Genomic DNA, 56863 nt, shown 5'->3' on the forward strand with positions numbered 1-56863 from the left:
CAGCAGGGACCATCGCGTGGCGGGCATCCGGGCATTCCACAGGCGGGCTGCGGACATCCTCGGCGCGCGACTCGGGTCCCGCCAGAGCGATATGCGTCACATCCTCTGCAATCCAGCACAGCGGTGCAAGTCCGTCGCCGGCACCTGCGCTGTACTGCCGAAGGCACCGGCAGCCTGCCGGTGCCTTCCCTCCCTTCCGCCAAGGAACCTGCAATGAGCAACTTCGTCACCGTCGCCGACGGCGCCCGCATCTTCTACAAGGATTGGGGCAACGGCCAGCCGATCGTGTTCGCCCACGGCTGGCCGCTGTCGTCCGATGCCTGGGACCCGCAGATGCTGTTCATGGGCCAGAACGGTTACCGCGTGATCGCCCACGACCGCCGCAGCCACGGCCGTTCCAGCCAGACCTGGGACGGCAACAACATGGACACCTACGCCGACGATCTGGCTGCAGTGATCGAGGCGCTGGACCTGAAGGACGCGATCCTGGTCGGCCATTCCACCGGCGGCGGCGAAGTGGCCCACTACATCGGCCGCCACGGCAGCACGCGCGTGGCCAAGGTGGTGCTGGTCGGCGCCGTGCCGCCGCTGATGCTCAAGACCGCCGGCAACCCGGCCGGCACCCCGCTGGAGGTCTTCGACGGCATCCGCAAGGGCACCGGCGGCGACCGTTCGCAGTTCTTCAAGGACCTGACCACCCCGTTCTTCGGCGCCAACCGCGATGGCAACACGGTCACCCAGGGTATGCGTGATGCGTTCTGGCTGCAGGGCATGCTCGGTGGCGTCAAGGGCCAGTACGACTGCGTGCACGAATTCTCGGAAGTGGATTACACCGAAGACCTGAAGAAGATCGACGTGCCGGCACTGGTCGTGCACGGTGATGACGACCAGATCGTCCCGTTCGATGCCTCGGCCAAGCTCTCCTCGCAGATCATCAAGAATGCCGAACTGAAGGTATACGCCGGTGCCCCGCACGGCCTGACCATCACCCACGCCGAGCAGTTCAACGCCGACCTGCTGGCGTTCGCGCGCAGTTGATGCGCCGCGGCGGCACTGTAACGGTGCCGCCGCCCCTTCGATCGCAAAAAGGGGACGGAGGGGATTAAGTCGTTTGTGCACAAACGACTTAATCCCCTCCGTCCCCTTTTTTTGTCAGATGTCGTTGTGGTGATGCGGCACAGCGGCAGGCAGCGGGTCATGCCCACCCACGAAGTGGCGCACCACCGGCGCACGCTCACCGCGATGCAATCCGCGCAGCACTTCCTGGATCGCCCTGTCGTCGGCGGTGATGCGTTCGTGCTGGCGCAGGTGCTCCAGCCACGACGGGGTCACGAAATACTCCAGGTGGATGCCCGGGGTGGCCACATCCTCGACCACGCCCCAGACCACGGCGCCATCGCGGCGGCGGATGGTGCCCAGTGCGCGCATCTGCGCCTGGAACGCGGCGCGATCAGCATCGTCAATGCGGTACTCGATGGTCACCAGCACTGGGCCTCGATCATTGGATACCGGTACCGACAGTTCGGGGGCTGGCCAGTGCCCCGCCGGACGCAGGTTCAGGTCTTCGGTGCCGGCGATGCGCACGCGCCACACCAGCAACCCGCCGATGACCGCACCCGCGGCAGCCACCAGCAGGGCCAGCTCCGGCGAGGTGCGCTGAGCCAGTGCGCCCCAGCTCAGGCCGCCGGCGGCCATGCCGGCAGAGAACACCATGATGTACAGCGCCAGCGCACGCGCACGCACCCACGCCGGCACTGCGGTCTGCGCCGCGATCTGCAGCGACGACAGCACGGTGATCCAGGCAAAGCCATTGACCAGCATCACCAGCGGCAGCACGTACCAGCTTCGGGTCAGCGCCAGCCCGACCAGGCTCATGGCCAGCGACAGGGTCGCCAGCAGCACCAGCAGGTCGCGATCCAGCTGCGCGCGCAGCTTCGGCAGCAGCAGCGCACCCCCCACCGCACCGATGCCGATGCAGCCGAGCAGCATGCCGTACTGGCCCGCCCCGCCCTGCATCTGCCCACGCACCACCACCGGCAGCAACGCATTCATCGCTGCGGCGAAGAAGAAGAAGCCGACCGACTTGATCAACACCGCCTGCAACCGCCCGGCGCGGCTGGCATAGCGCAGGCCCGCTTTCAGGCCCGCACCGAAGCCTTCCGGCGGCAGGCTGGACTGCTTCGGGTCGCGCTTCCAGCCCCACACCACGAACAGCATCGCAGCGAAGGTGATGGCGTTGAAGCCGAAGGCCCAGACCGCACCGAGCTGGGCGACGATCACGCCGCCGATGGCCGGGCCGATCGAGCGCGCGATGTTGATGCCGATCGAGTTCAGCGCCACCGCCGAGGCCAGCATCGGCTGCGGCACCAGTTCGGACACGATAGCGGCCTGCGCCGGCATCGCCATCGCCGCACCGCAGCCCATGCAAAAGGTCAGCAGCACCAGCAGCTGCGGGGTCAGCATGTCCATCGCGGTCAGCGCAGCCATCACGGCGGCGACCAGCAGCATCCAGCCCTGGGTGGCCAGCAGGTACCTGCGGCGATCAACGATGTCGGCCAGGGTTCCGGCGGCCAGTGCCAGCAGCACGATCGGCACGGTGGTGGCCGACTGCACCAGGGCCACCATCAACGGCGAGCCGGTACGTTCGGCCATCACCCAGGCGGCGGCCACGTCGTTGACCCAGGTGCCGATGTTGCTGGCCAGGATCGCCAGCCAGATCGAGCGGAACATCTGGATCTTCAGTGGGGACCAGGCGCCTGCGGCCTGTGCGGGGGGTTGCGACGCGGTTGCGTTCACCATTGCCATGCTCCAACGATCGAGGCGAACAGCGTGTCCCGGCCGCCGGCCTGCTTCAGTGCAGGCCCGGCATCGACCCAGGCCAGCTGCAGCTGCCATTGCCAGTGTTCGCTGGCCTGCCAGCGGGTTTCGGATTTGTACTGCGTGCCGATGCGGCGCGCGCCGCCGGCGCTGCCCGGCAACGCCACCAGCGGTGCCGGCGTGGTGTAGACCGCATCGGCGCGACGATGCTTCCAGGCCATCTGTACGCCCAGTTCCGTCGTCACCGCGTCGTGCAGGCGCAGTGTCAGGGTCGGCTGGACGTCCATCAGGTTGGCCGGGGCCAGCAAGCTGGCCTCGCTGAAATAGGCCGACTTCGGGAACAAGGCATTGAAGGTGCCCAGGCGGCCGTCGTGCAGATTGCCATCGCCACTGGCGATGTCGGCCTTCAGCCCCAGACGCGGCTGCAGCGGCAGGTCCGTCCAGCGCCACCCCGTATCGGTGGCCAGCGTCCAGGCGTGGATAGCGAGCGTGCCAGCGGTCGTTCGCAGTTCACCGCCCTGCGCCACCAGCTCGCTGTTCCAGTCCAGTGCACCAGCCTGGCCGAACCAGCGCGCGCCCAGGGTCTGCCGACGTTCGGTGCCGCTGCCGGCGGCAAAGCGCGCGCCGTCGCGACGGTAGTCCAGCAGGTACAGATCCCACTGTCCCGCGCCCCGCCCGCGTGCCGTGGTGGCATAGGCACCCCACAGGTGGGCGCCGTGTTCGCCGCGATCATCGAGGGCACCCGGTCGGTTCTCCAGCGGACGCAGCGCCATCAGTTCAAGCGTGCCGGATCTACCCTTCCAACCCACGCGCGCACCGTCGAACGCCAGGCGGATGTTCGGCCCATCGCGCACCGACAACAGCCGCGAGCTGCCATAGCCGGCTTCCTGCCGGCCGAGTTGCAGATGGAAGCCACCGCGCTGCCAGCGCCAGTACGCCTGCTGCACGTCCAGCGCGCTGCGGTCGGTGCGGCCGGGTCCACCTGCCTTGCCATTCTCGGCATGCACGCCCAGCTGCACCCGTGCCTGCCAGTTGTCCTCGACATACGTGGCCGACGCCAGTGCACGCAGCAGACCGTAGCCGTCTTCACTGCCGCCGATACCGAATCGGGCCGGGTCGTAGTACATCCCCCTGAAGCGCAGCGAGGCGTCCCACTGCAGTTGCCCGCCGCCCATGTCGGTGCAGCGGCCGGTGTCACAGGCCAGCGCCATCCATGGCATGGCCAGCAGCGCCAGGCTCAGAACGCGAAGCACGAGCATCCCATCGCACCCCAGAAGGCGCTCAGGTCGTCGGTGGGCGCCGCATGCCGGGCCGCATGCCCGTGCGCGCCGTGGGTGCTGCAGGCGACACCGTGATGGTGGCGATGGGCGGCGGCCAATCCGGTGGCGGCACCGCCAACGTGGTAGCCACCGAAGCGGTTGACCGGCGACCAGTCCGGCATCGCCGGCGGCAGCTGCGGCGCCAGGCCGGCGTAATCGCCGTCGGCGTGCACGATGCGGCCGCCGACCACGGTCAGCAGGCTGGTGATGTCGGCGATCTGCGCGTCATCAACGCGGAAGAAGTCGGCCGAGAGCAGGATGAAGTCGGCCAGCTGGCCCACCTTCAGCGTGCCCTTCACCGCTTCGTCGCCGGAGAACCAGGCGCTGCCCTGGGTCCACAGGCGCAGCGCCTGTTCGCGCTCGAGCAGGTTCTCATCGCCATACAGGGCCAGCCCGCCCACGGTGCGCCCGGTCACCAGCCAGGACAACGCCACCCACGGGTTGTAGCTGGCCACGCGGGTGGCATCGGTACCGGCACCGACCGGCACGCCTTCGGCCAGCATGCGCTTGACCGGCGGCGTGTGCCGCGCCGCCTGCACGCCGTAGCGCTCGACGAAGGCTTCGCCCTGGTAGGCCATGCGGTGCTGCACGGCGATGCCGCCGCCCAGCGCGCGGATGCGTTCGATGTTGCGCGGGGTGATGGTCTCGGCGTGGTCGATGAACCAGTGCAGGCCATCGAACGGCACCTCGCGGTTGACCTGTTCGTACACATCGAGGATGCGGGTGATGCTCTCGTCATAGGTGGCGTGGATGCGGAAGGGCCAACGCTTCTCGACCAGCAGTTTCACCACATCGTGCAGTTCCGGTTCCAGCTCAGGCGGCAGTTCCGGGCGCGGCTCGTTGAACAGCTCGAAGTCGGCCGCGGAGAACACCAGCATTTCGCCAGCGCCGTTGTGGCGCAGCAGGTCATCGCCCTGGCGCGGCTGCAGTATCTCGCTCCAGCCGCGGAAGTCGTCCACTTCCTTGCCCTTGTTCTGGGTGAACAGGTTGTAGGCGATGCGCACCGTCAGCTGGTCATCGCGATGCAGCTGCTCGATGACCTGGTAGTCCTCGGGGTAGTTCTGGAAACCACCGCCAGCGTCGATCACCGAGGTGATGCCGAGCCGGTTCAGTTCGCGCATGAAGTGGCGCGTCGAGTTGGCCTGGTACTCGATCGGCAGGCGTGGCCCCTTGGCCAGCGTCGCATACAGGATCAGCGCGTTGGGCTTGGCCAGCAGCAGCCCGGTCGGGTTGCCCAGCGAGTCACGCACGATCTGCCCGCCCGGTGGATCCGGCGTGTCCTTGCTGTAGCCGCAGGCGCGCAGCGCGGCGCGGTTGAGCAGCGCGCGGTCATACAGGTGCAGCAGGAACACCGGCGTATCCGGCGCAATGTCGTTGAGCTCCTGCAGCGTCGGCAGGCGCTTCTCGTTGAACTGTGCGGCAGTGAAGCCACCGACCACGCGCACCCACTGCGGTGCCGGGGTGCGGTCGACCTGGGCCTTCAACATGTCCAGCGCGTCGCCCAGCGAGCGCAAACCGTCCCAGCGCAGCTCCAGGTTGTAGTTCAGGCCACCGCGGATCAGGTGGGTATGGCTGTCGTTTAGGCCGGGCAGCAGGCGCCGGCCCTGCGCGTCGATCAGGGTCGCTTCATTGCCCCAGCCGCGCATGATCTCCTCATCGCTGCCGACAGCGACGATGCGGCCCTCCTGAACGGCCAGCGCCTGCGCGTGCGGCTGCTGCGGGTCGAGTGTGGTGATGCGGGCATTGCGGATGACCAGCGTGCTCATGCGACGCTCCTTGGAAGTGGAATCGAGTGCGGCAGCGGCGCGACCGGCCAGGCCGAGCGCAACCGCGGCACCGCTGGCCAGCACCACGTTGCGGCGGCCGTGGTCGAGGGGATCGTGACTCATGCGAAAGCTCCCGGAAGTCGTGGACCGTCCAGCGCCCAGGCCCCCGGCCCGGCCAGGGCGATGGCCAGCAGCACCGTGGCCCACATCAGCGGGTACTCACTGCCGCCGCGCATCCAGAACCAGCCCCTGGGCAAGGCCAACAGGACGGTGAAGCCGATGAAGGCAGCGGCGGCAAGCGCGGCGATGCGGGTCTGCCAGCCCAGCAGCACGGCCAGCCCGGACAGCACCTGCAGCAGGGACAACAGCAGCGGCAACGGCACCACTGCCGGCAGCCCGAAACCGCGCAGCTCGGTGGCGAAGCCGGCCAGCCCCGGTCCGCCGAACCAGCCAAACAGCTTGCCCAGCGCGTGAGGCAGCAGGAAGCCGCCTGCCGCCACCCGCAGCATCAGCAGGGCCAGGTCGAGGCCGTGGCCGGCCAGCATGCTCAGTGCCCGCCTTCCTGCGCGCCGAACATGCGCTTGGCGTACTGGATGCCGATGCCATAGCCGCCGGCGTGGTCGCGGGCGATGCCGGTGGTCAGGTCGTAGGTTTCACCGCGTGCCCAGTCACGCTGCAGTTCAAGCAGGTACTGCACGCTGGTCATCGGCACCGCGCCGGCCTGCACCATGCGGGTGATCGCACGCTCGTGCGCTTCTTCGCTGACATCGCCACAGGCGTCGGTGATCACGTGGACCTCGAAGCCCTGCGCCAGCGCCGACAGCGCCGGACCCACGATGCAGACACTGGTCCACAGGCCGGCAAGAACCAGCCGGCGCTTGCCGATGCGGTTGATCTCATCGATTACCGGCTGGTCTTCCCAGGTATTCATCGAAGTGCGGTCGAACACCGGCTGGCCCGGGAAGATCTGCGGCAGTTCCGGGAACATCGGGCCGGAGAATGACGTCTCGGCCACCGTGGTCAACACGACCGGCACGTTGAACCCCTTGGCCCCCTTGCTGATCAGCGACACGTTGTTGCGCAGCGCGGAGATGTCGATCGTGTGGGTAGCAAATGCCATCTGCGACTGGAAGTCGATCAGCACCAGGGCATGGTCGGTGGGCGACAGCAGGGCCGGGGCGGGCGTGGCGGTGGCAAGGCTCATGGGTGGACTCCGTGGGAAACATGATCAGGGGGAAGCAGCAGGGCCGCATCGCCGGCCCGATACTGGCCGGGGCTGCAGCCGGTCTCGGCGCGGAAGCTGCGGACGAAATGGCTCTGGTCGAAGAAGCCCAGCTGCTGGGCCAGGCACGCCATCGGCAGCTGCGCGCTGGGCAGCAGTTGGCAGGCACGCTGGATGCGGCGGCGGCGCACGTAGCGCAGCGGGCTGGCACCGGTGCCGCTACGGAACAGGCGCACCAGGTGGAAGCGGCTGACACAGGCAGCCTGCGCCAGCTCTGTCACCCGCAGCGGCCGCGACAGGTGCTCATCGACATAGCGCAGGGCGCGCTGCAGTGCGGCGGCCTGCTGCGGGGCAAGCGGGGTGGCGGACGGATCGGACGGACTGACGGTGGCCATGCGGGGCGCCGCGAGGGGGTGGCCCATGGTGCGTGGCCGGCGCACGATGCCCTACCCCCGTCGGTCGAGGCCGGCACCTACCCGAATGGGGGAGGCCGACGGCCGAGCAGGCGGCGCCCGAACAAGCGCGCATCCACCGAGTAGGCGCCCGGCCCCAGCATCAGCAGCGCCGCAGGCAACGCCACCAGCGGCCACGGTGCCTGCTGCGCGAACATGGTCGCGGCTGCCATCAGGGTCGCCAGCGGCGTCAACACGCCCAGCACGAGCATGGCCGCCGCCAGCCCGCACAGCACCGCCCCCCAACCAGCATGCGTGCCAGGCGCGCACAGCGCGGCGGCCAGGCACAGCCGCAGCCACAGCAGGCCGATGCCCGGACCGCGATCAGGGAACATCACGAACAGGCGCTGCATGGCCGGGCTCCAGGGGTCATGCCGGCGTGATAGCCGACCACGGCGGCCACTGCCTACCCCGTTCGGGTCACCCCGGACTGCCCCGCACCTGCCAGAATGCGCGCCATGCGTGGCCGCCCCTTCCCGTTGCAACGTCACCTGCGGACGCTGCTGACCTGCCTGCTGCTGTTGACCGCCCTGCCCGCCCTTGCCGTGCAGCGCCCGCCGGTGAGCGGCGGGTTGCCCGATTACGAGCACACGGCCTGGCGCGTCGGCCAGGGCGCCCCCGGTGACATCTGGGACATCACCCAGGACCGCGATGGCCTGTTGTGGCTGGCCACCGGCTCAGGGCTGTACCGCTTCGACGGTCGTCGCTTTGAACGCCAGGCCGCTCCCGCGGGCAGCCATTTCCCGTCCACCAACATGGTCACCCTTGCGCGGGGCCGCGACGATGCACTGTGGATCGGCTACTTCCAGGCCGGCATCAGTCAGTTTGCGCGCGGCCAGCTGCACAACTACGGCCGCGACCAGGGCGTGCCGGTGGGTGTGGTGCCACACTTCAGCCAGGACCGTGACGGCCGGCTGTGGGCCGCGATCAATGGTGGACTACGCCAATTCACTGGCCAACGCTGGCAGCCGCTGCCCGCTGGCATGGGGGTGCCGGAACATCGCGTGCAATGGCTGCTGCACGACAGCCGCGGCACCTTCTGGGTACTGGCCGACCTGAAGATCTGGGTGCGCGCGGCCGGCCAGGCGGCCTTCAAGGACACCGGCATCGCCGTTTCGCAGATGGCGACGCTGGCCGAAAGTCCGCAGGGGGAAGTGTGGCTGGCCGACCGCGTGCGCGGTACGTCGCCGCTGGCCAACGCACGAGGCCTGCTGCCGGACAGCGAGCGCGAGGCACGACGGTTGCCGGAGCTGGTGGCGGCGCGCCTGCAGTTCACTGCCGATGGCGCGCTGTGGGCAACGATGAGCCCGCATGGCGGTGTCGCCCGGGTCACCTTCGATGGCGACCGCGCCATACGCATGGAGCGCTTCGATTCGCCGCACGGGCTGACCGCCACCTCGGCCGTGCCGATCATCGTTGATCGCGAAGGCAATCTCTGGGTCGGCACCAATCTCGGCCTCAACCGCTTCCGCGCGCGCAGCGTGCACACGCTGGCGGTTGGTCCCAGTGATCCCTACCGCTCGCTGGTGCGGGCCAGCGATGGCCATGTGTATGGCTATGGCGAAGACCTCAAGCCCTACGACCTCGAGCGCACCCTGCTCGATGGCAGCGCCACGCAGCTGCAGGCCGCCGCGCGCCAGGCAGCTGCCCCGATCTGGCAGTTCGACTGGGTCAACCTTGCGCGCACCGTGGCCGGCCGCACCACGCGGATTCCGCTGCCTGCGCCGTTCACCGGGCAACCACTGCATGCCCTGCTGTTCCCCGACGACGAACAGGCCTGGGTCTGCACCGGCGAACGGGGGGTGCTGCACTACCAGCAGGGCCAGTGGCAACGCGAACGCCGCCTGCCCGAACAGGCCTGCTCGTCACTGGCGCTGGATGCCAACGGCCAGCTGCTGCTCGGCTATGCAGACGGCCGGCTGCGCCGCATGGGGGCGACGCAGATCGAAACCTTCGACGCCAGCCACGGCCTGTCGGTCGGGCCGATCACGGCGGTACTCGATCATCAGGACCTCCTGCTGGTAGCCGGCGAGGCCGGATTGGCCGTGCGCCCGGGCAATGGCCGGTTCGTTCAGGTGAGCACCGACATGGCCGGCGTCATGGAAGGCATCACCGGCATGGTGGCCGATGCGAATGGCTACCTCTGGCTCAATGGCAGTCGTGGCCTGGTCCGGCTCGGGAGCGATCAGCTGCGGCGCGCACTGCGCAGCCGGCAGCCGGTGACGCCCCGCCTGTTCGATGCGGTGGATGGCATGCCGGGCATCGCCCTGCAGAGCGGACCGATCGCCACCACCGCGCTGGCCAGCGATGGCCTGTTGTGGCTGGCCACCAACCAGGGCCTGGCCTGGCTGGACACCACCCGCTCGCACGTCAACACCATGGCGCCCAGCGTGCGCATCGGCGACGTGCTGTACGGCAGTGAACACCAGCCACTGCGCGACGGCCTGCGCCTTCCGGCCGGCACCAGCCAATTGCAGATCGATTACGTGGCGCTGTCGTTGGCGCGCCCGGAGCGCAACCGCTACCGCTATCGCCTGTCCGGGGTCGACGACGGCTGGCAGGATGCCGGCAGCAGCACGCGCGCGTATTACACCAACCTCGCACCGGGCAATTACCGGTTCGAGGTGGAAGCCGCCAACGAAGACGGCATCTGGAGCACTGCACCCGCCAGCCGCACCTTCCGCATCGCCCCTACCTTCATGCAGACCCTGTGGTTCAAGCTGCTGTGCGCCGCCGCGGTGCTTGCGCTGCTGGTCCTGGCGGTGCGCATCCGCAGCGGGCAGCTGGCTGCACTGTTCCGTGCGCGCCTGCAGGAACGCCATGGCGAACGCGAACGCATTGCCCGCGACCTGCACGACACGCTGCTGCAGGGCAGCCAGGGCCTGATCCTGCGGCTGCACGCGATCAGCCAGTCGCCGCAGACCCCGGACAGGGTGCGCGGCCAGCTGGAATCGGCGATGCAGCTGGCCGAACGCAACCTGGCCGAGGGCCGGGAGCGGGTCAACGCACTGCGCGACGGTCCTTTCGCGGGCCGCGACCTCGCTTCGGCGCTGGCCGATGTTCACGCCGAATACGCCGGGCACGGCACCAATCCGCTGCGCCTGACTGTGGAAGGCGCAACACCACCGCTGCAGGCCGATGCCGCCGAGGAAGTGTTCCTGATCGGCCGCGAGGCCATCCGCAATGCACTGCGCCACGCCAATGCCAGCGCCATCGAGGTAGAGCTGTCCTACGGCGCGCGGTGCTTCCTGCTGCACGTGCGCGACGATGGCGTCGGCATCGCCGACGAAAATGCCGGGCATGGCCATTGGGGCCTGCAGGGCATGCGTGAGCGCGCGCAGCGCCTCGGCGCGGAGCTGCGGCTGTGGACCCGCCCCGGGCTGGGCACTGAAGTCGCGCTGGCGGTTCCCGCCCGTCGCCTGTATCACCGCCGCCCATCGCGTTGGCGCTGGCCCTGGAGTAGAAGCCACCATGACTGAGTCCCCTGCCCCGATCGGCGTGCTGGTGGTCGACGACCACCCGCTGCTGCGTGACGGCCTGGCCGCGCTGCTGGGCGCCCATTCCGACCTGCGCCTGCTCGGCGAGGCCGCCGATGGCGAGGAAGCCATCGAGCGCTATCAGCAGCTGCAGCCGGACGTGGTGCTGATGGACCTGCAGATGCCACGCCTGGATGGTGTGGAAGCCATCGTGCGGATCCGCGCGATGGACCCGCGTGCGCGCATCATCGTGCTGACCACCTATCGCGGTGACGTGCGTGCGGTACGGGCGCTGCAGGCCGGCGCCAGTGCGTACCTGTTGAAGGACATGCTGCGCCACGAGCTGGTCGATACGATCCGCATGGTCGCTGGCGGCCGGCGCGCACCGATACCACCGGCAGTCGCTGCGAGCATTGCCGCACATGTGGTGGAGGACCGGTTGTCGCCGCGCGAGACCGAGGTGCTGCGGCATGTGGCCGGTGGCCTGTCGAACAAGCGCATCGGCGAGCGCATGCAGATTTCCGAGCAGACGGTGAAGGCGCACATGAAGAGCCTGATGGACAAGCTGGGCGTGGGCGATCGCACGCACGCGGTGACCCAGGCGCTGCGGCGCGGCATCATCAGCCTGGACGACAGCGGTCACGATTAGGGGGTTGTTCGGCAGGGCTTGCAGCCCTGCACCCGCTACGCGCTGGAGCAACAGCAACAGCAACAGCATGGATTCCATGGGATGGCGGGGCGGTGTCGGACTGCGGGGACGCTGCAAGTACGTCCCTGCAAGCTTGGCAGCCGCATCCATGCGGCTGACACCCCGCACTCCGACACCGCCCCACCTCTGACGGATTCCGATGGCGTTTGGTAGGTGTCGACCTTGGTCGACACTTCTGTCAGATATCGAAATCAATCAGGGGTCAGATCCGTTTTCCTTCGGAAAACGGATCTGACCCCAAGAGCCGTTCCAACAGACCGCAGGAACCTGTCGAAGGCTACTGAAAATCCGCTGTTTGCGCTGTTGCCGGCCAGCGGCCGGCACTACCGCAGGTGCAGGGCTGCAAGCCCTGCCGAACACCACCCCTACTTCAAACGCAGCAGCAGACTGCCGCCCGCGCACATCACCGCCAGCCAGGCCACGCCGTGCCACCCCCACTGCGCCAGCGCCAGGCTGCCCAGCGCACCGCCAGCGGCCATGCCGATGAACATGCCGGTGAACAGCAGCGCGTTGAGCCGGCTGCGTGCCGGCGGCACCAGGCCATAGACCAGCGTCTGGTGCGCCACCAGCGCCGACTGGAAACCGAAGTCGAACAGCAGCGCACTCACCACCAGCAGCGGCAGCAGCGCGGCGGCCGGCAGCCAGGCTTCGGCCAGCAGCAGGCCGAAGCCCAGCAGCGCCACCGCGATCGCCAACCGCGCCACGGCATGGCAACCCAGGCGATCAGCGAAACGTCCTGCGAACGGTGCGGCCAGCGCACCGGCCGCACCCGCAATACCGAACGCACCCGCCGCCGCACTGCCCAGGCCCAGGCGGGCATGCAGCATCAGCGCCAACGTCGACCAGAATGCGCTGAAGCCGACCGCCAGCAACGACTGGCTCGCCACCGCGCGGCGCAGCTGCGGCTGCTCGCGCCACAACGCCAGCAACGAGCCCAGCAACGCCGGATAGCGCAGCGTGCTGGTCGGTGCGAAACGCGGCAGCGCACGCGCCATCACTGCGCCCATCGCCGCCACCGATACCGCGGCCAGCACGAACTGCGTGCGCCAACCCCATGCCTCGGCCACCACGCCACTGACCACGCGCGACAGCAGGATGCCGAGCAGCAGGCCGGTCATTACCCGGCCGACGATCTGGCCGCGCTGTGCATCCGGCGCCAGGACCGCAGCGGCCGGCACGATGTCCTGCGCCAGCGTGGCCATCAACCCGACCAGCAGGCTGGCCATCAGCAGGCCCGGCAGGTGCCCGGCCATCGCTGCGGCGCCCAGTGCCAACGCCAGCAGCGCGGACTTCAACAGGATCAGGTGGCGGCGGTCGAAGCGGTCGCCCAACGGTGCCAGCAGCAGGATGCCCAGCGCGTAGCCGAGCTGGGTCAGGGTCGGCACCAGCCCGGCGGCGCGCTCACCTGCGCCAAGGTCCTGCGCGATCAGGCCCAGCATCGGCTGGCTGTAGTACAGCGAGGCGACCGAAAAGCCGGCGCCGGCCGCCATCGCCAGCACCAGCGGGGTGGAAGGCGCGTTCGCGGGTGCGACGACGGACAGCGAAGGGGTAGACATGGGGGAGTCCGGTGGAGGAAGTGGGCGTATCCTGCCCGTATTCGCCATGCGTCTGTAGTAGGCTCCTGCACATATACTTCATACGTGACACGCATGAATGACCTCGCCACCGGCGCCGATCGCCTGGATCTGCTGCGCACCTTCCTGCGCATCGTCGATGCCGGCAGCCTGTCTGCCGCCGCCGTGCAGCTGGGCACCACCCAGCCGACGGTCAGCCGGCGCCTTCAGGCACTGGAGCGGCAGCTCGGCCTGCGCCTGCTGCAGCGCTCCACCCAGGGCCTGCAGCTGACCGAAGATGGCCTGCGCTGCCAGCGCCATGCGCAACGCGTGGTCGACGAATGGGAGTCGCTGCAGGCCGAACTGCACGGCGAACCGGAAACGCTGCGCGGACGCCTGCGGGTGATGGTGCCGCATGCCTTCGGCCAGGCGCAGCTGCTGCCGACCATGCTCGCGTTCCTCGCCCAGCACCCACAGCTGAGCCTGGAGTGGATCCTGGAAGATCGTCGCCCGGATTTCATCGCCGAAGGCATCGACTGCGCGGTGCGGGTGGGACCGGTCGACGAACCGCGCATGGTCGCACTGCCGCTCGCCGAAGTGCCGCGCATCGTCGTGGCAGCGCCCTCGCTGGTGCAGGCCACCGCGATCAGCACACCAGAACAGGCGCAGGCACTGCCGTGGATTTCACTGGTCACCTACTACCGCGAACGCCTGCTGCTGCATGACGCACAGGGGCGTGCGCATACCCTTTCGATCAGCCCGCGCCTGCTCAGCGACAACCTGTTCGTGGTGCAACAGGCCGCATGTGCTGGGCTGGGTGCAGCGGTGGTCTCGGCCTGGCTGGTGGCCGGAGACCTCGCACAAGGGCGGCTGGTGCAGCTGCTGCCGGACTGGCAGGCGCCGGCGCTGCCGGTACACGTGGTATTTCCCGCCGCGCGCCAGCAGCCGCCACGGCTGCGCGCCTTCATCGATGCGATGAAGGCCGCACTGCCGCAGCTGCACGGAATGCGGCCGGCACCGCGTTAGGTCACCGACCGCATAGAAGCCACAGGGTCGGATCCCTTCCCACGGGGAAGGGCTCTGACCCTGTCGATCACCGCGCCTTCGCCGCCTCGGCATTCCACGCCGCCACCTTGGCCTTGGTATCAGCCAACATCTTGTCCAGCGCGGCGCGGTCATACACGTTGCCACGCAGGATCACGCTGTCGATCTTTTCGGTGGCGGCAATGTCCTGCAGCGGGTTGGCGGTCAGCAGCACCAGATCGGCGGCCTTGCCTTGAGCAACACCCCCGTAACGATTCATCTGGCCGAACCAGGCCGGGCCGGAACGGGTCGCGGCAGACAGCGCCTGCGGCGCGCTCAAGCCCTCCTTCACGAACAGCTGCAGTTCCTGGTGCAGGGCGATGCCCGGGAAGTTGAACGAGTTGAGGAAGCCCGCATCGGTGCCGGCGATGATCGTCACGCCGGCTTCCTGCAGCATCGGCAGCACGGCGGCCACCTGGTGGTACTGCGCATGGCGCGCTTCGATCTGCGCTGGCGTTGCCTTGGCGGCACGTTCAACGCGCCACTGGTAGGTCGCGCGCAGGCCCGGGCCGATGTAAGCCAGGTACGGATCGTTCGCGTGGTCATCCTGGTCAAGGAAATCGAGGATGCGGCCACCGTTGAGGGTCGGGGTCACGAACACGCCGCGCCTGGCGAAATCGCGGTAGGCATGCATCGCCGTATCGCGGTCGAAGCTGGCGTCGAGGCGGCGGTTGGCTTCGGCGCGGTCGATGCGGCCGGCACCGAAGTCGCCGGCAATCTGCGCCTCGTCCTTGCTCCCGGCCTTGAATGCGTAGTCCAGATGCTCGATCGAGGCCAGCCCGGCATCGATTGCCTGCTCCACGGTCAGCGCCATCGGGATGTGCCCCGACGCCTTGAATCCGGCATTGCGCGCGGCACTGGCCGAGTACAGGAACAGTTCCGGCTTCAGCGTGCTGTCGGTGATCTTCACGAAATCGACCTTGTCGTGCTGCAGGCGGGTGATCGCCTTGTCGACGTCGGCCTTGCTGCCCACTTCGATCGTGCCCTTCCAGACCGGCTTGAGGCCTTCGATCTTCGCGCCCGAGCTGAGCAGCCGCGGACCGAACAGCGTGCCCTTGGCAATTTCCCCGCGCCACTGCAGCACCTGCTCGGGCAGGTCGCCGGAACAGTCACGCACCGTGGTGATGCCGTGCGCGATGTACAGCGGCAGCAGTGCCTTGTTCTCTTCGATCAGCGCCGGGCCACCACCAAAGTGCACATGCATGTCCCACAGGCCCGGGATCAGGTACTTGCCCTTGGCATCGATCTGGCGGGCCGTGCTCCACTGGCTGCGCAGCTGCGCATCCGGACCGACCGCGACGATGTCCTCGCCACGGATCACCACGCTCTGCCCGGTCAGCGTGCTGGCGTGCTCGACATCGACCACGGTGGCATTGCGGATCAGCAGGTCGGCGCGCTCGGCGGCAGACGCCGACAGCGGTGCCACCGCAAGGAGGATGGCAAGGGACAACGGACGGGAACGGAACATGGACAGCATCCTGATGGGCACGCCCAGCGTGCGGGTGGAAGGGGTTTGCATTCAGCGCACCGCGCCGTGCTGGCGCAGCAGGGTCTCAATTCCGGTATAGCCGCGCTGGCGCGCATGCGCCAGCGGCGTCACGCCCTCGCCGTCGGCCAGCTCCGGGTCGGCACCGGCCTCCAGCAGCAACTGCACGATCTGCAGGTGGCGCGCACCGCCATCGCCGAGCAGGATTGCTTCCAGCAGCGCGGTCCAGTGCAGGCGGTTCACATGATCGACCGCCACGCCCGCGCGCAGCAGCGTACGTACGGTGGCGACGTGGCCACGCTCGGCGGCCGGAATCAGCGCGGTGCCGCCATAGCGGTTGGTGCTGCGCAGATCGGCGCCATGCGCCAGGGTCATCGCCAGGATCTCATCCAGGCCCCGCGCGCCGGCGTACAGGTAGGCGCTGTCCTGCATGGCGTCCTTGGCATTGACGTCGGCACCGGCTTCGATCAGCTCGCGCGCGGCATCCACGTTGTTGCCCTGCGTGGCCAGTAGCAACGCCGTGCGACCCTGGCCATCGCGCGCCTCCAGCGTGGCGCCATCCTCGATCGCCTGCCGCACCGCATCGGCGTCGCCGCGGCTGGCAGCATCCCGCAGGCGCGCGTCTGCGTCGGCCCGGGACGTGGCGGTGCAGGCGGGGGTGACCATGGCCAGCAGGCACAACAGCAGCACGCGCGCGAACGGCGCAGGCCAGCCAGCGGAATGATGGACGCGCATGACAGTGTCTCCTCATGTCCGTCGCCACGGAACGCCGTGCGACGGTAGCAACAGCCGGGCATTGCCGGCCCCTGCCCTGCATGGTAGAAGTCGGCCTGGGTATCCAGAAGTGAAATGTTCAAATGCAAGACAGTGCCAAATCGAATAGAACCCTGTTCGAACTGGACCTGCTGCGGGCGCTGGTGATGGTGGCCGACTGCGGCAGCTTCACCACGGCCGCCACCCGCCTGCATTCGACCCAGTCCACGGTCAGCCAGAAGGTGCGCCGCCTGGAAGAGCTGGCGGGGCATCGCCTGCTCGAGCGCGGCCACCGCGACGTGCACCCCACCGACGCCGGCCACACCCTGCTCGGCTATGCGCGGCGCATGCTCGACCTGAACGAGGAAATGGCGCAGGCGCTGGCCGGCGCCACCGTGGAAACCGCGGTGCGCATCGGTGTCCCCGAGGACTTCGTCAACGCGCAGACCACACGCATGCTGGCCGCTTTCAGCCGCCGTCACCCGCAGGTGAAGCTGGAAATCAGCAGCGGCCTCAGCCGCGACCTGGCGCACGGCTTCGACCACGGTGAACTGGATCTTGTGCTGGTCAAGCAGCGGCGCAACAGCCGTCAGGCGGTGCACTGCCGCCGCGAGCCGATGCACTGGATCGACAGCCTGCGCAGCAGCTGCCTGCAGCAGGACCCGCTGCCGCTGGTCACCTTCCCGCCGCGCGGGCTGTACCGCGACGAGATGATCCACGCCGTGGAAGCGCTGGGCCTGCGCTGGCGCATCGCCTTCACCAGCTCGTCGCTGAGTGGCATCCAGGGCGCCGTGGCCGATGGCATCGGCATCAGCCTGCTGCCCCGCCGCGCGGTCGCCCGCGATCATCGCATCATCGATGGTGAGCGCGACCTGCCGGTGATCGACAACTACGAAATCGGCCTGCTGCATCGTGCGGACGCCGACGATGCGGTGCGTGCGCTGGCCAGTGAGCTGTGGCGGCAGGTGCAACGCGAACCGGATTGACCACTGCAACTGCGGTAGCGTGGGCCGCTGGCCGGCAGCCGCGACGGCAACATCGTCCCGCGTGGGGTCAGATCCGTTTTCCGAAACGGATCTGACCCCGAAGCGAAATCCGCGCATTGACCATCGAAAGCTGATCACGCCTGTCGCGCGGAAGTCACGGCTCTGCCGCTAGAGTGCCCCCTGTTTCCGTGCTCCACGGCATCGTGTCATGTCCGACGAAATCCCCGCCCGCTTCGACCCCCTGCCCGCCGCCCTGCAGACGCACCTGCAGCACCAGCGCTCGCTGATCGCCGCGCGCGTCGCCGCCGGCTTCCCGACGCTGCCGGTGCAATGGCCGCTGGCGGCCAGCACGCTGCAGCGCGTGATCGATGCCGAGCTGATCGAGCGTGACGACTGCGATGGCTGGGAAGCGCTGGGCGTGGCGTTCGGCGATACCCTGGCCCAACGCGTGCCGGGGCTGGCCTGGATGCAGGTCACCGACGCCTGGGGCATCGATGCAGTGCTGCGCTATGCCGACAGCAGCCTGCAGATCGGCGCCAGCACACTGCTGCTCAAGCGCGTCGAACAGGGCGAAGTCATCGACATCGCCCACCTGCTTGCGTGGCTGGAAGCGTTCGTCGCTACCCGCGCCGACGATTACGCCTGACGACACATCGAGGTGGATCCATGCCATGCGTGGATGAATGAGACCACGCGATGGCTCCCTCCACGCACGGCGTGGATCTACAACCAGCGGCCGTCAACCACCACCCGGCGCTCCACCGGCACCCCGGCCACGGCCGCCGGGCCATGGTCCGCACGCACGGCCACGAACGTCGCCGGCCGGCCTTCGGCGATGCCGTGCTGCGGCAGCCCGATCACCTGCGCGGCATGGGTGGTGACCATGTCCAGCGCCAGCATCAGGTCGCCATCGGTGTAGAAGCCCGAGCGGTAGCCCAGCAGCATCGCGCGCTGCAGCAGGTCCCCATTGCCATACGGCCACCAGCAGTCGCGGATGTTGTCATTGCCGGCGAACATGCGCACGCCGGCGTCGTGCAATGCACGCAGCGGCGGGAACGGATGGTCGCCCGGCGCGTTGCTCATGATCGCAACGCCCGCCGTGGCCAGTGCTTCACCCACCTGCAGCGCGCGCGCCAGCGGCACGTCGCCCAGCGAGTAGGCATGGCTGACCGCAACGCGTCCCTGCAGGCCGGCGGCACGGGTGCGTGCGGCAATGCGCAGCAACTGGGCCAGTCCGGTTTCGCCGGGCTCATGCAGGTGGATGTCCAGCTGCACGCCATAGCGCTCGGCCAGGCCGAACAGCAGGGCCAGCTGGCCTTCGGCATCGCCGTCGAGCGTGGTCGGATCTATGCCGCCCAGCACCTCCACCCCTGCGGCAAGGGCCTGCTCCAGTACGGCGGCGGTGCCGGGACAGGACATCACCCCGGCCTGCGGGAACGCCACCAGCTGGATCCGCATGATGTCGGCGCAGCGCAGCGCGGCCTCGCGCACTGCTTCGAGATGACGCAGGCCGGTGCTGCCGTCGACATCGACGTGACAGCGCATCGCCACCGTGCCGAAGCGGCTGCACTGGCGGATCAAGGCCTCGGCACGGTCCACCATCGGCGCGGCACCCGCTACCGCGGCCTTCTCCACCGCCAGCCGCTCACGCAGGCTGTTCACCGGCTGATGCGGGTGCCAGCGGTCGCCGACGAAGCTCTTGTCCAGATGAATATGGCCGTCGACCAGGCCCGGCAGGACGGCACAGCCCTGCAAGTCGACGGGTTCCGCACCCTCGCGCGGCGCAGCATCACCGTTGAGACCACTGATACGACCGTTGTGGATGTGGAAATGCAGCGGCGCGCCCTCGCGATCAACCGCGCCATGGACGAACTGAAGCGTCATCGGAAACTCCCGGAAAGCCAAGTCATGGCGCCATCCTGCGCGCTGGCACTGCCATCGGCCAACGAAATATCTGGATGCCACACATTCATCAGAACGATGAATGCCGCCGCGACGGCGGCTCGCAGCCACGCCGTGCACACGCCTGAACGGGTACCATAGGCGCCTGTTTCCGTTGTGATGCCGCATGGGCCCGTCCGACCGCCACGATCGTCTCCGCCGCTGGCAGGCCGCGTCTTTGCTGGCTGCTGCCCCGATGGCCAGCCTGTCCGCCACTGATGCGGCCGCCACCGCGCCGCTGCAGGCGCCGCCTGGCCAACAGCGCATCGCCCCGGCTGCGCTGGTCGAGCGGCTGCACCAGCGTGTGCTTTCCGGGCAGAGCGCCACCGCCACCCTGGAACACTGGTGCGCCGAACACGGCCTGGCCGAACAGGCGCGGGTGCGCGCGGTGCGTGTACACGGCCAGGACAAGACAGCACCGGCCGACGTGCTGCAGGCACTGGGTGCGAAACCCGGCACCGCCCTTCGCTACCGCCGCGTGCAGCTGGTCTGTGGCAGCCGCGTGCTCTCCGAGGCCGACAACTGGTACCTGCCGGACCATCTCAGCCCGGCCATGAACCAGGTGCTGGACAGCACCGACGAACCCTTTGGCCGCGTGGTTGGCCCGCTCGGCTTCCAGCGCCAGACACTGGCTGACCAGACCTTCTGGCCACCGCGTGGCGAAGGCGACCGCGGCGTGATCCTGGAAGTGCGCGCCCTGCTGCGCGATCGCCAGCAGCAGCCCTTCAGCTACGTCATCGAGTCGTACCTGCAGCAGGCACTGCCCTAGGCCACCGGCGCCCGCCATCACAGCGGACATCGACACAGCAGAAGGCCCGGCATTGCCGGGCCTTCTGTTTGCCAGCCGGATCAGCGGAACCGGTAGTCCAGCTGCAGCCAGTACTGGCGGCCATACGGGTCGTAGTTGCCAACTGGATAGAACGGCCAGCCGCCACCGTTCCTGTCCGCCGGCGGGCGGCTGTCACGCAGGTTGTTGACGATCACGCCCACCGACAGGTTCTCGCCGAACTGGCGGAACACGCTGGCGTTGTAGGTCATGTACGGCGCGATGCGGCCACTGCCATCGGTCTTCGGCAGTGAACCGAAACGGTTGCCGTACAGCGTGGTGGTCCAGTCACCCTGGTTCCAGGTGATGCTGCCATTGGCCTTGCTGCGCCACTGGTAGTCATCCAGCGAATTGCGGATGTCACGCTCCGGATCATCGGAGAACTGCCGGTACTTGTGCTCCAGCACCACGGTATAGGCCAGGCGCGTAGTGAAGCGGCCATAGCGGCCGGCATCGAAACGCCAGTTACCCTTCAGGTCCAGGCCACGCACCGATTCGGAGGCCGCGTTGATCGGATTGATCAGCACGCGGGTCACCTGGTCCGGCTGCACGGTTGCAGTGGACGGGTTGCGGATCACCCGCGACAGCGCGTCCTGGCACAGCGGTGAACCGATATCGCGCGCTTCCCCACCCAGCGTGCGGCCCAGGCGGCAATCGGCTTCGTCGCGCAGGATGCGGCTGGTATCGAGGCTGGTGACCTCGTTGTCGATGCGGATGTCGTAGTAGTCGGCACTGAAATCCAGGCCGGACAGCGGCGACCAGACCACGCCGAAACCATAGGATTTCGCGGTTTCCGGCTGCAGCTGCGCGTTGGCGCGGTTGCTGTAGTCGATCGACAGGCCGTTGTAGTCGCAGTTGTCGTACGACTGGCCTGCGGTGCGGCAGCGCCAGTAGTCGGTCATGCCCGGGTTGTAGCCGCGGGTCTCGGTCGCGAACACGTAGTTCATGTCCGGCGCACGGAAGCTGGTCGCAGCAGAGCCGCGGATCAACAGGCTCTCGATCGGGCGGAACTCGACGCCGAAGCTCCAGGTCGCCTTGCCGATGTGCTCGCCACCGGCGCGATACTGGTCATAGCGACCGGCCAGCGTCGTGGTCAGCGATTTCAGCAACGGCAACTGCAGCTCCACGCCGGCCGCATAGCGGTCACGATCACCGCCGGCACCGATACCGGCGCTGGTGTTCCAGAACTCGCCCGCGCCCAGTCGCGGGTCCGGGCGGTTGCGGTAGCCCTGGCTGCCGGCCTCGACCACCGCCGCCAATGCAGCGTCGCCACCGGGCAGCGCGAACAAACGGCCGTTGACGCTGGCGCTGAAGGTCTGCAGCCACGCCGCATTGCGGCTTTCCTGGTAGCCGGACAGGCCCTCGTATTCGCCCCGGGTCAATGGTTTGAACAGGCGTGCCGGGTCGGGCGCATAGACCTCAACGCCATTGCGTACGCCCAGCTTCGGACCGAGCAGGTATTCGTTGATGCCGGCCAGCAGCACCGGTCGGCGGGTACGGTTCTCGTAACGCGAGCGGCTGTAGACCGCTTCGTAATCCCAACCGCTGTCGCCGATCTGGCCACGTGCGCCGACATTGAACGACCACGAGTTTTCCAGGAAGCGGTTGGCATTGCGCGGCAGGCCGCCGATTTCCTCCGGCGCGAAGCGGCGGTACCAGCTTTCCAGGTTGCCGGTGGTCTGGTTGTAGAAGTAGTTGCGGGCCGAGGTCCAGGTCGGTGCACGCGTGTTGTTGTAGATCCGCGCGCTGCCCACGGCGACATCGGCGAACAGGTCGGTGGTCTCGTTGACGTGGAAGGTCAGCAGACCGTAGCCGTTGAGATTGCGCTTCTGGGTCTGCACGGTCCAGTAGCTGGCGGCGGCCTCGTTGCTGCCGCAGTACCAGCCCTGGCGCGGGTTGTTGGCACGGAACACGCTGCCGCCATAGATGTCCGACGCGGCGTCGCAGCCGTTGACGCCCGGATCGATGTTGCGGCCGGTGGCAGCATTGCGCCGATAGGCGATCGCGGTCGCCTGCGGCGCCTTGCCGGCCGGGTCATCGTCCAGCGAATCCATGAAGTCGCGCTGGCGCGCGTGGATCGCCTTGCGCACGTCGAACTCGAAACCGAACAGGCCGTCCCAGCGCTCGCCGGAACTGCCGCCCACCACCTGCACGCGCTGGTTGTCACCGCCGCCCTGCTGGGTGCCGCCGGCGCGCACGTTCACGTCCACGCCTTCAAAGCGGTCCTTGAGGATGATGTTGACCACACCGGCAATGGCGTCGGAGCCGTACACCGCCGACGCACCGGCAGCCAGCACTTCGATGCGTTCGATCAGGGCGCTGGGAATGTTGGCCAGGTTGACAACGTTCACCGAGCCTTCGTAGGCCAGCGGGTAGTCGGCCTGGCGACGGCCGTTGACCAGCACCAGCGTGCGGTTCGGACCCAGCCCGCGCAGATTGATGGTGTTGGCGGCCGGCGTGAACGTATTGCCGAAATCCTCGCCCTGCACGTTGCCGGTGTTCTCGGTCAGCGCGCTGAGGGCGTCGAAGGCATTGCGGTAGCCCTGTGCGTCGATCTGCTCGCGGCTGATCACCGTCACCGGCGAGGGTCCCTCGACACTGGCACGTGGAATGCGCGAGCCGGTGACCTTCACTTCCTGCAATGTGGTGGGCGCGCTTTCCTGCGCGAAGGCCGGCAGCGAGGCCAGCATCAGGGACGACAGCGCGAGCACCAGCGGACGCGGGCGCATCGCCTTGTGGGAGGCGGACATGGGCTTCCTGGGGGAGTGGGCGGGTGGTACGGGAGCCGCAGCCGGTACGACACATAACGATCCCGTAACGAAAGTGTCCTGAATGGGTGGTTTCAACGGAAATGACCAGCCCTGATGGGCTTATGCCTGAACCGAATCAGACGCGTTTACGGCACCACCCCACTTTTGCAATGAATTGCATGGCCTGGCGCGTCAGTGATGCGCATCGTGCCGGGATGACCAACAGCGCCCCTTCCACCCACTTCGCCCCACTGCGACCCGTCCTGCGCCGCCACTTGCTCCACCTCCAGGCCACGCCCATCACCCTGCGTTCGTTCCAGCGCACCGACCTGCCACGCTGGCGTGCCTTCGACGACCGTCGCCAGCGCGGCCAACGGACGTCCTACGGCATTGATGAAGAGGCGCGGTTCCTCGCCAGCGTCTATCGTTCACGCCTGCAGGAAGACAACGACCTGCTGGTGCTGGGTGTGTTCGACGACGTGCAGGGCGTACTGCACGACCAGCTGCATATCCGCCTGCAGTCGCTGCACTCGCGCTGCGCCGAGCTGCAATCGCTGCAGCACCGGCACCCCCATCCGCAGGCGGCACTGCGGGCACTGTGCCCGTTCCTGTTCGACGATGTCGGCCTGCACCGCCTCTTCGTGCTGCTGCCGCCAGGCTGCACCAGCCCGTTTGCCCAGGCGCTGCAGGCCCATGGGTTCATCCGCGAAGGGATCCTGCGCGACTACCATCTGGACGCGCAGGGATGGCATGACCGTCAGCTGCTGGCGCTGACCGCGTCGGCCTGGCGCAGCTGCCAGCAGCCGATCGGCTAGCGCACCCGCTCCAGTGCCGCACCGGCGCCGGTCAAGACCGTGCAGGCATGGTCCTGCAGTTCCTCGCCGCTGGCATCGTTGCCGCTGGCGGCATCCACGCGGGTAGCCAGCAGGATGAAGCCGGGGCCGCCCTGCACCTCGCCGCGCCCGGCCACCACCAGGCTCCACTGGCCCACATCGCCCACGCCGCTCAGGCCATAGGCCAGCAGATTGAGCGGATTGGCGGTCAGTTCTGCACCGGGCAGCAGATAGGCCTGGTACTGATGCCCGCGCAGCGGCACCGGAAACGGTGACCAGCGCGGACCGAGCGCACCGGCATGTGCATCCAGTGCCTGCAGCACATCCGCGCGCAGGCAGTCGACATGGATGTGCAGCTGGTGCTGCGAGCGACCGTGCGGCGAATTCAGTGCCAGGCTGGCCACGCTGCGCGGCAGCGGCCGGCCCAGGGCCTGTTCGGTATGCCCGCGCGCCTGCCAGGCGGCCGCAAAATAGTTGGGTACCCCACGCTGGTACAGGCCGTGGCTCTCGATGCCACTGACCTTGTCCAGCGGCATCAGCAGGAACTGGTAGTCACCGTGCGCATCCTTGACCAGCACGTCGCGGCGGTCGGCCGCCGTCTCCACCCGCAGGCAACTGCCACGCGGTCCTTCCACCGCCTTGCAGTCACGCTCGATCAAGCGCCACAGCGCATCGGAATGGGCCGGCGGTGGAGGTGGCGCGCTGGCGCAGGCGGACAACAGCAGCAGGGACGACAGCAGCAAAGGGCGCAGGGACACGGCGGCAACTCACGGAACAGGCACGGCAGACGGCGCCGCGCTGCATTCTAGCCAGTGCAGTGCTGCAGTCAGTAGGTGCCGAACGGCACTTCAACCACGAACGGGGCCTCGCCGTCGCCGCCCTGCAGGGTGTAGCGGTCCAGCGCGCCATCATCATCGGCGTGCGGCTGGCGCTGGAAATGCAGGGAATAACGGTTGTCGCCCAGCAGGACGGCACTGCCATCGTCCTCCAGCGCGGCGCCCTCGGGGATCAGCAGCCCGCCCAGGTCGCTGTAGGCCCCGGGCACATCGGCGAAGCCGTAGTCTGCCAGTTCGTCCACCCGCTGCATCGCGTAGACATGCGGCAGATAAGGACGCGCCGGGCTGCGGCCATTGCTCAGGTCGGTCACCCAGGCCTGCGGCAGGTGGTACTGCTCGCGCAGCGCGGCCACGCCCAGCGACGGGCTGGCCACCTGCAGGCAACACACCGCCCGCTTGCCTTCACGGTCGAGGATGGCGAAACGGTCGCCGCGGGTCGCGGCCTGCGGCAGCATGGCGAAGGCCAGATTGCGCTGGGCCGGCGCGTAGCCGGCCTCGGTCTGAAGGTTGCGCCACGCGCCGAACACCGGCGTTTCCGCGGCTGCGGCCGGCACTGGCTCGGCGGCAGTAGCGGCACACGCCACGGCCAGCACCGATACTGAAAGTACCGTCATCGCCCTGCGCTTGTCGCGGAAACTGTCTGCCGTCATACCGTGTCCAGCACCTGCACCGGAATGGCCCGGCCTGCCCGCTGGCGCGATGCCAGTCATCCCTCCCACTATGCAATGACCGTGCTGTGCCGGCAATGACCGGGGCGCTGACGCCTTTCGCGCGCCGGGTGCTATCGTTCCGCCCATCTTCCCTGCGCAGGAGCGCTGCATGTCCGCCTTCCGTCTGTCCCTGTTGCTACCCGCGTCGGCCCTGCTGCTGTCGGCCTGCGTCAGCACCCCCGGTCCGCAGGTCAAGGGTACCGGCCACTGCGACGCCAGCCAGCTGGGCTGGGCAATCGGCCAGCCTGCCAATGAGCCCAACATCCGCCGCCTGTCCAGCGAAAGCGGTGCCGGCCTGGTCAACCCGATCGGCCCCAACACCATCACCACCAAGGACATCCGCCACGACCGCCTGCGTGTGTACGTGGACAAGGACAACATCATCACCGCCACCCGCTGCGAGTAGGCGCTGTAGAGCCGAGCCCATGCCCGGCTGCGCTTCCGTGACAGCCGAGCGCAGGCTCGGCTCTACAGCTCAGGGCTCGGTATACCCCGCGCAGTCCGGCAGCGCCTGGTCGGGGTGGAACACCCCATCACTGAAGCGGAACAACCGCGTGTAGCTGCACGCCGGGTCCTGCTCGGTGCGCAGGTCCTTCTTCTTCAACGGCCCCTTGGCCAGCGAATCCTCGAAGCGTGAGACACCGGCCGGGAACCGCGTCGCCACCGTCTGGTAGCGCAGCACCGGCATGCCCCCGGCGGCGGTATCCAGCGCCAGCCTTGCCGAGAACCGATACTCGTCGTGGCAGGCGCCTGCGCGCTGCTTCATGTCCTGCTCGCTGAAACAGGCGCGGATCATCGCGTTGCCCAGCCATGGCAGGGTCAGCACGTCGTCGTCCACCTGGATGTCATCCTGCAGGTGACGCACGCGCGCCAGCTGCAGCGTGGACGCGTCGGCACCACCGCCTGAGTACATCGTGCTGAATTTGACGATACCGCCCACCAGCACGTTCTGGCGGGCGCGCTGCCGCGGGTCGCTCACTGCCTCATCGCTGCCAACGCCAGGCGCAAGCCGCACGATCCACGGCCACAGCGAAAGCTCGCTTTCCTGCGGCACGTCGATGCTGACGTGGTAGACGTGCGGCTCGCTTTCGCCGGCCTCCCGTTCAGAGACTTCCAGCGTCGTCGGCCGATCGCCGTCCTCGGCCACCGGCTGCACACGCACGCACCAGGCACGATCGAGGGTGCAGTACTGCATGCGTGCTTCGCCCTGCCCTCCCTGTTCCAGCACCTGCCCCAGCGGCTCCATCACGTTGCCGGCGGCGTCGCGCTGCTGCGGCAGGATCGCGGACTGCGCCAGCACCAGCAGCGGTGTTGCCAGCAATGCAGCGCACAGGGTCGCGCGGGCAACGATGGTGGGCATGGGCGGCTCCTGCGTACGGGATTCCGATGGTAACCGCTGTCCGGGTGGGGCTGAGCCATGCTCGACGGCTGTCTGTCGGGAAGAGCAGCCGAGCATGGGCTCGGCTCTACATCATCCGCAGTCGCAGCCACCCCACCCTTTTTCCTTCGAGGTCTGGCCGATGCCCGGATTGAACGTATTGCTCGGGTCCAGCTGCCGATAGAACCCGGCCAGGGCCGGCTTGGCCGGGTACAGGTGGCCGACATTGTGCTCGGCCGGATACTCGGCGCCGCGCTGGTCCAGCAGCGCCCACATCGCGTGCTCGATCGCCATCGGGTCTTCGCCCTTGCGTGCGATGTAGTCCTGGTGGAACACATGGCACAGGAAGTGCCCGTAATACAGCTTGTGCAGCAGGCGGCCATCGATATCGGCCGGCAACTGCTCGAACCAGTCGGCATCATCGCGGCGCAGGGCGATGTCCAGCGCCACGATGTCCTGCACCTGCTCGCGATGCACCTCGCGGTAGCGCACCGCGGCACCGGCCACCGCGAAGCGATGCAGGAACGCCTTGCGCCCCTCCTCCGCCGTGCAGTGGAAATACCCGCCTTCGTGCCCGCCGAAGAAGCCGCGCAGCCAGGCCTCGGTTTCTGCTGCGTCCTGCGCGGAGACCTTCAGCAACAGGTGATGCTCATAGCGCTGGCGGAACTCGCCCATGCGCCTGGGCAGGTGCGAGGGCAGCAGGCCGGTCAGCACCTGCATCACCCGGTCGGTCACCCCGCGCAGGCCCAGCCGTTCGAACCAGCCGTCGACGCGGCTCTTCAATGCGAACGCGGCGGGCACACGGGAAGTGCCGAGTCGGTCGATCAACAGGAAGCTGTCCTTGCCGTAGCGCTCGCCGATGTCATAGGCATCGCGGTGGATGTATTCACCGGCAATCGGCAGGCGCTCGAAGCCGGTCAGCAGCTGGCGCCGGATCGCAGTGAGGCTGTCGGTGCGGTTGCTGCCGATGTAGAAGACCTCGGCAGCCTCCTTTTCGAAGGTATCCAGGCGCACCGCGAACACCGCCAGCTTGCCGGCCGAACCGGCGGCTTCGAAGTGGCGGCTGGGATCGGCGTTGAAGCGCGCCGGCGTATCGGCATCGACCCTGCGCACTTCCTCGGCATAGCGTGGATCGGACGCAGCGCGGCCATCGCCGTCACCCACGTCGGCAGCGGCATAGTCGCCGGCCTGCAGGCGCTGCAGGATCTGCTCGGGCGTATCACCCAGCGCGATGCCCAGATGGTTGACCAGCTGCAACTGGCCCTGCGCATCGACCTGCGCATACAGCGCCAGCTCGGTATAGGCCGGGCCACGGCGCACCAGCGCGCCGCCGGAGTTGTTGCAGATGCCGCCCAGCACCGAGGCGCCGATGCAGGAGGAGCCGATCACCGAATGCGGTTCACGGCCCAGCGGTGCCAGGGTCTGCTCCAGGCGGTCGAGCGTGGCGCCGGGCAGGCACAGCACCTGGCGGCCCTCGTTCAACAGCTGGATGCCGGTCAGGCGCAGCGTGCTGACCAGCAGGATCGGGCGCCCATAGTCGTCCCCATCCGGGGTCGAGCCACCGGTCAGGCCGGTATTGGCCGCCTGCAGGATGATCGCCGCTCCGCCCTGCACCGCCGCCTGCAGCACACGCCACAATTCCAGCAGCGTGCCCGGGCGCACCACCGCCAGCACCGGGCCGTCGCCGAAGCGGTAGCCACGACGGAAGCGGCGCGTGGCCTTGTCGCCGGTCAGCACATGGCGGCTGCCGACCGCGTCGCGCAACTGCGCCAGCACGGCGTCATGGCCACTCATGGCAGGTTGACCAGCGAATCGCGCCCGATGTCGGCAATACGGTGCGCGCCGGTCAGTGTCATCGCCACGCGCATCTCCTTGGCGATCAGGTCCAGCAGGTTGGCCACGCCGGTCTCGCCCTGCGCGGCCAGCGCATAGACGAAGGCGCGCCCCAGCAGCACGGTATCGGCCCCCAGCGCCAGCATGCGCACCACGTCCAGGCCGGTACGGATGCCCGAATCGGCGAGGATCTTCAGGTCGCCCTGCACCGCATCGGCGATGGCCGGCAATGCACGTGCGGTAGACAGCACGCCATCCAGCTGGCGACCACCGTGGTTGGAGACCACGATGCCATCGGCACCGAACCTGACCGCATCGCGCGCATCATCCGGGTCGAGGATGCCCTTGATCACCATCGGGCCCTTCCAGAACTCGCGGATCCACTCCAGGTCCTTCCACGAAATGGACGGATCGAAGTTGCTGCCCAGCCAGCCGATGTAATCCTCCAGCCCGGTCGGGTTGCCGCGGTAGGTGGAGATGTTGCCCAGGTCATGCGGACGGCCGAACAGGCCGACGTCCCACGCCCAGTGCGGATGGGTGACGGCCTGGCCGATGCGGCGCAGCGAGGCATTCGGGCCGCTCATGCCGGAGTGTGCATCACGGTAGCGCGCGCCCGGCACCGGCATGTCCACGGTGAACACCAGCGTGGTCACGCCGGCGGCCTGTGCCCGCTCCAGCGCATTGCGCATGAAGCCACGGTCGCGCAGCACGTACAGCTGGAACCACATCGGCCGCTGGATGGCCGGTGCCACTTCCTCGATCGGGCACACCGATACGGTGGACAGGGTGAACGGGATGCCCCGGCTGTCGGCCGCGCGCGCCGCCTGCACTTCACCGCGGCGGGCATACATGCCGGTCAGGCCGACCGGCGCCAGCGCCACCGGCATTGCCAGCGTTTCGCCGAACAGCTCGGTTTCCAGGCTCAGGTCGGACATGTTGCGCAGGATGCGCTGGCGCAGCGCGATGTCGGACAGGTCGGAAACGTTGCGCTTCAGCGTGTGCTCGGCATACGCGCCGCCATCGATGTAGTGGAACAGGAACGGCGGCAGCCGGCGTTGCGCTGCGGCACGGTAATCGGTGGAGGCGGAGATGATCATGGGGTCAACCGTGTGGGGAAGGCAGGCGCGAGGCCCGCGCACGCCGGGCTTCGTTGTCATCGAGCGTGCGCAGCGTGGTGTGCACGAACTCGAGGTGGGCATGCGCGGCGGCGCGCGCGCGTTCGGGGTCGCCGGCCAGCACCGCATCCATCATTTCGCGGTGCTGGTCGGACAGGGGCGAGAAGGTCCTCGCCGAGGTGTAGAGCTTCTCGCGGCTCTGCGAGATGTTGGTCTGCAGCAGTTCGAACAGGCCGCGCATCACCTGCAGCAGCACCAGGTTGTGGGAGGCCTCGGCGATGGACAGGTGGAAGGCCGCGTCAGCCTCTGCTTCACCGGTGGGGTCGTCCTTGCCGTGCGCGTCCATCATGGTCTGGAAGGCCTGCGCGATGCGCGTACGGTCCTCATCGGTGGCTCGCAGCGCCGCGTGCCAGGCAGTGGCACCTTCCAGCGCGTGGCGGATCTCCAGCACGTCAAAACGGTATTCCGGGTCGCCCTGGAACAGCGGCAGGTACGGCGCCAGTGGTTCATCCAGCGCCTGCCGCGCGCGCGCCGCCGGTTCGGCCACGTAGGTGCCGCCACCGATGCGTGCGGTCAGCAGGCCCTGGCTGGCCAGCTGCGCGATGGCCTCGCGCAGCGCGGTGCGCGAGACCCCCAGCTGCACCGCCAGGGTGCGCTCAGCGGGCAACCGGTCGCCCGGCCGCAGCCGCTGTTCCTGCACCAGGCCGCGCAGCTGCGCGGCCACCCTGTCCGAAATACGTTGCGTGCTCATGGCGCCATTGTGGCCCGAAGCGCACAGCGGGTGGTCGGCCAGCCATGCATGGCTCAGGGAATCATCCAGGTCAGCCAGTAGGCCTGGGCCAGGGTGATCAGGCCGACCATCGTGGTGAAAATCAGGCTGTGCTTGACGGTGAAGCGGAACAGGTCCGACTCCTTGCCGGCCAGGCCGACCGCCGCGCAGGCAATGGCGATCGACTGCGGCGAGATCATCTTGCCGGTAACGCCACCGGTGGTGTTGGCCGCCACCAGCAGCACGTCGGATACGCCGATCTGCTGCGCGGTGGTGGCCTGCAGCGCCGAGAACAGCGCATTGGACGAGGTATCCGAACCGGTCAGGAACACGCCCAGCCAGCCCAGGAACGGCGAGAAGAACGGGAACGCATCGCCGGTGTGCGCCAATGCCAGCGCCAGTGTTGCCGACAGGCCCGAGTAGTTGGCGATGAAGGCGAAGGCGAGCACCATGCCGATCGAGTAGATCGGCATGCGCAGCTCACGCACGGTTTCGCCGAAGGTCTGCAGCGCCGAGCGGGCCGGCATGCGCAGTGCGATGATCGCGATCACCGCCGCAAGGATGATCGCGGTGCCGGTGGCCGAGAACCAGTCGAATTTGTAGATCGCCTCATAGCTGAGCGGCGCGTCGACGATCGGCGGCATCTTCTGCACCCTCTGGTCCAGGCCCGGCACCGGGAGCTTGAGCACCCAGCCTTCCAACGGGCCGCCTGCCGCGAACAGCGACTTGAACGGCTTGATGCTCCACAGCGTGACCATCGCGGTGAGGATCAGGAACGGCGACCACGCCTTGGCGATCTGGCCGACGCTGTAGCGTGGTGCCTCCAGTGCCTGCGCGGCCGCCTCGGCGCTGGTTTCGGTATCGAAGCGGAAGATCCGTACCGGCTTCCAGCGGCGCAGGAACAGGGTCAGGCACACCAGCGACGCCAGCGAGGCGGTGATGTCCGGCAGCTCCGGGCCGATGAAGTTCGAGGTGAGGTACTGCGCGATGGCGAACGAGCCACCGGCCACCAGCACCGCCGGCCAGGTTTCCCTGATGCCACGCCAGCCATCCATGATGGCCATGATCCAGAACAGCACGATCACAGTCAGGAACGGCAGCTGGCGGCCGGCCATCTGGCCGATCTCGAATGCATCCAGGCCGGTGACCTGCCCGGCCACGATGATCGGGATGCCCATCGCACCGAACGCCACCGGCGCAGTGTTGACGATCAGGCACAGGCCGGCGGCATACAGTGGCTTGAAGCCCAGCCCGACCAGCAGCGCCGCCGTGATCGCCACCGGCGCACCGAAGCCGGCCGCGCCTTCCAGGAAGGCACCAAACGCGAAACCGACCATCAGCATCTGCAGGCGCTGGTCTTCGGTCACCGACAGGATCGAGGCGCGGATGATGTCGAACTGACCGGTCTTGACCGAGACCTTGTAGAGGAACACCGCGCCGATGATGATCCAGGCGATCGGCCACAGGCCGTAGACGAAGCCGAAACCGGCCGCGCCCAGCGCCTGGCTCAACGGCATGCGGTAGAACAACAGGGCCACGCCAAGCGCGATGGCCACGGTGATCGTGCCGGCCAGCCAGCCCTTCATGCGCAGCACCGCAAGGGCAACGAAGAAGAACGCGATCGGCAGCAGCGCGATCAGGCTGGACAACCACAGGTTGCCGGCGGGGTCGTACAGGTGTTGCCAGGGCTGCATGAAGGCTCTCGACTGGGGCGGGATGTGCTCCACCGCAGGCGGTGGGTCGCCGTGGCTGTCGATTATTGGTCGTACCAATAATGATTTCGATCAGACCACTTGCAGCTGATTTAACCGCCGCTCCGACGAAGTGCCTATTAGACCATAGGGCTAGACTTCATATTGGTCCGACCATTACGGCTCTCATGGTAGTGGCGGCCGCTGGCCGGCAACTAGACCTTCCCTACGGAATCCTTTTCTCCAACCGCCGCATCACCGCCAGCACCAGCACGCACAGCACGCTCACCCCGATGGCGATCACGTACTTGCTGATCCCCACCGCAATCCCGATGGCCGCTGCCATGATCAGCGAGCTGGCCGTGGTCAGGCCGCTGACCTGGTCCTCGCGTGACCCACGCAGGATGGTGCCAGCGGCAACGAAGCCGACACAGGCCACCACCGCTTCGATCAGGCGCACCGGATCGACCTGCAGCAGGTCGCGGTAGCGCTCCTGCTGGAAATGCTCGGCCACCGAGTCGCCGAGGCCGACGATCAGCGCAGCGGCCCCCGCGATCAGCATGTGCGTACGCAGGCCAGCGGCGTGCTTGCCCATCTCGCGCTCGACGCCCAGCACGCCGCCAAACAGCATCGCTGCGGCTACGCGCAGCAGGATCGAGACATCCTGGGTGAGTTCCATGGCCAAGCTCCGGGGTTTTCCCGGAGCGTCGCGTGGCCCCCGTGGCACAGAGGTGAAGGCCACGCCACAGTCCGTTCACCCGGTAGCGCCGGGCGACACCCGTCGGCACCGCACCCTGCGTTCAACGCATCACTGCGCCAGGTAGCCACCATCGATGGCGTAGTACGCGCCGGTCGCAAACGAGGCGTCGTCGCTGGCCAACCAGGCCACCAATGCCGCCACTTCCTCGGCCGTGCCCAGCCGCTTCAGCGCGTGCCGTCCTTCCAGCGTGGCACGCACCTTCGGGTCCATCTTCTCCAGCAGCGGCGTGCTGATGAAACCCGGACCCACCGCGTTGACACGGATGCCGTCGGCCGCATGTTCCCACGCGGCGGTCTGGGTCAGCCCGACCACGCCGTGCTTGGCCGCCGCATAAGCGGTGGAACCGGCATAGCCCACCTGGCCCAGGATCGAGGCCATGTTGATGATGCTGCCGCCGGTTCCAGCGGCCCGCATTGCCTGGATCTGCGCACGCTGGCACAGGAACACACTGGTGAGGTTGACGTCGATGACCCGCTGCCAGCCCTCGATCGGATAGTCGCCGCTGCTGGCCGCCGGCCCGCCGATACCGGCGTTGTTGACCGCCACATGCAGGCCGTCAAGTTCCTTGACCGTGCGCTGCACCGCCGCCTCCACCGCTGCATCGTCGGTGACGTCCAGCGCGATGCCGATGGCCTGTGCGCCGGTGCTGCGCAACTGCGCCACGGTGGCATCCACCGCATCCTGCTTGAGGTCCCAGACCGAAAGACGGGCACCGGATGCGGCCAGCGTCTGTGCCACGGCCAGGCCGATGCCCGACACGCCGCCGGTCACGATCGCGGTCTTGCCGGTCAGCTGGTAATCAATCATCTGCATTCTCCATCGGTGGGGGGAGCGATGCGGCGCGCGGCCGCCAATCCATCACCTTACGCCGGCCGCTGTGACGAGCAGACCAACAGCCTGTCCGCGGATGATCGTTCCAGCAATGAAACCTCAACCGAAGTTCATGTAGGGAATCAAGTACGGATATAGCGGCAAAACGCTGGCGTATGTCCGGCACCCCGTTCAACTTGGCCGTAATGACCAATCGGTTTGACCGTATTCAAATCCCCTGCGAATGATTCGCAGCGACAATGGGAAACGTTTCCAGTTTCTTCGACACATTCCTTCCAACCTGGCGTTTTCCGGCCTTCCAGGCTGCCCGCTACGCGGGGCAGCACATGGGCTCATGGCGCCAGCGCCTCCCCCTCCTGTACGTGCCGAGCGATGTCCCGATACTTCACCTTTGCCGATTACCGCCGCTTCGGCCAACGCCACGGCTTCGATTACCGCGCTGATCCGGAACACCTGCGCGACGACCAGTGGGCCGGCCGCGGCGAAGTCAACGAACAGTTCATGCGCGGTGGCATGAGCCTGATCGCCTCCGACGTGCATAACCGGTTCCCCTATGTGGCGACCGCGCAACAGCGGCCCGGGCTCGCCATCCGCGTGATGCTGCAGGGTCAGGTCGACGTGCGTATCCCGCGACGCGGAAGTTTCACCCTGCGTGCCGGCACCGCGATGACCGCCCACCATCGCGACCAGATCGAGATGACCGGCGCGCACCCTGGCGAAACGCGCCTGCGCGGGGTCAGTGTGATCGTGCCGGGTGGCATCGACGCGGATGTTTTCCAGATGCCACAGTTGGAAAAAGCGCTTGGCACGCACCTGGAATGCCGCCACTGGGCCATTCCCCACGCCATGCTGCCGGTGCTGGGCCAGCTGTTCGACAGCCCGTGGCAGGACGGCATCGACGCGCTGTGGCGCGAAGGCGTGGCATTGCAGCTGCTGGCCCTCGGCCTGCAGGCCGAGGAGCTGCAGACCGACCCGGTGCGCACGCTGCGTGCCGGCCAGCGCGAGCGCCTGGAACGGGTACGCAGTTACCTGCATGACGACCCCAGCCATGCACACAGCCTGGTCGAGCTGGCCCGGCTGGCCTGCATGAGCCCCAGCTCATTGCGCCGCCATTTTGCCCAGCAGTATGGAAGTTCGGTGTTCGACTACCTGCATGAACAGCGCATGCGCCATGCCGAACAGGGCCTGCGCGAAAACGGATGGACGGTTGAGCAGGCCGCCGCCGCCAGCGGCTACCGCCACCCCAGCAACTTCGCCGCCGCGTTCCGTAAGCGCTTCGGTCTGGTCCCCAGCCGCTGGCGTACGGGCCCGTCGAAGGTGGGGTGAGAATCCCCGCTCCGGTAGGTGTCGACCTTGGTCGACATGCTCCTGCACCGTCGCCGATGCCGGCCAGCGGCCGGCACTACCAAAGCCGCCTGATTCGACATGCCATGACTCAGCCCCGGTAGGTGTCGACCTTGGTCCACACGCTCCTGCACCGTCGCGGATGCCGTCCAGCGGCCGGCACACCAAAGCCGCCTGATTCGACATGTCATGGCCAGCCCTGGCAGGTGTCGACCTTGGTCCACACGCTCCTGCATCGTCGCGGTAGCCGGCCAGCGGCCGGCACTACCACAGCCGCCTGATTCGACATGCCATGACTCAGCCCCGGTAGGTGTCGACCTTGGTCGACACGGTCCTGCACCGTCGCCGATGCCGGCCAGCGGCCGGCACTACCAAAGCCGCCTGATTCGACCTGCCATGGCTCAGCCCTGGCAGGTGTCGACCTTGGTCCACACGCTCCTGCATCGTCGCGGTAGCCGGTCAGCGGCCGGCACTACCAAAGCCGCCTGATTCGACATGCCATGACTCAGCCCCGGTAGGTGTCGACCTTGGTCGACATGCTCTCGCGCCGTCGCGGATGCCGGCCAGCGGCCGGCACTACCAAAGCCGCCCGATTCGACATGTCATGACTCAGCCCCGGTAGGTGTCGACCTTGGTCGACACGCTCTCGCGCCGTCGCGGATGCCGGCCAGCGGCCGGCACTACCGCCGCCGGGCATCGCGCACCCGGCGTACCTCATCAACCTCAATACACCGGCAGATCGATGTAACTGGCCTGCGCTGCGCTGTGCCAGACCCGCTGCGTGGCCTTCTGGTAATCGCCCGGCTTGGCCAGGTAGATGTTCGGCACGTACGTCTGCGGATTGCGGTCATACAGGGGGAACAGGCTGGACTGCACCTGCACCATCACCCGATGGCCCTTCTGGAAGGTGTGGTTGGCGTTGGGCAGGTCGAAGCGGTACGGCAGCACCTGGTTGGCGGCCAGCGGCTTCGGATCGCTGAAGCTTTCGCGGTAACGGCCACGGAAGATCGCCAGCGACACCGGCAGCTCGTAGCCACCCATCTCCGGCGTCGACGCTTCCTGGTCCGGATACACGTCGATCAGCTTCACCACCCAGTCGCTGTCGGTGCCACTGGTCGAGGCCTGCAGGTGAACCACCGGTGCGCCGCCGATGCGCAGCGGCGCCGTCAGCGGTTCGGTGATGAAGGTCAACACGTCCGGGCGGCCATCGACGAAGCGCTGGTCCTTCACCAGCCAGGTGGTCCACATGTCGCGGTCGCCGAAGCGGACCGGGCGCGGCACGAACGGTACCGGCTTGGCCGGGTCGGACACGTATTCCTCGAAGTCCCCCTCGCCCGCCGCCGGTGCCTGGAACGCCAGCTTGCCGCCGGCGCGCAGGTACAGCGGCTTGCTGCTGGCGGCACAGCCCTTGTCGCAGCTGCGCGGCCAACCCTTCAGGCGGTCCCAGTGGTTTTCGCCGGTGTTGTAGATCAGCACCGGCGGCGTATCGGCCTTCGGCGCGCCATCCACCAGGTACTGGTCGAAGAACGGCTTGAGCACATCGCGACGGAACTGCAGCGCGGTATCGCCATCGAACTTCAGCGCACCCAGCTCGCTGCCGCCGTAGTTCACCTGGCTGTGCCGCCACGGGCCCATCACCAGATAGTTGCGGTTGTTGCCGCTGTCGCGCCCTTCCATCGCCTGGTAGGCGTGGTTGGCACCCCACATGTCTTCCTGGTCCCACAGGCCCTGCAGCCACATGGTCGGCACCTTCAACGGTGTCTTGGCCATCACCGCGTCCAGCGCCTGGCCCTGCCAGAAGCCATCATAGGCCGGGTGCTCGACCAGCTTCTTCCACCAGGTCAGCTGGTCCACGCCGGTGAAACGCGCGTAGTCACCGGCCGAACCGAGGCGCAGGAAGGTGCTGTAGTCGTCATAGCCGAGGCTGGGCAGCGGCGTGCCCTTGCCGCGCTTCTCGGTCTGCATTGCGAAATAGTTGAAGTTGACCTGACGGAACGCACCGTAGTTGAGCCAGTCGTCACCCATCCAGCCATCGACCATCGGGCTCTGCGGCGCGGCCACCTTCAGTGCCGGGTGCGGGTCGGTCAGCGCCATCACCACGGTGAAACCCTCGTACGACGAGCCGAGCATGCCGACCTTGCCGTTACTCTCCGGCACGTTCTTCACCAGCCAGTCGATGGTGTCCCAGGCGTCGGTTGAGTGATCCACCCTGGTGTTGTTCAACGGCCCGCGCAGCGGCCGGGTCATCACGTAATCGCCTTCGGAGCCGTACTTGCCACGGATGTCCTGGAACACGCGGATGTAGCCGCCGTCGACGAACACCTCGTCGCCCTGTGGCAGCAGGTCGCGCATGCGCGGCGAGTCACTGCGGTTGGCACGGCCGGCGGCATCGTAGGGGGTGCGGGTCAGCAGGATCGGAGCATTGCGGGCACCCTTGGGCACCACGATCACCGTATACAGCTTGGTGCCATCACGCATCGGCACCATCACCACGCGCTTGTCGTAGTCACGACCGACATCGGGGGCAACGAAGGGCTTGCCGCTGATGTCCGGGGTCATCGGCGGGGTATCGGCGGCCAGCACGGCGCTGGACAGGCAAAGGGCAATGGCTACAGCGACGGCACGCACACGCATGGACAACCCCTCCCGGCAGGAAAGCTCCAAGCCTACTCCTGCCCCGAGCCATGAAGTGTGTGCGGGCTTTGCATTCTGCGGTGGATGCAGGCAGGACTGATGGCACATGTGCGGCCAATGTGGGAGCAGTGCGTCCTGTAGAGCCGAGCCCACGCTCGGCTCAGACCGCCGCGACCTACCCGAAGAGCAGCCGAGCGTAGGCTCGGCTCTACAACATCAGGCTACCGGCACTTCATGCAGGGCCAGCCAGCGCCAGCGCCCGGTTTCCTGCCGCAGCACCGCCAGTGACTCCCGCCATGCAGGCGTGCCGCCATCGAGCGAATGCCCTTCGCGATAGCGCAGCACCGCCAGCGGTGAAGGCGCTTCCACCGCGTGCACGGCGTCGATGGAAATCCGCAGCCCGGGGCGCGCCCCGTGACCGCCCGCGAACAACGCCTGCACGGCTTGCCGATCCAATCGGCGACCCGCGATGCCGACCATGCTGAAGTCCGCGCTGAAGTGCGCCATCAGATCCTCCAGCGCATCGGCGCCGACATCGGCACGGAACCAGGCCTGCAGCTTGTCGTGCAGGTGGTGGATTTCATGTTCTGCGGTGGTATCCATCAGATGTTCTCCGGTTGCGAAAGGGTGAGCAACTGCGGCCGGCGCAGCAGCGCCATCGGCAGCAGGGTCAGTACCGCGGCCAGACCCAGCGCCATGCCGGTGCCGTGGGCCGGCAGCCATTGCATGGCCAATGCCAGCAGCAGCGCGATGGCCGCGGTGCCCAGGCAGAAGCTGAGCTGGCGGTTGAGGTTCCAGAGTGCACTGGCATCGCCCAATGCTTCGCCCTCGACCCCATGGAAGGCCAGCGTCTGCGCGGTGCTGCTGCACAGGCTGCCGCCGGCGCCCATCAGCGCGAACAGCAGCCCGGCCAACGCGAAGGCCGGCTGCGGCAGCAGCGCCATCAACAGCAGGCCGCTGGCCTGCAGGAGCATGCCCGTACGCAGTACCGTGGCCGGGCCGAAGCGCGCCAGCAGGCGCTTGCTGGCCGTGATCGCAATGGCCGAGGCCAGCGCCCAGGGCAGCATCAACGCGCCGATGCGTGCCGCGCTGTAACCGGCCTGGTGCAGCTGCAGGGTACTGACCAGCTGGCTGCCGATGAACACACCGGGCACTGCCAGATAGACCAGCATCGCCAGGCGCAGGCCCCGATGGGACAGCAGCGACCAGCGCAGCAGGGGCTGCGCCTGCTGCCGTGCATGCCGCAGGTGGGCCGCCGCCAACAGCATTGCGATCGACAGCAGTACGGCACCGGCGGCCCGATGGCCGGGTTCACCCAGCCAGGTCAACGCCAGCAGCAGCGCGCCCAGCGCCAGCATCGCGGTGGACAGCGCATAGGCCTGCAGGCGCGGCGCACTGCGCGCGCCATCGGCCGGCATCCAGGCCAGCACCAGGCTGATCGCCACCACCGCCAACGGCAGGCTGGCCCAGAGCACACCGCGCCAGGACAACCACTGCACCAGCAACCCGCCCAGCGCTGGCGCCAGTGCGGGCACCAGCAGCGCCACCAGCAGGATGCGGCGGGTCAGCGCGCCACGCTGGTCCGGCGTGCACTGTCGGTACGCTGCCGCCTGTGCCACCGGAATCAGCAGGCCGCCGGCCAGCCCCTGAAGCAGGCGCCAGCCCAGCAGCCAGCCGATACCCGGTGCGGCGCCGGCCAGCACAGCGGCAACCGCGAACAACAGCAACGCCACCAGCAGCAGGCGACGCTCACCACAGCGCGCGGCCAACCAGGGCGCCAGCGGAATCACCACGCTCAGGCCCAGCATGTAGGCGGTGCCCACCCAGGCCAGGGTACCGACATCAGCGTGCAGTTCCGCTGCCAGTGCCGGATAGGCCACCGTGGCGATGAACATGTTGACCAGATCCAGGGCGAACACCAGCAGGAAGATCGCCTCATGGCGCAGGCGGGGGGACGGCATCGGCGGCGCTCCAGCAAGGAAGCGTCCAGCATGCCGTCCGGGCTTTGTTGGAAAAACACGACAACACCTGCAACACTGTCAAATCTGTTTTGACAATGAATCGCCATGGTCAGCCTCGATCGCTTCGATATCTTCCGTGCCGTGGTCGAGGCCGGCAGCCTGACCGCAGCGGCCGATCGGCTCGGCCTGAGCCGTGCGGTGGTCAGCTTCAACCTGAAACGGCTGGAGCAGGAGCTGGGCGTGACCCTGCTGCTGCGCAGTACCCGCCACCTGGCCCTGACCGACGCTGGCGAACAGTTCCTGCAGCACTGCATACAGGCGCTGGATGCCGCGCAGGCGGCAATCGATGCCGCGCGGCGCGACCAGCACCAGCTGCAGGGTGTGCTGCGCCTGACCACCACCCCGGAGTACGCGCAGCTTCGCCTGATTCGCGCACTGGAAGCCTTCCGTGCGCGGCATCCGGCCCTGCAGCTGCACCTGTCCACGTCTCCCGCGCCGGCAGACCTGATTCCCGAGCGCTTCGACCTGGCGATCCGTCTTGGCCGTCTGCCCGATTCGGGCCTGCATGCCAGTGAACTGGAACGGCACCCGCTGTGCGCGGTGGCGGCTCCGTCACTGCTGGCACGCCTGCCCTCTGCCGATGCGGCCGATGACCCGGCCCAGCTGGGCACCCTGCCCCGCCTGGGTTACCCGCGCCTGGCCGACGTGCCGGTGGTCGCGCCCGACGGCAGCGACGCCTTGTTTGCCACCAATCCGGGCAATGCAGTGGTGCGCGTGGATGGCGCCAGCAGCCTGCGCGCCTTCGCCGTGGCCGGCGCCGGGGTCACCGTGCTGCCACGCTGGCTGATCGAGGACGACCTGGCCCAGGACCGCCTGCGCCCGGTGCTGCGCCAGCACCGCTTCCCGCAGCAGAGCGTGTACGCGGTCTACCCGCACAGCACGCAGCCCTCGCCGAAGGTGCGGCAGCTGATCGATTTCCTGCGCGGGTGGTTCGCCATATGAAAAGGGGACGGAGGGGATTAAGTCGTTTATGCATAAACGACTTAATCCCCTCCGTCCCCTTTTTCAGGCACGGCCCTTGCGGGCCGTGCCTTCAAGCCTCAGCGCAGCACCTGCTCCACCAGCTGCACGTCCACCGTCTGCAGCGGTTCGGCGGCGTTGCGCGACAGCTGCACCTGGTAGGTGCCACCGTCGATCTTCCACTGGCGCGCCTGTGCATCGTAGTGGGCCAGCGTCTTCGGCTCGGCTTCGATGCGGATGCGGCGCTGTTCGCCCGGCTGCAGGGTCACCTTGTCATAGCCGATCAGGCGGATCGGCGTGGTGCTGCCGGCCGGCAGCTTCAGGTACAGCTGGGCCACGTCGGCACCGGCGCGCTTGCCGGTGTTGCGGATGTCGACGCTGGCGACCAGGCGCGAACCTTCCACGCTCACCTTCAGGTTGTCATAGGCGAACGAGGTGTAGGACAGGCCATGGCCAAAGGCGAAGGTCGGGGTCAGGCCCTTGGCCGCCATCCACTTGTAGCCGACGTTGGCACCTTCGATATCGAAATCGAACACATCACCGAACGGCTTGGCCGGCTTGAAGCCGAGGCCGTCGATGTGCGGGCGCGGCAGCTGCGATTCGTCCGTCACCCAGGTCACCGGCAGGCGACCCGACGGATTGACCTGGCCGGTCAGCAGTGCGGCAATGCCTTCGCCACCGCGGATGCCCGGGTACCAGGCCTGCAGCATCGCCGGCACCTGCGCCAGCCACGGTGTGCGCACCGGGCCGTTGGTTTCCAGCACCAGCACGGTCTTCGGGTTGGCCTTGGCCACTGCCGAGATCAGGGCATCCTGGTTGTCCGGCAGCTGCATGTCCGGCAGGTCCACCGATTCGGCAGCCCACTGCGTGGCAAACACGATGGCCACATCCGCCTGCGCGGCCGCCTTGGCCGCAGCAGCGGCGTTGGTGCCATCGACATACGTGATAGTCGTGTCCGGGCGCGCCGCACGCAGCGATTCCAGCGGCGAGGACGGATGGAAGATCACCGGGCCCGGCCAGGTGGTCGGCATCACGCCGGGCACCGCGTTGGTGCCCTTGGCGGTCACGCCCACCATCGATGAACCACCGCCACCGATCACGCCCTTGTCGGCATGGCCGCCGATGATGACGATGCGCTTCACGCTGTCGGCCAGCGGCAACAGGTTGCCCTCATTGCGCAGCAGCACGCTGCCCTCCTCCACCGTGCGCTGGGCAACGGCGAAGCCGGCCTCGGCATCCACCTTCTGGTGCTGCGGCGGGTTGTCGAAGTTGCCATGCAGGAACATCGTGCGCAGGATGCGCGCCACCATGTCGTTCAGGCGCGCCTGCGGCACCACGCCGCCATGCACGGCCAGGCGCAGCGGTTCATCGAAGAACACCGCCGCGTCGAACACCTCACCGGCCGACTGCTGGTCCAGGCCGGCCAGCGCAGCCTTCGAGCCACTGTGCACGCCACCCCAGTCGGACATCACGAAACCGGGGAACTTCCATTCCTGCTTCAGCACCTGGTTCATCAGGTAGCCGTTCTCGCAGCCGTAGGTGCCGTTGATCTTGTTGTACGAGCACATCGCCACGCCCGGGCGACCGGCGTCCAGCGCGATCTCGAAGGCCAACAGGTCCGACTCGTGCATGGCCTGTTCGCCGATGCGCACGTCGTGGAAGTTGCGACGGGTCTCCATGTCGTTCAGCGCGAAGTGCTTCATCGAGGAGATCACGTGCTGGCTCTGCACGCCCTGGATCAGCGCGCCAACCATCGAGCCGGCCAGCAGCGGGTCTTCGCCGGCGTACTCGAAGTTGCGGCCGTTGCGCGGGTCACGCTGCAGGTTGACGCTGCCCGACAGCAGGATATTGAAGCGCTGCTGCCACGCCTCGCGGCCCATCGTGGCGCCACCGGCGAAGGCAACTTCACGGTTCCAGCTCGATGCAGTGGACGGGCCCGATGGCATTGCCGTGGCGAAGTCGCCCGGGCGGATGCCCCCCGGATTGGTCACGCCGACACCGGCATCGGCCGACTGCTGCGACGGGATGCCCAGCCGCGGTACGCCCGGCACGAAGCCGGCCGAACCGACCGCACCTTCCGGCAGTGGGCCGCCGTCCTTGCCCAGCCCGAAGTAGCTGTGCAGCATCTGGAACTTCTCATCCTCGGTCATCGCCTTCAGCAGCAGCGCAGCGCGCGCATCGGCGTTGAGCGTGGTGTCCATCCACGGCGTGTTGCCGTGCTTGTCGGCGGCATAGGCCAGGGTCAGCAGGGTGGCACGCAGCGTGCTGCCTTCCACCTTGAACGGCGCGCTGCTGGCGGCCTGGAAGCCGTCGCTGAAATAGCTGGCATCGGCTTCCAGCGCCACACGCGCCGGATCGAAGCCTGCGGCCTTGGCCGATTCACCGGCCACCGCGCCGAGCAGCACCGCCGGTGCACCCAGCCGCGAACGGGTGACCAGCGCCGGCAGCTGCGCCGCACCTGCACCGGCATCGGTATAGACCGCCACAGTGTGGCGGCCATCGTCCAGGCGCAGGTAGTTCAGGCCCGGTTGGTCGGGGCCGGATTCAGCGGCGATCGGCAGCCGGGTCAGAACAGCCTGGCCGCGCTGGGTCTGGCCATCGTCCTTGCCGGCGGCAATGAAGCGGTACTCGTAGCCCAGGCCATCGGCCAGCACCTGCAGCGGATCGACCTGGCCGATGCCGCGCTGCACCTGGCGCACGCTCAGCGCGTCCACCTTCAGGCTCTTCAGTTGCGCGGCCAGGGCCGGCATCGCCTCGGCGTTGGGCGCCTGTTCCAGGGTCAGCACAGTGAACGCGGCCGGGTCGGCCCAGGCCGGAGCGGCCAGTGCGGCAGACAGGGCCAGAGACAGTGCAAGCGGTTTTGTAAACGTTTTCATCGGCAGGCGTAATTCCGTTGCCAAGGCAATCGGTCCAGGGAAAGTGCCGCCGAAGGGTGCAGCGTTCATGCCGCGCAGGGGTTGCCAGGCAACGCCCCGCAGGCCGATGGACGGGCCGGTCTGCGCGCGGGACCCTCCTCCCGGCGTGACAACCTGCCTGCCCGGGCCGCGCAGGGCGACCCAATCCTGTGAAGATTGTGCGAGGGCGTTCACACCTGTCAACAGGACCTAAGTCACAGGGGCAACCCGGCCAATGGTTATCAGGCCATCACTGGCGGTCATCAGCGGGCCGCGCGAGGCTGCTGATAATGGAGATCCCTGGCCACGAATCGAGCCCATGACCGTACATCGCGACTTCGATCATCTCTGGCGCGACCGCTGTGACACCTCCAGCCAGCGCGCACCGCGCGTGCTGATCCGGGTGTTCGTGGCCCCGGGCGAGCTGGAGCGCAGCGTGGCGTTCTACGAGCAGTTGCAGGGCGTGGTAGCCGATGCGGGGTTCCCGTTCCCGGAAGCCGGGCTGCGCCTGGCGATGGTCGGCGCCTTCCTGCTGATCGAAGGCAGCCAGGCGGCACTGGCCCCGTTCACCTCGACCACGGGGACACTGCTGGTCGATGACGTTCGGCCCTATCACGACAAACTGGTCGCCGCCGGCGCCGAGATCATCTTCCCGCTGCAGGTAGTCCCGACCGGGGCGGCGTTCAATGCGGTGCATCCCGATGGCACCGTGGTTGAATATGTGCATCACCGGCCGGATCCGCACGGGCGCTGAGGGGGCGCACGGCCGGGCGGCGCACGGCACCCGCGGTAGGCAACCTCAGAAGCAACAGCCGAAGCAAAAGCGGGCTTCCTGTGGGTTGGCGGGGTAGGGCCGGTTGCGTTGACGCCGTGCAATCCGTCTGTCGAAATAATCGATTTCGATTGAGATTCATCCACGCATGGCGTGGATCTACAATCCCTCAATGTCCTCCCCCACCCTGCCCTGGAATGGCACGTTGCTGCTGGATGCTCACGTGGCCGTGCTGCAGGGTCATGCCGGTGACAGCGCCGCGCACGCGCACTACGCCCATCAACTGCTGCTCAGCGACGGCGCAGCCTGGCAGGTCGAGGTCGATGGCGTGCAGCAGCAAGGCCAGCGACTGTGGCTGCCATCATTCCAGCCGCACGCGATCCTGTTAGCGCCAGAAGCAGGCTGCACGGTGTTTCTTGAGCCGACGCATGCCAATCCCGCACAGATCCAGCAATACCTGCACGCACTGCCGGGCAACGCGCTGGAACTGCACGGCTGGCTGCCACGGCTGAGCCGCCCGCAACCGCTGGACCGCCGCGTGCAGGCGGCATTGGCCCGTATCGCCCAGCACCTGCCCGGCCCGGTGCCGGCCGCCGATATCGCCGGGGCGGCGCACCTGTCGACCAGCCAGCTGCACCGGCGTTTCCAGTCTGATCTGGCGGTGACCCTGCGCGGCTGGGTGCTGTGGCAGCGGCTGCGCCGCGCACTCATGCATCATCTGCGCGGGCACACCCTGACCGACAGTGCGCATGCCGCTGGATTCGCCGATCTGGCCCATCTGTCGCGCAGCCTGCGCCGCATGTTCGGTATCGGTGCCGCGCAGCTGCAGGGCCTGCAGCTTCAAGCGGCCTGACACGGCCCATCATCCGCGCCTGCGCAGACCTTCCGGCAGCTCCGGCACCTCGCCGTGCGGCAGTTCGCGGAACGGCGCCAGCAGCTGTCCCGGATAATCGCGCGGATAGTCCGGTTGGCTGCCGATGCCGAGGTCGCGCTGCTGCAGCCGATAGCCCGGCGCATCGAAGGCGGTCCCCAGCAGGTGATCCCAGACGGTCAGGAACAGGCCGAAGTTGACGTCGCCAGCGTTGCCGTAACGCATGTGGTGGAAGCGGTGCAGCGGTGCCCACGCCATCACCCGGCCCAGCAGGCCCGGGCGCATGTCCACGTTGGAGTGCTGCAGCAGCAGCTGGATGGCAATGGCGAAGGCCAGCACCGCAGCCACCGGCATCGGCAGGCCCAACAGCAGCAGCGGCAGTACGCCGCCCACTGCTTCGGCCGCCTGGTGCAGCGGATGCTTCATCAAGCCGTTGAAGCCGTACATGCGGGTGACGCTGTGATGCACCGCGTGCAACCGCCACAGCCAGCCGATGCGATGGCTGGCGTAGTGCACCAGGGTAATGCCAAGGTCGGCGCAGACGATGGCCAGCAGTACCTGCAGAACGAACGGCCACTGCAGCGGCCACAGCTGCCACGGAAGGAGCGCTGCCAGCAGCGGCACCGCAGCGATCGACAGCAGGTTCAGGCTTTCGTTGACCAGTGCATGCAGGGTGTCACGCAGACTGTCGCCGTGGTCGTGGTTGAACGCGGGGTCATACGGCCAGGCACGTTCGGCAGCGAACGAAACCGCGATGGCGACCGCCAGCAAGGCCAGCAGCCATAGCGGATCGCCATGGAGGTGGCCGACCCAGACGACGGCGGCGGCAACGAAACCGAGCAGGAACAACGGGGCATACAGGCGGAGGATCCAGTGTTTCATGGGCAACCCGGAACGTGAGGGGCCTGCATGCTGGCGCGGCACGACGGTTGCGGGCTTGAACAAACGGCGCAACCCGCCCCGCCTCGGTGGATATCCCCCTTTGGCCGACACCGCGTTTCCCCCACCCACGGATGGCGTGGATCTACAATGGCGCCCTCATCGCGCCCGGTACCGGCATGGATTCCTTCAACCTGATGCGCGCCTTCCGCCGCATCGTCGAACGCGGCGGGCTGGCCCGCGCTGCCGAAGACCTGGGCATGTCGCCGGCCGGGCTGAGCAAGCAGTTGCGCGCGCTGGAAACGCACCTGGGCGTGGTGCTGCTGCAGCGGACCACGCGGCGCATGAGCCTGACCGAGACCGGCCACGCCTATTACCGCGAATGCTGCCGCCTGCTCGACGAATTGGACGCATTGGAACGTGGCATCGCCGAACAGCGTGGCGAGGTGGCCGGGCGCCTGCGTGTCAATGCACCGCAGTCGTTCGCACTGAGCACGCTGTCGCCGCTGCTGCCACGCTTCCTGCAACAGCATCCACAGCTGTCGCTGGACCTGGTGATGGAAGATCGCCTGCTCGATGCGGTCGGTGAGGGTTTCGATGTGTCGTTGCGGCTGCGTGCCGAGCTGGACGACTCGCGACTGGTGGCGCGCCGGCTTGCCTCGCTGCAACAGGTGCTGTGCGCTGCCCCGTCCTACCTGCGGCAGCGTCCAGCACCGCAGTCGGTGGACGATCTGCAGGTGCACAGTGTGCTGGCCTACAGCCTGTCCGACTCCCCCGGCAGCTGGCCGCTGCTCGGCCCGGATGGGCAGGTGACCATCACCCTGCCGGCACGCGTCACCGTCAACAACAGCCTGCTGCTGCGCGACCTGCTGGTGGCCGGCATGGGCATCGGCGCCCTGCCCTCGTTCCTTGCGGCACCAGCGCTGGCCCGTGGCGAACTCCAACAGGTGCTGCCCGACCACCGCTATCCGCCACGCTTCGTGCATGCGGTCTATCCCACGTCGCGCCACCTGCAACCCAAGGTGCGTGCCTTCATCGATTTCCTGCACGCCGAGCTGCCCCGCTGCGCCGGCCTGGATTCGTAACCGCCAGCGAAAACTGAGCTGCCCACGGCGCGCTGTTTCGGCCCCGCCGCGCTGCCTAATCTGCCGCCTCCCCTCTCACCGATGGCAGGCAGATGTCTCCCGTTCCTTCCCCCGCCACCGCCGCGCCGGTGGTCGACTTCTTCCACGACGTGGTCTGCGGCTGGTGCTTCGTGCTGGCCCCGCGCCTGCAGCAGGTCTCGGCCGAACTCGGCATCCAGGTGCGCCATCGCAGCTTCGTGCTGCAGGACTCGCGCGCGCAGATGGTCGAGGTGTTCGGCTCGATGGAGCGCGCCAAGGCGATCATCCTGCGCCACTGGACCGACTGCGCCGCGCATGAAGACAGCGCGCGCATCGATATCGAAGGCATGCGCGCACAGGACTTCGAATATCCCTCCGGCTGGCTCGGCGCACTGGCCTGCCAGGCCGCAGGGTTGATCGGCGGCAATGATGCCCATGGCGCAATGTTCGACGCGGTGCAATGGGCGCACCTGCACCAGCACCGCAACATCGGCGACGCCGAAGTGCTGCTGGATATCGCCGAATCACTGGGCCATCCCCGTGGTGCCTTCGCTGACCACATGCGCAGCGACGCAGTGCGCCAGCGCGTGCAGGCCGATCGTGCCGACGCCGCTGCCCTCGGCATCCGCTCCATTCCCACCGTGATCGGCGGCAACGGCCTGCGCCTGCAGACCCTGCCGCTGCCGCAACTGCGCCAGGCCCTGGCGCCCCTGGTCGCGGCCTGAGCCGCACCCTCCCCCACCCTGCAAGGAGATTCCCCATGACCCCACGTATCCTGGCCAGCGCGCTGGCCCTGCTGCTGGCCGGCACCGCGGCGTCCACCACCGTGTCCGCGCACGAACGCGTTCCCTCCGGCCAGCAGGTCGGCACCAGCCCCTGGGGGCCGAAGGACGAGATCGGCCGGCTCAACCTGATCACCGAAGCCTCGCGTGCGGCGATCCTGTCGCGGGTCAGCGGCGGCAAGGCCTATGACCTGGCCACCGACTACTACGTCGGCATGCCCAGCTGGCAGGACGCCGGCGACCCGCACTACCAGTTCTGGATGACCCACACCCCGCGCGGCACGGTGATGGACGACCCGATGGGCGTGGGCGAGACCATGAACCTCACCCGCAGCTACACCGGCACCGCGTTCTCGATGTACAGCCACACCGGCACCCACATCGATGCGCTGAACCACTTCGGCATCCACGGAAAGATCTGGAACGGCTTCGAGGCCGACAAGCATCTCGGCGATCGTGGCTGGAATGTCACCGGCATCGAGAAATTCCCGCCGCTGATCGCGCGTGGCGTACTGATCGACGTGGCCGCCGCCAAGGGCGTGGACATGCTGCCGGACAGCTACCGCGTCACCCGCCAGGACCTGAAGGATGCGCTGGCACGCCAGCGGGTGAAGCTGCAGCAGGGCGACGTGGTGCTGATCCGCACCGGCCGCATGCGCCTGTTCGAACAGCCCAAGGCCTACATGACCAACCCGCCGGGCATGGGCCTGGACGCGGCGCGCTTCCTGGTTGAGGACAGCGGCGCGATGATCGTCGGCGCCGACAACCTGAGCTTCGAGACCTTCCCCTCGGAGGTGGCCGACGACTACGTGCCGCTGCACACCTACCTGCTGGCCCAGCAGGGCGCGCCGATCATCGAACTGGTGGCGCTGGATGAACTGGCCCGCGACAAGGTCTACGAGTTCGCCTTCATCGGCGGCCCGCTGAAGATCCGCGGCGGCGATGCCGCGCCGCTGCGCCCGGTCGCGCTGCCGGTCCGCCCGTAACCGGGCCCTGTGGGTGCCGACCTGGCTCGGCACTCCTTTCCCACTTCAGCAACCTGAAACCCGGCCCGCCAATTTCATTAGTAATTCTACTCACAAGGCGAGTAGCATGTCTGGTCTCAGCCCCTGATACCAGCCCGCCGATACTCGCTCCATGCCTGTCGTTTCCGCCCGTTCCTGCCGCTTCCAGCCCGCCCGGCGCCTCCCTTGGAGGACCGGCTGATGGGCGCCGTCGTCGCCCTCGACCGGCTGCTGGACGGCCGCCAGTTGTGGCGCGGCCCGGCCCGCCAGGGGCCGGCCAGTGACCACCTGGCCAGCGGCCACCCGTCGCTGGACGCACGCCTGCCCGGCGGCGGCTGGCCGGCCAGCGGGCTGTGCGAGGTGCTGCAGGCGGCGCCGGGCGTTGGCGAACTGGCACTGGTCTGGCCGGCGCTGGCCAGGCTGAGCCAGCGCGACCGCCCGATCGTGCTGGTCGCCCCACCCTATCGCCCGCATGCCCCGGCCTGGGCCGCGGCCGGGCTGGATCTGGCCCAGCTGCAGATCATCCACGCTGCGCCGAAGCAGGCGCTGTGGGCGGCCGAACAATGCCTGCGCTCTGCCGCCTGCGCGGCGGTGCTGTGCTGGCCGCACCAGGCCGACGATCGCGCCCTGCGCCGGCTGCAGGTCGCCGCCGACAGCGGCCAGTGCCTGGGCTTCGTGTTCCGCGAGGCGCAGGCAGCGCGCAACCCCTCCCCGGCCAGCCTGCGCCTGCAGCTCGACCACGGCCAGGTAAGGGTGCTGAAGTGCCGTGGCGGCCTGCCACCCGCGCAGCCGTTGCCACTGGCCATCACCCACTGAGGCCGCGCCATGCACTGGGCCTGCCTGTTGTTGCCGCAGCTGGCGCTGGACAGCGTGCTGCGCCTGCAGCCGGACCCCCAGCGGCCACTGGTGCTGCTGCAGGGCCCAGCGCAGCGCCGCGTGCTGCGTGCGGTCAGCCCGGCCGCGCGCGCAGCAGGGCTGCGCCCGGGCATGCTGCTGTCGGCCGCGCAGGTGCTGGTGCAGGACATGCACCTGCACGACTACGACCCTGACGCGGAACAGCACACCCGGCAGCTGCTGGCCAGCTGGGCCTACGCCTACAGCTCGCAGGTCAGCCTCGATTTCCCGCATGCACTGGTGCTGGAAATCGGCGCCAGCCGTGCCCTGTTCGGTGACTGGCTGACGATCGAAAAGCGCCTGCGCAACGAACTGCATGAACTCGGTTTCCGCCACCGCCTGGTGGCCGCCCCCACGGCGCATGCCGCGCGCGTGCTGGCCAACGTCCACGATGGCCTCGGCATCGATGCGCAGCAGCTGCCAGCGGCACTGGCGCAGCTACCCTTGCCGCGCTGCGGCCTGCCCAGCGACGCGGTGACCGTGCTCGGCCGTTCCGGCCTGCGCACGCTGGGTGCGGTGCTCGAGCTGCCGCGTGACAGCCTGGCCCGGCGCTTCGCCCCGGAGGTACTGCAGCAGCTGGATGCACTGCGCGGCCTGCCCACCGCGCCGCTGCGCTACTACCAGCCACCGGACCGTTTCGATGCGCGCATCGAATTCGAATACGAGATCGAATCCAGCCAGGCCCTGCTGTTCCCGCTGCGCCGCCTGCTGCTGGACCTGGCCGCCTTCCTGTGTTCGCGCGATGGCGGCGTGCAGCGCTTCGACCTGCATTTCGAGCACGACCTGCTGCCGGCCAGCGTGCTGACCATCGGCCTGCTGGCCCCCGAACGCGATCCTGCGCTGCTGTTCGAGATCGCACGCAACCGCATGGAAGCGTTCGCCCTGCCGGCCGGCAGCCGCGCACTGCGCCTGCAGGCCGAGCAGCTGCCACCGTTCGTGCCCGCCGCGCGCGACCTGTTCGATACCCGGCCGGCGCAGGCGATGCCCTGGAACCAGCTGCGCGAGCGCCTGCGTGCGCGGCTGGGTGATGACGCCGTGCAGCCGCTGGCGGTGCAGGCCGACCATCGCCCCGAACGCGCCAGTGGCACCCAGCCACCGGCCAAGCCCCCGTCGTACTGGCCACTGCGCCCCGGCTGGTTGCTGGACACCCCACAACCGTTGCGTGACCCGCGCCTGCGCATCGTCGCCGGGCCGGAGCGGATCGAATCGGGCTGGTGGGACCAGGCCGACGCACGCCGCGACTACTACGTGGTGGAAACCGCACACGGCCAGCGCGGCTGGGCCTTCCGTGAGCGCAACGATCCGCATGCGCCGTGGATGCTGCACGGCTGGTTCGGCTGAGCCGCCATGCACAGCGAACTGCCCGGCTACGCCGAACTGCACTGCCTGTCGGCCTTCAGTTTCCAGCGCGGTGCTTCGATCGCCGAAGAACTGTTCGCGCGCGCCGCTGGCCAGGGTTACCGGGCACTGGCGATCACCGACGAATGCTCGCTGGCCGGCATCGTGCGCGCCTGGCAGGCGGCGAAGGCGCATGGCGTGGCGCTGATCGTCGGCGCCGAATTCCAGGTCGAGGACGGCCCGAAGCTGGCCCTGCTGTGCACCGACCAGGCCGCCTATGCCGGGCTCTGCCAGTTGATCACCACCTGCCGGCGGCGCGCAGCCAAGGGCGAGTACCGCTGCCTGCGCGAGGATCTGCTCGGCCTGCCCGACGGCCTGCTGTGCCTGTGGCTGGACCGGCAACCGGCCGCCACCGACCTGGAACTACTGCGCGCCGGCTTCAATGATCGGCTGTGGTTGGCGGTGGAGCTGCACCACGAACACGACGACGCACGCCGCCTGCAGCAGCTGCAGGCCTTCGGCCAACGCCACCGCCTGCCGCTGGTCGCCAGTGGCGACGTGCACATGCACGTGCGCCGCCGCCGCGCCCTGCAGGACACCCTGACCGCGATCCGCCACCGCTGCAGCGTGGCCGAGGCTGGCTGGCGCCTGTTCCCCAACGGCGAGCGCCATCTGCGTCCGCGCACCGCGCTGGCCCAACTGTATCCGCCCGAATTGCTGGCCGAGACCCTGCGCATCGCCGAGCGCTGCCACTTCACCCTGGAACAGCTGCAGTACACCTACCCACGCGAGCTGGTGCCCGAGGGGCATGACCCGGACAGCTGGCTGCGCGTGCTGGTCGAGCGTGGCATCCCCTGGCGCTGGAAAGGCGGCATCGAACCGAAACAACGCGAGCAGATCGAACACGAACTGGCGTTGATCAAGCAGAAGAACTACGCCTCGTACTTCCTCACCGTGCAGGACATCGTGCGCTTCGCGCGCAGCCAGGACATCCTCTGCCAGGGCCGCGGCTCGGCGGCCAACTCCGCGGTGTGCTTCGTGCTGGGCGTGACCGAGATCGACCCGGCACGCAGCAACCTGCTGTTCGAGCGCTTCATCTCCGCCGAGCGCGACGAGCCACCGGATATCGACATCGATTTCGAGCACGAGCGCCGCGAGGAAGTGCTGCAGTACGTGTTCAAGCGCTATGGCCGCGAGCGCGCCGCACTGACCGCGGTGGCAATCAGCTACCGTGGCCGCAGCGCGATCCGCGACGTGGCGCGTGCACTTGGCCTGCCGATGGACCAGGTCAACGAACTGGGCGCGGCGATGGACCACTGGGGCGGCAACATCCCATTGCCGGAAACCCTGCGCGAGCGCGGTTTCGATCCGGACACGCCCTTGATGCGGCGCCTGCTGGCGCTGACCGCCGAGCTGATCGACTTCCCGCGCCACCTGTCGCAGCACCCCGGCGGTTTCGTGATTTCCGAACATCCCCTGTCGACCCTGGTGCCGGTGGAAAACGCGGCGATGGCCGACCGCACCGTCATCCAATGGGACAAGGACGATCTGGATGCCACCGGCCTGATGAAGGTCGACTGCCTGGCGCTGGGCATGCTTACCGCCATCCGCAAGTGCCTGGCCATGCTGAAACAGCATGGCCTGCATGAAGGACGCATGGATGCGATCCCGCCCAAGGATGCAAAGACCTTCGACATGATCTGCGCCGCCGACACCATCGGCGTGTTCCAGATCGAATCGCGCGCACAGATGGCGATGCTGCCGCGCATGCAGCCACGCACGTTCTATGACCTGGTGATCGAGGTGGCGATCGTGCGCCCTGGCCCGATCCAGGGCGACATGGTGCACCCCTATCTGGAGCGGCGCCGGATCCTGCGCGAACAGGGACCGGGCGCGTTGAACGACCCGGACAACCCGCTCTACCCACCGCAGCTGGAACGCGTGTTCGCACGCACGCTGGGCGTGCCATTGTTCCAGGAACAGGTGATGCAGCTGGCGGTCGAAGCAGCCGGTTACACGCCTGGCCAGGCCGATGCCCTGCGCCGTTCGATGGCGGCCTGGAAACGCCGTGGCGGCTTGGAACCGCATCGTGAAAAACTGCTGGCAGGCATGTTGAAAAACGGCTTCAGCCGCGAATACGGTGAGCACCTGTTCGAGCAGATCAAGGGGTTCGGTGATTACGGTTTCCCGGAAAGCCACGCCGCCAGCTTCGCCCTGCTGACCTATAACAGCTGCTGGCTGAAATGCCACCACCCGGCCGCATTCACTGCCAGCCTGATCAACAGCCAGCCACTGGGTTTCTACAGCCCCGACCAGCTGCTGCAGGACGCGCGCCGGCATGGCATCCGCGTGCTTCCCGTGGACGTGCGCCACAGCGACTGGGACTGCACGCTGGATTTCAGCAGGGGCGCGGCCGCGATCCGGCTCGGCCTGCGCCTCGTCGACGGCTGCAATGAAGCGGCTGTACAGGCCATCATGCGCGAACGTGCACGGCGCCCGTTCGACGATGTGGGCGACCTGTGCCAGCGCACCGCCCTGGATCGCCGCCAGCAGGGCCTGCTGGCCGATGCCGGTGCGCTGCGCGGGCTCAGCGGCCATCGCCATCGTGCACGCTGGGATATCTCCGGCGTGGAGAACCGGCTGCCGCTGTTCGACCAGGCCCGCGCCACCGCTGAAGCACGCGTGCCGCTGCCCCTGCCCAGCGCCTGGGAGGACATGCAGGCCGATTACCGCAGCATCGGCACCACCCTCGGCCGCCACCCGATCTCGTTCCTGCGCACGCAGCTGCGCAGCCGCGGCTGCCTGGATGCCGCGCAGCTTGCGGGCCACGGCCATGGCCGTCGCGTGCGCATCGCCGGCCTGGTCCGCATGCGCCAGCGCCCGCAGACCGCCAGTGGCGTTACCTTCCTCACCCTTGAAGACGAGACCGGCATGGTCAATGCCGTGGTCTGGCGGCACCTGGCCGATCGCCAGCACCGGGTCCTGGTCGATACCCGGCTGATGCAGATCGACGGCCGCCTGGAACGCGTCGATGGCGTGCAGCATGTCATCGTGCAGCGCATGCACTGCCTGGATGAACTGTTGCAGGGGTTGCGCAGCCACAGCCGCGATTTCCATTGACGATACACAGCGTCACACAATGAACTGGCCATCGGTCGCCCGCATCCGCTATCGTCGCTGCATCCAAGGAAGGACGACACGATGCCGCGCGCACTGCTGCTGACCACGCTGGTGGTCTCCACACTCGCCCTGCTGGTTTCCGGCTGGACCGCCTGGAGCCTGCATCGCAGCCAATCGCCACAGCGCATCATCGAAGCGCGCGGGCTGATCATCCACGATGGCACGGGCCAACCCCGGGTGATCCTAGGCGCGCCGGTGCCCGACCCCCTCAGCCGGGGCCGTATCCAGGGGCCGCGCGCCACCGCCCTGTCCGGCCTGATCCTGCTCGGCCCGGATGGCTCCGAACGCGGGGGCTATGGCACCAGCGATCGCGGCGGTGAAGCCGTGCTGACCCTGGACGATGCCAATGGCACCACGGAAGTGTTCAAGGTGGTGGCCAACCCGGACCGTGGTGCCAGCCTGATGGTCAAGCACCAGAACAACACCGGCGCCATGCTCACCTCATGGCAGGGCAAGCCGGAACTGATGTTCGTCGATGACAGCGGCCAGTCCTACTACGTGCGCCCGGGCGCCAACGCCGCGCCCTGATCTGCTTCTGTAGCGTCGAGCCATGCTCGACTGCTTCTACCATCAGCAGCCGAGCATGGCTCGGCTCTACAAAGGCGAAGCAACGTCGAGCATCGCTCGACGCTACAGACCGCACACCGCCGCCAGGTCGTCAGCCAGCGGCCGCAGTTGCGCCGCGCCCAGCGCCGCGCAGGTGATGCGCAGGCCATGTGCCGGCGCCGCCACCGCGAACACCTCGCCAGCGCGCACATGCCATCCGCGCGCGGCCAGCGCCAGCACCTGCGGATGGCTGTCGCCCGGCAACGGCAGCCACAGGTTCAATCCCTCCATCGGCAGCGGCGTCGGCACGCCACGCGCGCGCAGCAGTTCCTGCAGCGACTGCAGGCGCTGCTGGTAACGCTCGCCTGCCGAGGCGATCTTCGCCCGCTGCGTTGACGACGCCAGCACCGAGGTTGCCGCGTCCTGCAGCAGGTGACTGACCCAGCCGATACCGGATGCCAATCGCAGCCGCAACCGCATCGCGGTTTCTTCATCGCAGGCCAGCCAGGCCAGCCGCAGGTCGGGGCCGAGCGGTTTGGACAACGAACGCAGCAGCGCCCAGCGCCGCCCATCCAGCGGCAGTACCGAGTGATAGGCCTGCTGCGAGAGCAGCGCATAGTGATCGTCGATCAGCACTGCTACCTGCGGGTACGCCGCCAGCAACTGCCGCAACGCCCGCGCCCGCTTCGCATCCAGGCTGGCCCCGGTCGGATTGTGCGCCCGGGGGGTGAGCAGCACCGCACGTGCACCAGCCTCCAGCGCCTGCCGCAGCGATTCGACCTGCATGCCCTGGGCATCCACCGCCACCGGCAACGGCGCATGACCCGACGCATTGAGCACATTGAGGCTGCCGAGGAAGCATGGATCCTCCACCGCGATGCGATCACCCGGCAGCAGCCACGCCGCCAGCAGGCGCTCGATGCCATCGACGGCGCCATGGGTCAGCTCCAGCGCATATCCCTCGGGGCAATCCGCATCCAGCGAGGCGCGTGCCAGCGCCTGCAACCTCGTGTCGACCGTACCCACGCCATACAGCCGCGGCGCCGCCGGGGTCAGGCGAAGGTTCGGCAGCAGGCGCGGATCCGGGTTGCCACCGGCCAGGTCCTGCAGCGCCAGCCCCGGGGTGCTGCCCTCGCGCGCCAGCGGCGGCGGCAGGCCACGCACCACCGTGCCGCGGCGGCCCGCCGTGCTGGCCAGGCCCGCCGCATCCAGGCGCTTGTAGGCAGCAGCCACGGTGTTGCGGTTCACGCCCAGCTGCTCGGCCAGTTCACGCACCGGCGGCAGCACGCTACCGGCCGGCAGGCGACCCTTGCCGATGCCGTCGCGGATGCTGTCGAAGATCGACTCGGCGCTGTGCCCGGTGATTTTCATTTTGTCCTATGCCAAAATATCTCTTGTCCTGTGCCAGTGTATCCCACCCTGGCCACCCTGCATTGGAGGTGCCCGCATGCCCCTTGCCGCTGCCGACTGGCCCGTCGCCCAGTCCGTTGAACAGATCGCCGCCAACCTGGTCACGGTGCGCCAACGCATCGCCGATGCCTGCGCCCGCGTCGGCCGTGACCCGGCCAGCGTGCGCCTGCTGCCGGTCAGCAAGACCGTCGATGATGCCCGCATCCGCATGGCGGTGGCCGCCGGTTGCCGCGAGCTGGGCGAGAACAAGGTGCAGGAGGCGCAACGCAAGGCCGAGACGATGGCCGATCTTGGCGTGCACTGGTCGGTGATCGGGCATCTGCAGACCAACAAGGC

Annotated in this window: 49 protein-coding genes (2 of these 49 only partly in view); 21 read left to right on the top strand and 28 right to left on the bottom strand. The window is 68.0% G+C overall.

The window, feature by feature from the left end; translation table 11 throughout:
- Positions 1 to 27 carry the 5' end (the start) of a hypothetical protein gene (locus ACT6SE_RS12025; RefSeq protein ID WP_014647466.1) on the bottom strand. It extends 360 nt beyond the left edge of the window, so only the first 27 of its 387 coding nucleotides appear in the window; the start codon lies at positions 25 to 27; the stop codon falls past the left edge of the window.
- Positions 28 to 213: 186 nt separating this feature from the next.
- Here ACT6SE_RS12025 and ACT6SE_RS12030 point away from each other — a divergent pair, with 186 nt between their 5' ends.
- Positions 214 to 1038 carry an alpha/beta fold hydrolase gene (locus tag ACT6SE_RS12030; protein WP_014647467.1) on the top strand — a complete coding sequence of 275 codons (825 nt, stop codon included), beginning with the start codon at positions 214 to 216 and terminating at the stop codon, positions 1036 to 1038.
- Positions 1039 to 1152: 114 nt separating this feature from the next.
- On the opposite strand, the gene ACT6SE_RS12035 is transcribed toward ACT6SE_RS12030, so the two are convergent.
- The 7 genes from ACT6SE_RS12035 to ACT6SE_RS12065 all read right to left on the bottom strand — a co-directional run bounded on the left by ACT6SE_RS12035 (position 1153) and on the right by ACT6SE_RS12065 (position 7929).
- Complete coding sequence (locus ACT6SE_RS12035) at positions 1153 to 2799, bottom strand: MFS transporter (protein ID WP_049420754.1); 1647 nt, start codon at positions 2797 to 2799, stop codon at positions 1153 to 1155.
- Positions 2793 to 4076 carry an alginate export family protein gene (locus tag ACT6SE_RS12040; RefSeq protein ID WP_046431135.1) on the bottom strand — a complete coding sequence of 428 codons (1284 nt, stop codon included), beginning with the start codon at positions 4074 to 4076 and terminating at the stop codon, positions 2793 to 2795. The genes ACT6SE_RS12035 and ACT6SE_RS12040 overlap by 7 nt, the downstream gene beginning before the upstream one ends.
- Complete coding sequence (locus tag ACT6SE_RS12045) at positions 4055 to 5902, bottom strand: amidohydrolase (RefSeq protein WP_172412173.1); 1848 nt, start codon at positions 5900 to 5902, stop codon at positions 4055 to 4057. The genes ACT6SE_RS12040 and ACT6SE_RS12045 overlap by 22 nt, the downstream gene beginning before the upstream one ends.
- Before the next feature lie 119 nt (positions 5903 to 6021).
- Positions 6022 to 6447 (bottom strand): DoxX family protein, encoded by a 426-nt coding sequence (locus tag ACT6SE_RS12050; protein ID WP_046431138.1) that lies wholly within the window; start codon positions 6445 to 6447, stop codon positions 6022 to 6024.
- Positions 6448 to 6449: 2 nt separating this feature from the next.
- A complete protein-coding gene (locus ACT6SE_RS12055; RefSeq protein WP_014647472.1) occupies positions 6450 to 7106 on the bottom strand; it encodes a hydrolase in 657 nt (218 codons plus the stop codon).
- Positions 7103 to 7519 (bottom strand): helix-turn-helix transcriptional regulator, encoded by a 417-nt coding sequence (locus ACT6SE_RS12060; RefSeq protein WP_046431141.1) that lies wholly within the window; start codon positions 7517 to 7519, stop codon positions 7103 to 7105. Before ACT6SE_RS12060 ends, ACT6SE_RS12055 begins: the two co-directional genes overlap by 4 nt.
- Before the next feature lie 77 nt (positions 7520 to 7596).
- Positions 7597 to 7929: a hypothetical protein gene (locus ACT6SE_RS12065; protein WP_046431144.1), complete on the bottom strand. Its 333-nt coding sequence runs from the start codon at positions 7927 to 7929 to the stop codon at positions 7597 to 7599.
- A 96-nt stretch (positions 7930 to 8025) separates the two neighbouring features.
- Between ACT6SE_RS12065 and ACT6SE_RS12070 the strand changes: the two genes are divergently transcribed.
- Complete coding sequence (locus tag ACT6SE_RS12070; RefSeq protein WP_046431146.1) at positions 8026 to 11055, top strand: sensor histidine kinase; 3030 nt, start codon at positions 8026 to 8028, stop codon at positions 11053 to 11055.
- On the top strand, positions 11048 to 11701 hold the full coding sequence (locus ACT6SE_RS12075; RefSeq protein ID WP_014647476.1) for a response regulator: 654 nt from the start codon (positions 11048 to 11050) through the stop codon (positions 11699 to 11701). The genes ACT6SE_RS12070 and ACT6SE_RS12075 overlap by 8 nt, the downstream gene beginning before the upstream one ends.
- A gap of 425 nt (positions 11702 to 12126) precedes the next feature.
- On the opposite strand, the gene ACT6SE_RS12080 is transcribed toward ACT6SE_RS12075, so the two are convergent.
- A complete protein-coding gene (locus tag ACT6SE_RS12080; protein WP_014647477.1) occupies positions 12127 to 13317 on the bottom strand; it encodes an MFS transporter in 1191 nt (396 codons plus the stop codon).
- Positions 13318 to 13410: 93 nt separating this feature from the next.
- Here ACT6SE_RS12080 and ACT6SE_RS12085 point away from each other — a divergent pair, with 93 nt between their 5' ends.
- Positions 13411 to 14340 (top strand): LysR family transcriptional regulator, encoded by a 930-nt coding sequence (locus ACT6SE_RS12085; protein WP_046431150.1) that lies wholly within the window; start codon positions 13411 to 13413, stop codon positions 14338 to 14340.
- Between the two features lie 67 nt (positions 14341 to 14407).
- On the opposite strand, the gene ACT6SE_RS12090 is transcribed toward ACT6SE_RS12085, so the two are convergent.
- Complete coding sequence (locus ACT6SE_RS12090) at positions 14408 to 15865, bottom strand: amidohydrolase family protein (protein ID WP_153643299.1); 1458 nt, start codon at positions 15863 to 15865, stop codon at positions 14408 to 14410.
- 51 nt (positions 15866 to 15916) lie between these two features.
- The gene (locus tag ACT6SE_RS12095; protein WP_014647480.1) at positions 15917 to 16618 is read right to left on the bottom strand and encodes an ankyrin repeat domain-containing protein; all 702 of its coding nucleotides are present in this window, start codon (positions 16616 to 16618) and stop codon (positions 15917 to 15919) included.
- 122 nt (positions 16619 to 16740) lie between these two features.
- On the opposite strand from ACT6SE_RS12095, the gene ACT6SE_RS12100 reads away from it, so the two are divergent.
- Both ACT6SE_RS12100 and ACT6SE_RS12105 read left to right on the top strand, forming a co-directional pair.
- On the top strand, positions 16741 to 17622 hold the full coding sequence (locus ACT6SE_RS12100; protein WP_046431153.1) for a LysR substrate-binding domain-containing protein: 882 nt from the start codon (positions 16741 to 16743) through the stop codon (positions 17620 to 17622).
- 208 nt (positions 17623 to 17830) lie between these two features.
- Positions 17831 to 18268 carry a DUF3806 domain-containing protein gene (locus tag ACT6SE_RS12105; protein WP_046431156.1) on the top strand — a complete coding sequence of 146 codons (438 nt, stop codon included), beginning with the start codon at positions 17831 to 17833 and terminating at the stop codon, positions 18266 to 18268.
- Between the two features lie 77 nt (positions 18269 to 18345).
- Here ACT6SE_RS12105 and ACT6SE_RS12110 read toward each other — a convergent pair whose 3' ends face one another.
- Positions 18346 to 19506, bottom strand: a complete 1161-nt coding sequence (locus ACT6SE_RS12110; RefSeq protein WP_032960248.1) for an amidohydrolase family protein — start codon at positions 19504 to 19506, stop codon at positions 18346 to 18348.
- A gap of 184 nt (positions 19507 to 19690) precedes the next feature.
- Here ACT6SE_RS12110 and ACT6SE_RS12115 point away from each other — a divergent pair, with 184 nt between their 5' ends.
- The gene (locus ACT6SE_RS12115) at positions 19691 to 20332 is read left to right on the top strand and encodes a hypothetical protein (RefSeq protein ID WP_014647484.1); all 642 of its coding nucleotides are present in this window, start codon (positions 19691 to 19693) and stop codon (positions 20330 to 20332) included.
- Positions 20333 to 20412: 80 nt separating this feature from the next.
- Here the strand turns inward: ACT6SE_RS12115 and ACT6SE_RS12120 are convergent, their stop codons facing one another.
- Entirely contained in the window at positions 20413 to 23139 is a 2727-nt protein-coding gene (locus tag ACT6SE_RS12120) for a TonB-dependent receptor plug domain-containing protein (protein ID WP_444811000.1), read from the bottom strand.
- Between the two features lie 179 nt (positions 23140 to 23318).
- Here ACT6SE_RS12120 and ACT6SE_RS12125 point away from each other — a divergent pair, with 179 nt between their 5' ends.
- Positions 23319 to 23954: a GNAT family N-acetyltransferase gene (locus ACT6SE_RS12125; protein ID WP_046431169.1), complete on the top strand. Its 636-nt coding sequence runs from the start codon at positions 23319 to 23321 to the stop codon at positions 23952 to 23954.
- Here the strand turns inward: ACT6SE_RS12125 and ACT6SE_RS12130 are convergent.
- Positions 23951 to 24730: a CDP-diacylglycerol diphosphatase gene (locus ACT6SE_RS12130; protein ID WP_046431172.1), complete on the bottom strand. Its 780-nt coding sequence runs from the start codon at positions 24728 to 24730 to the stop codon at positions 23951 to 23953. The two genes, ACT6SE_RS12125 and ACT6SE_RS12130, sit on opposite strands and share 4 nt — an antisense overlap.
- A gap of 68 nt (positions 24731 to 24798) precedes the next feature.
- The gene (locus tag ACT6SE_RS12135; protein WP_046431176.1) at positions 24799 to 25458 is read right to left on the bottom strand and encodes a hypothetical protein; all 660 of its coding nucleotides are present in this window, start codon (positions 25456 to 25458) and stop codon (positions 24799 to 24801) included.
- A 169-nt stretch (positions 25459 to 25627) separates the two neighbouring features.
- Between ACT6SE_RS12135 and ACT6SE_RS12140 the strand changes: the two genes are divergently transcribed.
- Positions 25628 to 25924 carry a hypothetical protein gene (locus ACT6SE_RS12140; protein WP_014037553.1) on the top strand — a complete coding sequence of 99 codons (297 nt, stop codon included), beginning with the start codon at positions 25628 to 25630 and terminating at the stop codon, positions 25922 to 25924.
- A gap of 69 nt (positions 25925 to 25993) precedes the next feature.
- On the opposite strand, the gene ACT6SE_RS12145 is transcribed toward ACT6SE_RS12140, so the two are convergent.
- From ACT6SE_RS12145 to ACT6SE_RS12175, 7 genes are all read right to left on the bottom strand, one after another.
- A complete protein-coding gene (locus ACT6SE_RS12145) occupies positions 25994 to 26878 on the bottom strand; it encodes a hypothetical protein (RefSeq protein ID WP_046431179.1) in 885 nt (294 codons plus the stop codon).
- A gap of 111 nt (positions 26879 to 26989) precedes the next feature.
- Positions 26990 to 28690, bottom strand: a complete 1701-nt coding sequence (dld, locus tag ACT6SE_RS12150; RefSeq protein WP_046431182.1) for a D-lactate dehydrogenase — start codon at positions 28688 to 28690, stop codon at positions 26990 to 26992.
- The gene (gene lldD, locus ACT6SE_RS12155) at positions 28687 to 29826 is read right to left on the bottom strand and encodes an FMN-dependent L-lactate dehydrogenase LldD (protein WP_046431185.1); all 1140 of its coding nucleotides are present in this window, start codon (positions 29824 to 29826) and stop codon (positions 28687 to 28689) included. Before lldD ends, dld begins: the two co-directional genes overlap by 4 nt.
- A gap of 4 nt (positions 29827 to 29830) precedes the next feature.
- Entirely contained in the window at positions 29831 to 30595 is a 765-nt protein-coding gene (gene lldR / locus ACT6SE_RS12160; protein ID WP_014647493.1) for a transcriptional regulator LldR, read from the bottom strand.
- 53 nt (positions 30596 to 30648) lie between these two features.
- Complete coding sequence (lldP, locus tag ACT6SE_RS12165) at positions 30649 to 32307, bottom strand: L-lactate permease (RefSeq protein ID WP_046431188.1); 1659 nt, start codon at positions 32305 to 32307, stop codon at positions 30649 to 30651.
- 223 nt (positions 32308 to 32530) lie between these two features.
- Positions 32531 to 32983: an MgtC/SapB family protein gene (locus ACT6SE_RS12170; RefSeq protein ID WP_014647495.1), complete on the bottom strand. Its 453-nt coding sequence runs from the start codon at positions 32981 to 32983 to the stop codon at positions 32531 to 32533.
- Between the two features lie 129 nt (positions 32984 to 33112).
- Positions 33113 to 33871 (bottom strand): SDR family NAD(P)-dependent oxidoreductase, encoded by a 759-nt coding sequence (locus ACT6SE_RS12175; RefSeq protein WP_032957706.1) that lies wholly within the window; start codon positions 33869 to 33871, stop codon positions 33113 to 33115.
- 396 nt (positions 33872 to 34267) lie between these two features.
- Between ACT6SE_RS12175 and ACT6SE_RS12180 the strand changes: the two genes are divergently transcribed.
- Complete coding sequence (locus ACT6SE_RS12180; RefSeq protein WP_046431189.1) at positions 34268 to 35221, top strand: helix-turn-helix transcriptional regulator; 954 nt, start codon at positions 34268 to 34270, stop codon at positions 35219 to 35221.
- A gap of 741 nt (positions 35222 to 35962) precedes the next feature.
- Here ACT6SE_RS12180 and ACT6SE_RS12185 read toward each other — a convergent pair.
- The 3 genes from ACT6SE_RS12185 to ACT6SE_RS12195 all read right to left on the bottom strand — a co-directional run bounded on the left by ACT6SE_RS12185 (position 35963) and on the right by ACT6SE_RS12195 (position 39834).
- Complete coding sequence (locus ACT6SE_RS12185; RefSeq protein ID WP_032957710.1) at positions 35963 to 37873, bottom strand: CocE/NonD family hydrolase; 1911 nt, start codon at positions 37871 to 37873, stop codon at positions 35963 to 35965.
- A 216-nt stretch (positions 37874 to 38089) separates the two neighbouring features.
- Positions 38090 to 38476, bottom strand: a complete 387-nt coding sequence (locus tag ACT6SE_RS12190) for a DUF4440 domain-containing protein (RefSeq protein ID WP_014647499.1) — start codon at positions 38474 to 38476, stop codon at positions 38090 to 38092.
- A complete protein-coding gene (locus tag ACT6SE_RS12195; RefSeq protein ID WP_046431192.1) occupies positions 38476 to 39834 on the bottom strand; it encodes an MFS transporter in 1359 nt (452 codons plus the stop codon). The genes ACT6SE_RS12190 and ACT6SE_RS12195 overlap by 1 nt, the downstream gene beginning before the upstream one ends.
- 105 nt (positions 39835 to 39939) lie before the next feature.
- Between ACT6SE_RS12195 and ACT6SE_RS12200 the strand changes: the two genes are divergently transcribed.
- On the top strand, positions 39940 to 40836 hold the full coding sequence (locus ACT6SE_RS12200; protein WP_046431195.1) for a LysR family transcriptional regulator: 897 nt from the start codon (positions 39940 to 39942) through the stop codon (positions 40834 to 40836).
- A 98-nt stretch (positions 40837 to 40934) separates the two neighbouring features.
- On the opposite strand, the gene ACT6SE_RS12205 is transcribed toward ACT6SE_RS12200, so the two are convergent.
- Positions 40935 to 43730 (bottom strand): beta-glucosidase family protein, encoded by a 2796-nt coding sequence (locus tag ACT6SE_RS12205; protein ID WP_080342763.1) that lies wholly within the window; start codon positions 43728 to 43730, stop codon positions 40935 to 40937.
- 337 nt (positions 43731 to 44067) lie between these two features.
- On the opposite strand from ACT6SE_RS12205, the gene ACT6SE_RS12210 reads away from it, so the two are divergent.
- Positions 44068 to 44502: a VOC family protein gene (locus tag ACT6SE_RS12210; RefSeq protein ID WP_014647503.1), complete on the top strand. Its 435-nt coding sequence runs from the start codon at positions 44068 to 44070 to the stop codon at positions 44500 to 44502.
- A gap of 166 nt (positions 44503 to 44668) precedes the next feature.
- A complete protein-coding gene (locus ACT6SE_RS12215; protein ID WP_046431199.1) occupies positions 44669 to 45373 on the top strand; it encodes an AraC family transcriptional regulator in 705 nt (234 codons plus the stop codon).
- Positions 45374 to 45382: 9 nt separating this feature from the next.
- Here ACT6SE_RS12215 and ACT6SE_RS12220 read toward each other — a convergent pair whose 3' ends face one another.
- Positions 45383 to 46273 (bottom strand): sterol desaturase family protein, encoded by an 891-nt coding sequence (locus ACT6SE_RS12220; protein ID WP_046431202.1) that lies wholly within the window; start codon positions 46271 to 46273, stop codon positions 45383 to 45385.
- Between the two features lie 131 nt (positions 46274 to 46404).
- Between ACT6SE_RS12220 and ACT6SE_RS12225 the strand changes: the two genes are divergently transcribed.
- From ACT6SE_RS12225 to ACT6SE_RS12255, 7 genes are all read left to right on the top strand, one after another.
- The gene (locus ACT6SE_RS12225) at positions 46405 to 47355 is read left to right on the top strand and encodes a LysR family transcriptional regulator (protein ID WP_014647506.1); all 951 of its coding nucleotides are present in this window, start codon (positions 46405 to 46407) and stop codon (positions 47353 to 47355) included.
- Positions 47356 to 47447: 92 nt separating this feature from the next.
- The gene (locus ACT6SE_RS12230; protein ID WP_014647507.1) at positions 47448 to 48098 is read left to right on the top strand and encodes a DsbA family oxidoreductase; all 651 of its coding nucleotides are present in this window, start codon (positions 47448 to 47450) and stop codon (positions 48096 to 48098) included.
- A gap of 35 nt (positions 48099 to 48133) precedes the next feature.
- Positions 48134 to 49141 (top strand): cyclase family protein, encoded by a 1008-nt coding sequence (locus tag ACT6SE_RS12235; protein ID WP_014647508.1) that lies wholly within the window; start codon positions 48134 to 48136, stop codon positions 49139 to 49141.
- Between the two features lie 219 nt (positions 49142 to 49360).
- The gene (gene imuA, locus ACT6SE_RS12240; protein ID WP_046431211.1) at positions 49361 to 49975 is read left to right on the top strand and encodes a translesion DNA synthesis-associated protein ImuA; all 615 of its coding nucleotides are present in this window, start codon (positions 49361 to 49363) and stop codon (positions 49973 to 49975) included.
- Positions 49976 to 49984: 9 nt separating this feature from the next.
- On the top strand, positions 49985 to 51394 hold the full coding sequence (locus ACT6SE_RS12245) for a Y-family DNA polymerase (RefSeq protein ID WP_046431214.1): 1410 nt from the start codon (positions 49985 to 49987) through the stop codon (positions 51392 to 51394).
- A 6-nt stretch (positions 51395 to 51400) separates the two neighbouring features.
- Positions 51401 to 54511, top strand: a complete 3111-nt coding sequence (locus tag ACT6SE_RS12250; protein WP_014647511.1) for an error-prone DNA polymerase — start codon at positions 51401 to 51403, stop codon at positions 54509 to 54511.
- Between the two features lie 81 nt (positions 54512 to 54592).
- On the top strand, positions 54593 to 55099 hold the full coding sequence (locus ACT6SE_RS12255; protein ID WP_032957269.1) for a hypothetical protein: 507 nt from the start codon (positions 54593 to 54595) through the stop codon (positions 55097 to 55099).
- Positions 55100 to 55201: 102 nt separating this feature from the next.
- Here ACT6SE_RS12255 and ptsJ read toward each other — a convergent pair whose 3' ends face one another.
- Complete coding sequence (gene ptsJ, locus ACT6SE_RS12260; protein ID WP_046431219.1) at positions 55202 to 56488, bottom strand: MocR-like B6 salvage transcription factor PtsJ; 1287 nt, start codon at positions 56486 to 56488, stop codon at positions 55202 to 55204.
- Positions 56489 to 56564: 76 nt separating this feature from the next.
- Between ptsJ and ACT6SE_RS12265 the strand changes: the two genes are divergently transcribed.
- Positions 56565 to 56863, top strand: the beginning of a protein-coding gene (locus tag ACT6SE_RS12265) for a YggS family pyridoxal phosphate-dependent enzyme (RefSeq protein WP_041863572.1). The gene runs 475 nt beyond the window's last position; only the first 299 of its 774 coding nucleotides appear in the window; the start codon lies at positions 56565 to 56567; its stop codon lies off the right edge, out of view.

The organism is Stenotrophomonas sp. LC732 (assembly GCF_052446685.1).
GTDB lineage: Bacteria > Pseudomonadota > Gammaproteobacteria > Xanthomonadales > Xanthomonadaceae > Stenotrophomonas > Stenotrophomonas muris.

Coding starts and splice junctions, on each gene's coding strand:
- ACT6SE_RS12180 (WP_046431189.1), top strand. CDS start 34,268: ATGTCCCGATACTTCACCTTTGCCGATTACCGCCGCTTCGGCCAACGC.
- ACT6SE_RS12050 (WP_046431138.1), bottom strand. CDS start 6,447: ATGCTGGCCGGCCACGGCCTCGACCTGGCCCTGCTGATGCTGCGGGTG.
- ACT6SE_RS12225 (WP_014647506.1), top strand. CDS start 46,405: ATGGCGTGGATCTACAATGGCGCCCTCATCGCGCCCGGTACCGGCATG.
- ACT6SE_RS12175 (WP_032957706.1), bottom strand. CDS start 33,871: ATGATTGATTACCAGCTGACCGGCAAGACCGCGATCGTGACCGGCGGC.
- ACT6SE_RS12060 (WP_046431141.1), bottom strand. CDS start 7,519: ATGGCCACCGTCAGTCCGTCCGATCCGTCCGCCACCCCGCTTGCCCCG.
- ACT6SE_RS12125 (WP_046431169.1), top strand. CDS start 23,319: ATGGCCTGGCGCGTCAGTGATGCGCATCGTGCCGGGATGACCAACAGC.
- ACT6SE_RS12110 (WP_032960248.1), bottom strand. CDS start 19,506: ATGACGCTTCAGTTCGTCCATGGCGCGGTTGATCGCGAGGGCGCGCCG.
- ACT6SE_RS12055 (WP_014647472.1), bottom strand. CDS start 7,106: ATGAGCCTTGCCACCGCCACGCCCGCCCCGGCCCTGCTGTCGCCCACC.
- ACT6SE_RS12185 (WP_032957710.1), bottom strand. CDS start 37,873: ATGCGTGTGCGTGCCGTCGCTGTAGCCATTGCCCTTTGCCTGTCCAGC.
- ACT6SE_RS12040 (WP_046431135.1), bottom strand. CDS start 4,076: ATGCTCGTGCTTCGCGTTCTGAGCCTGGCGCTGCTGGCCATGCCATGG.
- ACT6SE_RS12255 (WP_032957269.1), top strand. CDS start 54,593: ATGCCGCGCGCACTGCTGCTGACCACGCTGGTGGTCTCCACACTCGCC.
- ACT6SE_RS12115 (WP_014647484.1), top strand. CDS start 19,691: ATGGGCCCGTCCGACCGCCACGATCGTCTCCGCCGCTGGCAGGCCGCG.
- ACT6SE_RS12045 (WP_172412173.1), bottom strand. CDS start 5,902: ATGAGCACGCTGGTCATCCGCAATGCCCGCATCACCACACTCGACCCG.
- ACT6SE_RS12105 (WP_046431156.1), top strand. CDS start 17,831: ATGTCCGACGAAATCCCCGCCCGCTTCGACCCCCTGCCCGCCGCCCTG.
- ACT6SE_RS12205 (WP_080342763.1), bottom strand. CDS start 43,730: ATGAAAACGTTTACAAAACCGCTTGCACTGTCTCTGGCCCTGTCTGCC.
- ACT6SE_RS12235 (WP_014647508.1), top strand. CDS start 48,134: ATGACCCCACGTATCCTGGCCAGCGCGCTGGCCCTGCTGCTGGCCGGC.
- ACT6SE_RS12030 (WP_014647467.1), top strand. CDS start 214: ATGAGCAACTTCGTCACCGTCGCCGACGGCGCCCGCATCTTCTACAAG.
- ACT6SE_RS12075 (WP_014647476.1), top strand. CDS start 11,048: ATGACTGAGTCCCCTGCCCCGATCGGCGTGCTGGTGGTCGACGACCAC.
- ACT6SE_RS12220 (WP_046431202.1), bottom strand. CDS start 46,273: ATGAAACACTGGATCCTCCGCCTGTATGCCCCGTTGTTCCTGCTCGGT.
- lldR (WP_014647493.1), bottom strand. CDS start 30,595: ATGAGCACGCAACGTATTTCGGACAGGGTGGCCGCGCAGCTGCGCGGC.
- ACT6SE_RS12230 (WP_014647507.1), top strand. CDS start 47,448: ATGTCTCCCGTTCCTTCCCCCGCCACCGCCGCGCCGGTGGTCGACTTC.
- ACT6SE_RS12190 (WP_014647499.1), bottom strand. CDS start 38,476: ATGGATACCACCGCAGAACATGAAATCCACCACCTGCACGACAAGCTG.
- ACT6SE_RS12140 (WP_014037553.1), top strand. CDS start 25,628: ATGTCCGCCTTCCGTCTGTCCCTGTTGCTACCCGCGTCGGCCCTGCTG.
- ACT6SE_RS12195 (WP_046431192.1), bottom strand. CDS start 39,834: ATGCCGTCCCCCCGCCTGCGCCATGAGGCGATCTTCCTGCTGGTGTTC.
- ACT6SE_RS12145 (WP_046431179.1), bottom strand. CDS start 26,878: ATGCCCACCATCGTTGCCCGCGCGACCCTGTGCGCTGCATTGCTGGCA.
- ACT6SE_RS12245 (WP_046431214.1), top strand. CDS start 49,985: ATGCACTGGGCCTGCCTGTTGTTGCCGCAGCTGGCGCTGGACAGCGTG.
- ACT6SE_RS12065 (WP_046431144.1), bottom strand. CDS start 7,929: ATGCAGCGCCTGTTCGTGATGTTCCCTGATCGCGGTCCGGGCATCGGC.
- ACT6SE_RS12080 (WP_014647477.1), bottom strand. CDS start 13,317: ATGTCTACCCCTTCGCTGTCCGTCGTCGCACCCGCGAACGCGCCTTCC.
- ACT6SE_RS12170 (WP_014647495.1), bottom strand. CDS start 32,983: ATGGAACTCACCCAGGATGTCTCGATCCTGCTGCGCGTAGCCGCAGCG.
- ACT6SE_RS12035 (WP_049420754.1), bottom strand. CDS start 2,799: ATGGTGAACGCAACCGCGTCGCAACCCCCCGCACAGGCCGCAGGCGCC.
- ACT6SE_RS12070 (WP_046431146.1), top strand. CDS start 8,026: ATGCGCGCCATGCGTGGCCGCCCCTTCCCGTTGCAACGTCACCTGCGG.
- dld (WP_046431182.1), bottom strand. CDS start 28,690: ATGAGTGGCCATGACGCCGTGCTGGCGCAGTTGCGCGACGCGGTCGGC.
- ACT6SE_RS12250 (WP_014647511.1), top strand. CDS start 51,401: ATGCACAGCGAACTGCCCGGCTACGCCGAACTGCACTGCCTGTCGGCC.
- ACT6SE_RS12135 (WP_046431176.1), bottom strand. CDS start 25,458: ATGACGGCAGACAGTTTCCGCGACAAGCGCAGGGCGATGACGGTACTT.
- ACT6SE_RS12095 (WP_014647480.1), bottom strand. CDS start 16,618: ATGCGCGTCCATCATTCCGCTGGCTGGCCTGCGCCGTTCGCGCGCGTG.
- ACT6SE_RS12085 (WP_046431150.1), top strand. CDS start 13,411: ATGAATGACCTCGCCACCGGCGCCGATCGCCTGGATCTGCTGCGCACC.
- lldD (WP_046431185.1), bottom strand. CDS start 29,826: ATGATCATCTCCGCCTCCACCGATTACCGTGCCGCAGCGCAACGCCGG.
- ACT6SE_RS12215 (WP_046431199.1), top strand. CDS start 44,669: ATGGCGTGGATCTACAATCCCTCAATGTCCTCCCCCACCCTGCCCTGG.
- ptsJ (WP_046431219.1), bottom strand. CDS start 56,488: ATGAAAATCACCGGGCACAGCGCCGAGTCGATCTTCGACAGCATCCGC.
- ACT6SE_RS12100 (WP_046431153.1), top strand. CDS start 16,741: ATGCAAGACAGTGCCAAATCGAATAGAACCCTGTTCGAACTGGACCTG.
- ACT6SE_RS12090 (WP_153643299.1), bottom strand. CDS start 15,865: ATGTTCCGTTCCCGTCCGTTGTCCCTTGCCATCCTCCTTGCGGTGGCA.
- ACT6SE_RS12210 (WP_014647503.1), top strand. CDS start 44,068: ATGACCGTACATCGCGACTTCGATCATCTCTGGCGCGACCGCTGTGAC.
- lldP (WP_046431188.1), bottom strand. CDS start 32,307: ATGCAGCCCTGGCAACACCTGTACGACCCCGCCGGCAACCTGTGGTTG.
- ACT6SE_RS12120 (WP_444811000.1), bottom strand. CDS start 23,139: ATGTCCGCCTCCCACAAGGCGATGCGCCCGCGTCCGCTGGTGCTCGCG.
- imuA (WP_046431211.1), top strand. CDS start 49,361: ATGGGCGCCGTCGTCGCCCTCGACCGGCTGCTGGACGGCCGCCAGTTG.
- ACT6SE_RS12200 (WP_046431195.1), top strand. CDS start 39,940: ATGGTCAGCCTCGATCGCTTCGATATCTTCCGTGCCGTGGTCGAGGCC.